General features: G+C 68.7%; 59 protein-coding genes, 1 tRNA gene, 2 pseudogenes and 1 CRISPR repeat array (1 of these 63 only partly in view). Of the genes and pseudogenes, 37 read left to right on the plus strand and 25 right to left on the minus strand.

Annotation, left to right across the window (positions count from 1 at the left end):
• Positions 1-159 precede the first annotated feature (159 nt).
• Complete coding sequence (locus AB0H37_RS38050; RefSeq protein WP_179835733.1) at positions 160-471, plus strand: HAMP domain-containing histidine kinase; 312 nt, start codon at positions 160-162, stop codon at positions 469-471.
• A gap of 189 nt (positions 472-660) precedes the next feature.
• Here the strand turns inward: AB0H37_RS38050 and AB0H37_RS38055 are convergent, their stop codons facing one another.
• On the minus strand, positions 661-918 hold the full coding sequence (locus AB0H37_RS38055) for a hypothetical protein (protein WP_141582627.1): 258 nt from the start codon (positions 916-918) through the stop codon (positions 661-663).
• Positions 915-1,214, minus strand: a complete 300-nt coding sequence (locus AB0H37_RS38060) for a DUF6247 family protein (RefSeq protein WP_179835734.1) — start codon at positions 1,212-1,214, stop codon at positions 915-917. The genes AB0H37_RS38055 and AB0H37_RS38060 overlap by 4 nt, the downstream gene beginning before the upstream one ends.
• A gap of 366 nt (positions 1,215-1,580) precedes the next feature.
• Between AB0H37_RS38060 and AB0H37_RS38065 the strand changes: the two genes are divergently transcribed.
• Entirely contained in the window at positions 1,581-2,117 is a 537-nt protein-coding gene (locus AB0H37_RS38065) for a dihydrofolate reductase family protein (RefSeq protein ID WP_360617474.1), read from the plus strand.
• 71 nt (positions 2,118-2,188) lie between these two features.
• On the opposite strand, the gene AB0H37_RS38070 is transcribed toward AB0H37_RS38065, so the two are convergent.
• Complete coding sequence (locus AB0H37_RS38070) at positions 2,189-3,310, minus strand: methyltransferase domain-containing protein (protein WP_360617475.1); 1,122 nt, start codon at positions 3,308-3,310, stop codon at positions 2,189-2,191.
• Positions 3,311-3,428: 118 nt separating this feature from the next.
• Here AB0H37_RS38070 and AB0H37_RS38075 point away from each other — a divergent pair, with 118 nt between their 5' ends.
• Positions 3,429-3,947, plus strand: a complete 519-nt coding sequence (locus AB0H37_RS38075; protein ID WP_179831326.1) for a hypothetical protein — start codon at positions 3,429-3,431, stop codon at positions 3,945-3,947.
• 627 nt (positions 3,948-4,574) lie between these two features.
• Positions 4,575-5,153 (plus strand): hypothetical protein, encoded by a 579-nt coding sequence (locus tag AB0H37_RS38080; protein WP_360617476.1) that lies wholly within the window; start codon positions 4,575-4,577, stop codon positions 5,151-5,153.
• A gap of 1,229 nt (positions 5,154-6,382) precedes the next feature.
• Here the strand turns inward: AB0H37_RS38080 and AB0H37_RS38085 are convergent.
• The 4 genes from AB0H37_RS38085 to AB0H37_RS38100 all read right to left on the minus strand — a co-directional run bounded on the left by AB0H37_RS38085 (position 6,383) and on the right by AB0H37_RS38100 (position 8,864).
• Entirely contained in the window at positions 6,383-6,634 is a 252-nt protein-coding gene (locus AB0H37_RS38085) for a hypothetical protein (RefSeq protein WP_360617478.1), read from the minus strand.
• A 192-nt stretch (positions 6,635-6,826) separates the two neighbouring features.
• Positions 6,827-7,393: a hypothetical protein gene (locus AB0H37_RS38090; protein WP_360617479.1), complete on the minus strand. Its 567-nt coding sequence runs from the start codon at positions 7,391-7,393 to the stop codon at positions 6,827-6,829.
• Complete coding sequence (locus AB0H37_RS38095; protein ID WP_360617480.1) at positions 7,383-7,718, minus strand: hypothetical protein; 336 nt, start codon at positions 7,716-7,718, stop codon at positions 7,383-7,385. Before AB0H37_RS38095 ends, AB0H37_RS38090 begins: the two co-directional genes overlap by 11 nt.
• Positions 7,719-7,829: 111 nt before the next feature.
• Positions 7,830-8,864: a pentapeptide repeat-containing protein gene (locus tag AB0H37_RS38100; protein WP_360617482.1), complete on the minus strand. Its 1,035-nt coding sequence runs from the start codon at positions 8,862-8,864 to the stop codon at positions 7,830-7,832.
• A gap of 2,219 nt (positions 8,865-11,083) precedes the next feature.
• On the opposite strand from AB0H37_RS38100, the gene AB0H37_RS38105 reads away from it, so the two are divergent.
• Positions 11,084-11,257, plus strand: a complete 174-nt coding sequence (locus AB0H37_RS38105; RefSeq protein WP_360617483.1) for a hypothetical protein — start codon at positions 11,084-11,086, stop codon at positions 11,255-11,257.
• Between the two features lie 159 nt (positions 11,258-11,416).
• On the opposite strand, the gene AB0H37_RS38110 is transcribed toward AB0H37_RS38105, so the two are convergent.
• The 3 genes from AB0H37_RS38110 to AB0H37_RS38120 form a co-directional block, all read right to left on the minus strand.
• A complete protein-coding gene (locus AB0H37_RS38110; RefSeq protein WP_360617484.1) occupies positions 11,417-11,557 on the minus strand; it encodes a hypothetical protein in 141 nt (46 codons plus the stop codon).
• Entirely contained in the window at positions 11,538-11,816 is a 279-nt protein-coding gene (locus tag AB0H37_RS38115) for a hypothetical protein (protein WP_360617486.1), read from the minus strand. The genes AB0H37_RS38110 and AB0H37_RS38115 overlap by 20 nt, the downstream gene beginning before the upstream one ends.
• 634 nt (positions 11,817-12,450) lie before the next feature.
• Complete coding sequence (locus tag AB0H37_RS38120; RefSeq protein WP_360617488.1) at positions 12,451-13,359, minus strand: hypothetical protein; 909 nt, start codon at positions 13,357-13,359, stop codon at positions 12,451-12,453.
• A 435-nt stretch (positions 13,360-13,794) separates the two neighbouring features.
• Here AB0H37_RS38120 and AB0H37_RS38125 point away from each other — a divergent pair, with 435 nt between their 5' ends.
• The 3 genes from AB0H37_RS38125 to AB0H37_RS38135 all read left to right on the plus strand — a co-directional run bounded on the left by AB0H37_RS38125 (position 13,795) and on the right by AB0H37_RS38135 (position 15,659).
• Entirely contained in the window at positions 13,795-14,508 is a 714-nt protein-coding gene (locus AB0H37_RS38125) for a helix-hairpin-helix domain-containing protein (protein ID WP_360617564.1), read from the plus strand.
• Positions 14,508-15,122 carry a hypothetical protein gene (locus AB0H37_RS38130; RefSeq protein WP_360617489.1) on the plus strand — a complete coding sequence of 205 codons (615 nt, stop codon included), beginning with the start codon at positions 14,508-14,510 and terminating at the stop codon, positions 15,120-15,122. The genes AB0H37_RS38125 and AB0H37_RS38130 overlap by 1 nt, the downstream gene beginning before the upstream one ends.
• A 222-nt stretch (positions 15,123-15,344) precedes the next feature.
• Positions 15,345-15,659 carry a recombinase family protein gene (locus AB0H37_RS38135; protein WP_360617491.1) on the plus strand — a complete coding sequence of 105 codons (315 nt, stop codon included), beginning with the start codon at positions 15,345-15,347 and terminating at the stop codon, positions 15,657-15,659.
• Here the strand turns inward: AB0H37_RS38135 and AB0H37_RS38140 are convergent.
• Together AB0H37_RS38140 and AB0H37_RS38145 are read right to left on the minus strand one after the other, a co-directional pair.
• Positions 15,620-16,414, minus strand: a complete 795-nt coding sequence (locus AB0H37_RS38140; RefSeq protein ID WP_360617492.1) for a DUF5677 domain-containing protein — start codon at positions 16,412-16,414, stop codon at positions 15,620-15,622. The two genes, AB0H37_RS38135 and AB0H37_RS38140, sit on opposite strands and share 40 nt — an antisense overlap.
• 370 nt (positions 16,415-16,784) lie before the next feature.
• Complete coding sequence (locus AB0H37_RS38145) at positions 16,785-18,182, minus strand: helix-turn-helix transcriptional regulator (protein ID WP_360617493.1); 1,398 nt, start codon at positions 18,180-18,182, stop codon at positions 16,785-16,787.
• A 134-nt stretch (positions 18,183-18,316) separates the two neighbouring features.
• Between AB0H37_RS38145 and AB0H37_RS38150 the strand changes: the two genes are divergently transcribed.
• A complete protein-coding gene (locus AB0H37_RS38150; protein ID WP_360617495.1) occupies positions 18,317-18,892 on the plus strand; it encodes a hypothetical protein in 576 nt (191 codons plus the stop codon).
• Between the two features lie 335 nt (positions 18,893-19,227).
• On the opposite strand, the gene AB0H37_RS38155 is transcribed toward AB0H37_RS38150, so the two are convergent.
• The 7 genes from AB0H37_RS38155 to fxlM all read right to left on the minus strand — a co-directional run bounded on the left by AB0H37_RS38155 (position 19,228) and on the right by fxlM (position 28,048).
• Positions 19,228-20,301, minus strand: coding sequence for a hypothetical protein (locus tag AB0H37_RS38155; protein WP_360617496.1), 1,074 nt, complete (start codon positions 20,299-20,301; stop codon positions 19,228-19,230).
• Between the two features lie 724 nt (positions 20,302-21,025).
• Entirely contained in the window at positions 21,026-21,328 is a 303-nt protein-coding gene (locus AB0H37_RS38160) for an NUDIX domain-containing protein (RefSeq protein WP_360617498.1), read from the minus strand.
• 327 nt (positions 21,329-21,655) lie between these two features.
• A complete protein-coding gene (locus AB0H37_RS38165) occupies positions 21,656-22,432 on the minus strand; it encodes a thiopeptide-type bacteriocin biosynthesis protein (RefSeq protein WP_360617499.1) in 777 nt (258 codons plus the stop codon).
• A gap of 14 nt (positions 22,433-22,446) precedes the next feature.
• On the minus strand, positions 22,447-23,523 hold the full coding sequence (locus AB0H37_RS38170; RefSeq protein ID WP_360617500.1) for a lanthionine synthetase C family protein: 1,077 nt from the start codon (positions 23,521-23,523) through the stop codon (positions 22,447-22,449).
• The gene (locus AB0H37_RS38175; RefSeq protein WP_360617501.1) at positions 23,520-26,486 is read right to left on the minus strand and encodes a lantibiotic dehydratase; all 2,967 of its coding nucleotides are present in this window, start codon (positions 26,484-26,486) and stop codon (positions 23,520-23,522) included. The genes AB0H37_RS38170 and AB0H37_RS38175 overlap by 4 nt, the downstream gene beginning before the upstream one ends.
• Positions 26,487-26,613: 127 nt before the next feature.
• Positions 26,614-26,766: an FxLD family lanthipeptide gene (locus AB0H37_RS38180; protein ID WP_360617503.1), complete on the minus strand. Its 153-nt coding sequence runs from the start codon at positions 26,764-26,766 to the stop codon at positions 26,614-26,616.
• A 16-nt stretch (positions 26,767-26,782) separates the two neighbouring features.
• Entirely contained in the window at positions 26,783-28,048 is a 1,266-nt protein-coding gene (gene fxlM / locus AB0H37_RS38185; protein ID WP_360617504.1) for a methyltransferase, FxLD system, read from the minus strand.
• 350 nt (positions 28,049-28,398) lie between these two features.
• Here fxlM and AB0H37_RS38190 point away from each other — a divergent pair.
• Together AB0H37_RS38190 and AB0H37_RS38195 are read left to right on the plus strand one after the other, a co-directional pair.
• A pseudogene (locus tag AB0H37_RS38190) lies at positions 28,399-28,605 on the plus strand (helix-turn-helix transcriptional regulator); the annotation flags it as partial.
• Positions 28,606-28,716: 111 nt separating this feature from the next.
• Entirely contained in the window at positions 28,717-29,757 is a 1,041-nt protein-coding gene (locus tag AB0H37_RS38195) for a hypothetical protein (RefSeq protein ID WP_360617566.1), read from the plus strand.
• A 56-nt stretch (positions 29,758-29,813) separates the two neighbouring features.
• On the opposite strand, the gene AB0H37_RS38200 is transcribed toward AB0H37_RS38195, so the two are convergent.
• The gene (locus AB0H37_RS38200; RefSeq protein WP_360617505.1) at positions 29,814-30,491 is read right to left on the minus strand and encodes an HAD hydrolase-like protein; all 678 of its coding nucleotides are present in this window, start codon (positions 30,489-30,491) and stop codon (positions 29,814-29,816) included.
• Positions 30,492-30,643: 152 nt separating this feature from the next.
• Here AB0H37_RS38200 and AB0H37_RS38205 point away from each other — a divergent pair, with 152 nt between their 5' ends.
• The 26 genes and pseudogenes from AB0H37_RS38205 to AB0H37_RS38330 form a co-directional block, all read left to right on the plus strand.
• Positions 30,644-31,840: a helix-turn-helix transcriptional regulator gene (locus AB0H37_RS38205; protein WP_360617506.1), complete on the plus strand. Its 1,197-nt coding sequence runs from the start codon at positions 30,644-30,646 to the stop codon at positions 31,838-31,840.
• A gap of 96 nt (positions 31,841-31,936) precedes the next feature.
• A complete protein-coding gene (locus tag AB0H37_RS38210) occupies positions 31,937-32,299 on the plus strand; it encodes a hypothetical protein (RefSeq protein WP_360617507.1) in 363 nt (120 codons plus the stop codon).
• A gap of 280 nt (positions 32,300-32,579) precedes the next feature.
• Positions 32,580-33,389 (plus strand): SAM-dependent methyltransferase, encoded by an 810-nt coding sequence (locus tag AB0H37_RS38215; RefSeq protein WP_360617508.1) that lies wholly within the window; start codon positions 32,580-32,582, stop codon positions 33,387-33,389.
• Positions 33,389-34,219: an SAM-dependent methyltransferase gene (locus AB0H37_RS38220; protein ID WP_360617509.1), complete on the plus strand. Its 831-nt coding sequence runs from the start codon at positions 33,389-33,391 to the stop codon at positions 34,217-34,219. Before AB0H37_RS38215 ends, AB0H37_RS38220 begins: the two co-directional genes overlap by 1 nt.
• Positions 34,207-35,019, plus strand: a complete 813-nt coding sequence (locus tag AB0H37_RS38225; RefSeq protein ID WP_360617511.1) for an SAM-dependent methyltransferase — start codon at positions 34,207-34,209, stop codon at positions 35,017-35,019. Before AB0H37_RS38220 ends, AB0H37_RS38225 begins: the two co-directional genes overlap by 13 nt.
• 5 nt (positions 35,020-35,024) lie before the next feature.
• The gene (locus AB0H37_RS38230; protein ID WP_360617512.1) at positions 35,025-35,903 is read left to right on the plus strand and encodes an SAM-dependent methyltransferase; all 879 of its coding nucleotides are present in this window, start codon (positions 35,025-35,027) and stop codon (positions 35,901-35,903) included.
• 289 nt (positions 35,904-36,192) lie between these two features.
• Entirely contained in the window at positions 36,193-37,626 is a 1,434-nt protein-coding gene (locus AB0H37_RS38235) for an ATP-binding protein (RefSeq protein ID WP_360617513.1), read from the plus strand.
• Between the two features lie 73 nt (positions 37,627-37,699).
• Positions 37,700-38,218, plus strand: coding sequence for a roadblock/LC7 domain-containing protein (locus AB0H37_RS38240; RefSeq protein WP_360617514.1), 519 nt, complete (start codon positions 37,700-37,702; stop codon positions 38,216-38,218).
• Positions 38,215-38,601: a DUF742 domain-containing protein gene (locus AB0H37_RS38245; protein WP_360617516.1), complete on the plus strand. Its 387-nt coding sequence runs from the start codon at positions 38,215-38,217 to the stop codon at positions 38,599-38,601. The genes AB0H37_RS38240 and AB0H37_RS38245 overlap by 4 nt, the downstream gene beginning before the upstream one ends.
• Before the next feature lie 29 nt (positions 38,602-38,630).
• Positions 38,631-39,248 (plus strand): ATP/GTP-binding protein, encoded by a 618-nt coding sequence (locus tag AB0H37_RS38250; RefSeq protein WP_360617517.1) that lies wholly within the window; start codon positions 38,631-38,633, stop codon positions 39,246-39,248.
• Between the two features lie 17 nt (positions 39,249-39,265).
• On the plus strand, positions 39,266-39,928 hold the full coding sequence (locus AB0H37_RS38255; protein ID WP_360617519.1) for a GAF domain-containing protein: 663 nt from the start codon (positions 39,266-39,268) through the stop codon (positions 39,926-39,928).
• A gap of 67 nt (positions 39,929-39,995) precedes the next feature.
• Entirely contained in the window at positions 39,996-41,225 is a 1,230-nt protein-coding gene (locus AB0H37_RS38260; protein ID WP_360617521.1) for an acyl-CoA dehydrogenase family protein, read from the plus strand.
• A 115-nt stretch (positions 41,226-41,340) separates the two neighbouring features.
• Entirely contained in the window at positions 41,341-41,562 is a 222-nt protein-coding gene (locus AB0H37_RS38265) for a DUF397 domain-containing protein (protein ID WP_360617522.1), read from the plus strand.
• Positions 41,563-42,161: 599 nt separating this feature from the next.
• Complete coding sequence (locus tag AB0H37_RS38270; protein WP_360617524.1) at positions 42,162-43,409, plus strand: hypothetical protein; 1,248 nt, start codon at positions 42,162-42,164, stop codon at positions 43,407-43,409.
• Between the two features lie 140 nt (positions 43,410-43,549).
• Entirely contained in the window at positions 43,550-43,777 is a 228-nt protein-coding gene (locus tag AB0H37_RS38275) for a hypothetical protein (protein ID WP_360617525.1), read from the plus strand.
• A 75-nt stretch (positions 43,778-43,852) separates the two neighbouring features.
• Positions 43,853-44,803: an endonuclease/exonuclease/phosphatase family protein gene (locus tag AB0H37_RS38280; protein WP_360617526.1), complete on the plus strand. Its 951-nt coding sequence runs from the start codon at positions 43,853-43,855 to the stop codon at positions 44,801-44,803.
• Positions 44,804-44,940: 137 nt separating this feature from the next.
• Positions 44,941-45,276: a helix-turn-helix domain-containing protein gene (locus AB0H37_RS38285; RefSeq protein ID WP_360617527.1), complete on the plus strand. Its 336-nt coding sequence runs from the start codon at positions 44,941-44,943 to the stop codon at positions 45,274-45,276.
• 17 nt (positions 45,277-45,293) lie between these two features.
• The gene (locus AB0H37_RS38290) at positions 45,294-46,301 is read left to right on the plus strand and encodes a hypothetical protein (RefSeq protein ID WP_360617529.1); all 1,008 of its coding nucleotides are present in this window, start codon (positions 45,294-45,296) and stop codon (positions 46,299-46,301) included.
• On the plus strand, positions 46,298-46,498 hold the full coding sequence (locus tag AB0H37_RS38295) for a hypothetical protein (RefSeq protein WP_360617531.1): 201 nt from the start codon (positions 46,298-46,300) through the stop codon (positions 46,496-46,498). Before AB0H37_RS38290 ends, AB0H37_RS38295 begins: the two co-directional genes overlap by 4 nt.
• Positions 46,495-47,034, plus strand: coding sequence for an HAD family hydrolase (locus AB0H37_RS38300; RefSeq protein ID WP_360617533.1), 540 nt, complete (start codon positions 46,495-46,497; stop codon positions 47,032-47,034). Before AB0H37_RS38295 ends, AB0H37_RS38300 begins: the two co-directional genes overlap by 4 nt.
• Positions 47,027-47,443, plus strand: coding sequence for a hypothetical protein (locus AB0H37_RS38305; protein WP_360617535.1), 417 nt, complete (start codon positions 47,027-47,029; stop codon positions 47,441-47,443). Before AB0H37_RS38300 ends, AB0H37_RS38305 begins: the two co-directional genes overlap by 8 nt.
• A 159-nt stretch (positions 47,444-47,602) precedes the next feature.
• A complete protein-coding gene (locus AB0H37_RS38310; protein ID WP_360617536.1) occupies positions 47,603-48,877 on the plus strand; it encodes a tetratricopeptide repeat protein in 1,275 nt (424 codons plus the stop codon).
• Positions 48,878-49,017: 140 nt separating this feature from the next.
• Positions 49,018-49,611 carry a hypothetical protein gene (locus tag AB0H37_RS38315; protein WP_360617537.1) on the plus strand — a complete coding sequence of 198 codons (594 nt, stop codon included), beginning with the start codon at positions 49,018-49,020 and terminating at the stop codon, positions 49,609-49,611.
• Complete coding sequence (locus AB0H37_RS38320; RefSeq protein WP_360617538.1) at positions 49,608-50,402, plus strand: hypothetical protein; 795 nt, start codon at positions 49,608-49,610, stop codon at positions 50,400-50,402. The genes AB0H37_RS38315 and AB0H37_RS38320 overlap by 4 nt, the downstream gene beginning before the upstream one ends.
• Before the next feature lie 126 nt (positions 50,403-50,528).
• Positions 50,529-51,329 carry an SAM-dependent methyltransferase gene (locus AB0H37_RS38325; protein ID WP_360617540.1) on the plus strand — a complete coding sequence of 267 codons (801 nt, stop codon included), beginning with the start codon at positions 50,529-50,531 and terminating at the stop codon, positions 51,327-51,329.
• A 95-nt stretch (positions 51,330-51,424) separates the two neighbouring features.
• Positions 51,425-51,571 (plus strand): annotated as a pseudogene (locus AB0H37_RS38330) (BldC family transcriptional regulator); the annotation flags it as partial.
• Between the two features lie 856 nt (positions 51,572-52,427).
• On the opposite strand, the gene AB0H37_RS38335 reads toward AB0H37_RS38330, so the two are convergent.
• The 5 genes from AB0H37_RS38335 to AB0H37_RS38355 all read right to left on the minus strand — a co-directional run.
• On the minus strand, positions 52,428-52,712 hold the full coding sequence (locus AB0H37_RS38335; RefSeq protein ID WP_360617541.1) for a hypothetical protein: 285 nt from the start codon (positions 52,710-52,712) through the stop codon (positions 52,428-52,430).
• Between the two features lie 5 nt (positions 52,713-52,717).
• Entirely contained in the window at positions 52,718-53,314 is a 597-nt protein-coding gene (locus AB0H37_RS38340) for a hypothetical protein (RefSeq protein ID WP_360617543.1), read from the minus strand.
• A gap of 78 nt (positions 53,315-53,392) precedes the next feature.
• The gene (locus AB0H37_RS38345; RefSeq protein WP_360617544.1) at positions 53,393-53,632 is read right to left on the minus strand and encodes a transposase family protein; all 240 of its coding nucleotides are present in this window, start codon (positions 53,630-53,632) and stop codon (positions 53,393-53,395) included.
• A 258-nt stretch (positions 53,633-53,890) separates the two neighbouring features.
• Positions 53,891-53,975 (minus strand) — tRNA-OTHER (locus AB0H37_RS38350).
• Positions 53,976-54,669: 694 nt separating this feature from the next.
• A CRISPR array of direct repeats spans positions 54,670-54,984; the repeat unit is 36 nt; unit sequence GTCGCAGCGCTCAACAAAACCGCATCGGATTGAAAC.
• Between the two features lie 111 nt (positions 54,985-55,095).
• On the minus strand, positions 55,096-55,605 hold the 3' portion of the coding sequence (locus AB0H37_RS38355; RefSeq protein WP_360617545.1) for an SAVED domain-containing protein. The gene runs 27 nt beyond the window's last position; the window shows 510 of its 537 coding nt (coding positions 28-537); its start codon lies beyond the right edge, outside the window; it ends in the stop codon at positions 55,096-55,098.

Raw genomic sequence — 55,605 nt, forward strand, 5'->3', positions numbered from 1 at the left:
CTGCTCGTCGCCCGCGGGCCGGTGGACGACGAGATCGCCGAGATCGCCGCCGCGGCCGCGCACGCCGCCGCCCTCGGCGGCGCCTTCACCCCCGGTGACTCCCCCAGCCCTCCATAAGGCAGCGGCGTACACCCGCCGCACCAGCGAAAGGACCCGCACATGCGCCAGGACATCGAGTTCACCTCAGCCAGGACGACCGAGGTATGCAAGAGCTTCGACGCCGACCGGCGCGCCCGGTTCCACGGCGAGGCGCCGGCCGAGAGGCAGCGCCGATTCGCCGTCCAGGCCTCGCACGAGATGCGCACACCGCTTGCCGCGCTACGACTGGAGTTGGAAGAAGCCCTGACCAACAGGGACGTCGCCGACCCTTTCGCGGCGTTGAAGGAAGCGTTGCAGAGCGTCGAGCGCTTGGAGAACACGGTCATCGCCCTGCTCTGGTCGCTCCAAAGAGACGCTTCGGAGCACCCTTAGGCTGCAGCGGCGGGCGAGGCCGCGGAGGCGACGGTGGCCTGCCGGGTGAGGGCGAGGTAGTCGAAGATCGGGCCCCAGTGACCGGGGTCGGTCGATGGCTACGCCCCCCTTGACCGACCCGTCCGCCGCTAGGTAAAGGTCTCGACGGGTCGGGGGAAGGAAGGTGGGGGAAGAACAGCGGCTACGCCGCTACCCCAACCAGAGGATGTCGAGGATGCGCAGCGTCTCTGTCTTCTCGTCCACCAGGAGCGTGAGCATGCCCTCGCCGCCGGCACCGAAGAAGGCGTGCCGGACCGCTGTCTGATCTGCCCGTTCCGGTACCGCGTCCCACGGAGCTTCGAGGAGTTGAAGGAGGCGTTCGAGGAGCGGCCCGTTGCGGACCTCCTCGGGGAGTCCGTTCAACTCGTACAGCGCACGGCCGTGGAAGCCGTCGAAGCGGTACGTCACACCTGGCCTTCCCAGCCCGGCGGGGTGTAGCGGACGAAGGTGTCTTCCCGGCCTTGCAGGGCGTCCTGCACAGCCTCTTCGTAGCCGGGACGGGCGTAGGCGATGGCTCGCAGGCGCCAGCGGCGCAGCAACGTCTGTACCTGCTTGAAGCGCGCCAGGTCGTGCGCGGCGTCGAGCGCCTCGTCATACTCGGCCCGGAACTTGTCGCGATGCGACGGCGGGAGCGCATCGAAGATCGCAGCCGGGTCCTCTCCGGGATCCCGCGATGCGGTCGGTTCCTCGGGCTGAGCGGTCATGATGCCAATCTACCCGTGTGCCGCACACGGGGACGGGACTCCCCGCAGGAGCACGAGCAAGATCCGGAGCAGGCACGGAGGATCTTGTGAGGTGGCGCGCTGTCGAGGAGTGTGCCCAGGTGGCAGGGCGCGTGGTCGTCGGAGAACCTCGGACTTCTGATCCGACGGTCGCGGGTTCGGGGCCGGCCCGGCCCGCCGCGGAATCTAAACACGTCGAAGCAACCCGCCTAAGCCATCTGTCCAATGTGCCGACCCGCCATTCCGGGGATCCTAAATGCGCTCACCGGTATGCCATTTTCCCGGACGGGTGATCGAGCACCTGTGCACACCCGTCCGCGGGCAGAACTGATCCTGAGGAGAGAACACATGCGCAAGGTCGTGCTCTACCATCTGATGTCCCTGGACGGCGTCGCCTACGAGGACGGCGACTGGCTCGCCGACGACGGCCCCCAGCTGGTCACCTACCTCGGCAGAGTCATCGAGTCCCAGGACGACGTGGTGATGGGCCGCCGCACCTATGACTACTGGGCCGGTTACTGGCCGAAGTCGGACTTCGAACCCTTCGCAGGTTTCATCAACGGCACCCGCAAGCACGTCGTCACGTCCACGGCGCTCACTCAGGAGTGGGCGAACAGCACTGCGGTCTACGCCTCGGCTACCGACCACGTGACGGCCCTGAAGCGCCAGCCCGGCCGCGACATCGGCATCCACGGAAGCATCTTTCTGGCGCGCACGCTGCTGCAGGCCGGGCTCATCGACGAGCTCCGGCTGGTCGTCGCACCCGCAGTGGTCGGCCACGGAAACCGAGTGTTCGAAGGCGAAACTCTCCAGCAATGGAGACTGCGCGACCTGGAACGAGGCACAAACGGGACCCTGTTCCTCGACTACAGCCGTACCGCCTGAGACCCGTTCCTCGGCCCGAACATACGGTCGGAAGGCTCACCTCCGCTCTGACTAACGCCCGCTCGTTGATTTCAACGGAGGTTTCCTTCGGTCCGGCTCGTACGTCTACGGGTTTTGGGGGGTGCTGACGGGTGTAGGGCGACGATGTAGGACTGGGCGCCGGAGACGCGGACACCTTGGACGTGGACCGGGGTGAGGCCGTGCCGGATGGCGTCGGTCAGGGTCTCGGTGGTGGGCAGAAGGAGCAGGGCCCTGCCGTCCGGGGCCAGGACGCGGCGAAGCTCTGTCCACCAGCGGAACGGAGAGTCGGCGAGCAGCCCGCGGGGGTGGACCTGGGCGCCCCAGGGCGGGTTGCACAGGACGCGGTCGACACTGGCGTCGGGGATGGGGAGACGGCCGGCGTCGCCACGGTCTACGCGGACGGGCACGGCGGCGGCGTTCGCCCGTGCCGTCGCGACGGCGTCGGGAGACAGGTCGAAGCCGTACAGGCGGGCGCCGGGACGGGCGAGCGCGGCCTCGATCAGCAGGGTTCCGGCGCCGCAGCACGGGTCAAGGACGGTGTGGTCCGGGCGGATTCCGGCCAGTACGGCCATGGCCGCGGCCAGCGGCGGGTGCAGGGTGCCCCGGATCGACCGTTGCTTGTAGGCGCGGCGGTGCAACGGCCGGTCGCCGACCCGCAACATGAGCGTGGCGTGCGCGCCGTCCAGGGTCAGCCGCCACCCCCAGTACCCCGGCGAAGGCGCGACGCCTGTGCGCCGCGAGTGGTAGGGGACGCCGAGCCGCTCGGCCAGAGCCGTGCCCACGACATCCTCGGCGTCGTACCGGGTGAAGGTGCGCCGCCCGAGGAAGGAGGCGGAGACTTCGATGCCCGGCATATCGGTCGCCCCCCGCGTCAGTGCGCGGCGCAGGCGCAGCAGCAGGTCGGTGTCGGCCAGGGCGGCGAGCCCGGTGAGGGCTGTCAGGTCCTGCTTCGTCGTACCGAAGTCGGGCCGTCGCGCGGCCTGCAGGAACAGGTCGTCGGCCGTGCGCAGCTCCGGGATCGGCTCCGGCCTCGACGAGCGGAGACGGAAGTGGACCTCGCGATGACCGAGGCGGGTGACGGAGCCGAGCCCCGACTCCAGAACCTCGGCGGCGACCTCGGGCTCCAGGCCGCGTATGCAGCGGGCGACCAGGCGGGTGCGCGAAATGCGCATAGTGATCGTTCTTCTCCCACGTCAGCACCCGGGACGGCGCTCCGCCGTCCCGCCTCGCCGGCAACGGGTGATCCGCGCTTCGCCGGCGGCGTGCTAACGCAGGTGGAAGAAGAACGTCATGGGCGACAGTGTAGGCCTCTCCCACGTCCGCCTGGAGGTCGAAGGCGTTCCGGAGCTCCTGGAGAAGGTCGGGGTGATCGGTACCGAAGGCGGCCGCCGCAGCCCAGAGGGCGTCGAGCGATGCCTGCAGCGGGTCTGCGTCGAGGGCTCCGAACAGTGCGGGTACGGCGGCGGCCTTCTCGGAGAAGTTGTGGATCTCCCCACCGGGAAGTGTGACCGTCGAGCTCGGCACCCGCTCGTCGACCCACAGTCTCGCCCAGACCCGTTCCATGTCATCGAAGGGCGGCGGCAGGCGCTGTCCCCGGTCCAGTGCGTCCAGGGTGGGGGCGGTCCAAACGATGCTCGCCAGACCGGTCACGGCGTAGGCCCGTCGCGCCACCCATTGGGCGATCTCGCGCTGGACCTCCTGGTCGGCCTCGGCTACCGCCTTGCTCACGTCGCGGTCGAGCTGGGCCATGGCCCGCGCGTTACCCGACACGCGCCGGAGCCGCTCGCCGGGCAGGCGTCCGCCCCATGATCGCCTCTCGTCACGCAGCCTGACACTGAACCGGCTGTCCGCGCTGCAGCTGGACGACGCGGACCCGCTCGCGCCGGTGACGCCCTACCTCGGTCGGCTCGTCCAGGGCCCGGCCGAGCCGCCGCCGCTGGACGACGTCCTGGCGGCGGTGCGGAGGCGGAGCCGAGACGTCGACCAGGTGCTGATGATCCTCTGCGGGAGCGCGCTCGCGCTGGGCCAGGACGCCGACGCCTACGAGCTGGCGACCGCACTCGTCAGCCGGTCACCGTTCCCGGGGCGGTGCCGGACGGCTGCCGACGGCGCTGTTCTTCGTGGCCGAGGCCGAGGTGTTCACCGGACAGCACCTGGACGCGCTCGCCACTGGCACCGAGGCCCTGGGCCTCGCACGCGACACTGGGCAGCGGCAGTGGGTCAGCCAGTTCGGCAGTATCCTCACCTACCTCGACGCGGCCAGAGGCGACGAAGCGGAGTGCCTCCGCAACGCGGAGGTGGGACTGGGGGCCGCCACCGCCGGAGGCCGGATCCCCCGGCGCGCCATGGGCGCACTGGTCGCTCGGGCTGCTGGACCTCGGCCTCGGGCGCGCCGAGGCGGCACTCGCCCGCTTCGAGCGCCTGACTCGCGAACCGATGCGCCATCACATCTGCGCCACCCGTTCCACCCCCGACCTGGTCGAATCGGCGGTACGGGCGGGATCGCCGGAACGCGCCGCCGAACCCCTGGCGCGTTTCGAGCGGTGGGCCGGGTCCGTCCGGCAGCCCTGGGCCGACGCGCTCGCGCTGCGCTGCCACAGGTTGCTGGCCGCGGACGACCAGGCCGAGGCCCACTACACCGCCGCCTTGCGACTGCACGACCAGGACGGCCGCGCGCTGGAGTACGCCAGGACCGCGGTGCTCTACGGTGAATGGCTGCGCAGGGCCCGGCGCAAGGCCGAGGCGCGCAGGTGGCTGCAGGACGCGCTGGAGGTCTTCGAACGGCTCGGCATGCGGCCGTGGTCCGAGCGCGCCCGCGGTGAGCTGACCGCGACCGGCGCGCCTGGCCGGGCCTCGAAGCCCGCGGGGGGCGCGGCGGCCGCCCTCGGGATACACGGTGGCGGTGACGGCCTTGCGGGTCTTGGCGACGTAGCGGACGGCTCGTTCGAGCATGATAACCGGCGCGTCGGCACCCAGCAGGACGTCCCGGCATGCGCCGATGACCGCCAAGCCTGAGCCGGTGAATGCCGTGCCGTACCAGCGGGCCTTCCCGGGAATCCAGGTGACCTGCTACCTGCACCCGGCCAGAAGCAGGGCGCGGGCCCCTGCACACCGGCCTGTCGGGCATGCCGCGAGGCAGATTCCGGCCCACCCCGGCTCGTGGTTCCTGAACGGTCATGCGGCGAGCACTCAGCCCGACTTCGACCGCGCAGAGTGACTGGTAGCACGGTCTTCTTGTGGCCTCGTTCGCGGTGGGAGAAGGGTGATCTCCCAAATTCCTCCCGCCGGGCCACCAGTGGCCGCCCCCGGAGTCCAAGAGGCCGCCCCGCGGGAGCGAGGTCGCGCCTGCCGACTCGAATCCCGTGACCTCTTCGGAGCTGCGACAACGCCAAAGAGGCCTGCTCTTCATCCGAGCAAGCCTCTGACCTGGCAAAACGTGGGCGATACTGGGTTCGAACCAGTGGCCTCTTCGGTGTGAACACGATCAATCAAGCCCAGGGGAAGCAGCCTCTTAACAAAGTCGCAGGTCAGGCAGCATCTTTCGCTTCACCACAGCGCACTTCAGGGAAGATCAAGTCCGTTGCGATCTCCCACAGTTAACGCCCCCGCTGCCACGACCGCACTAACCCACGGTAGCCGGAGGCGCCAGGCCTGTCCGGACTCTTTGAGAAGCCGCTCCGGTCTTGCCCATGAGCATTCACTCCCTAGCGCGTCCGAACTGGCCCCGCCAGCGCAGGGTGATGACCACCACCGTCACCGGCAATGCCCGGCCCAGCGGCCGCGGTGCGCCGACGCTCTTTCTCGGCCTCGTAGCTCCATTCACGGCAGCGTCGTGCTCGTGGCCATCATGCGGACTCATCCTCTAACGGGGCGGGGGGCTGGCGGTGGCGTTGACGTGAGCCTTCGGACGACGCAGGGCTGGCCCTTGGACCCAGGCACGTAAACGTAGAGCATGAACGGCTAACGGGCGGCAGCCAGGCGATCGAGGGTGCAAGTCGTCCGGGCGGGTGAGCAGAGCGCAGGCTCGGCAAATCTGGCGGGCGTCAGCGTCAGCGACCCACCAAGCTGCTGTCCGCGGACGCAAGCTGTAGTCCGGCGTCACGATCGAGCAGGCCCAGGCGTCGCTCAACATCCCACAGCAGAACGGGCAAGCAGATGCACCGAGCCAGGCTGGCGGCAAACCCCCACAGCAGTAGGGTCGGAACTGGGCCCTCGGACGCCCAGAATTGGCCTGCATGGATTTCTTAGTCGGCGGTCCAGGGGCCCTCGTCGTAGAAGTCGTCGGGGGGAGCGGAAAGCGTGATCAAGCCCCACGGTGTGCCGTTTTGGGTGAACTCCAGGCGGGGCGGGATGCCCGCCAGCCGCAGCTCGTCAGCGTTGCTGAGGGCCACTCCACAGACCCTGCACTGAAGGATCTCGGGTTCTACCCAGATGTCGATGATCTCTAGCGAATCAGGTTCATCGAAGCGCGCAGACTTCATCAGCTCCTGCTCCATGCGGAGTGGTCCACGGCACAACGCCCCCTCGTGGTTGCAGACCGGACAGTCCACCAACTCGCTCGAATGGTTGCCGCCAGAAGACTGGTAGACCCCCTGGCGGCGAGGGAGTACAGGAAGCTCTGCCGGGCTGCTGCCACGCTGGCCCGCTCAGACTCGGGAATCTGGTCCATTAGTGCACGTAGACGAGTCTTAGCCACGGTGATCTTCCGGTGGTATTCGTGCTCGATGTCTGTCCAGGACTGCTCCTTCAAACTTACGACCCAGTCGATGTGCTCGCCCCATCGTTCGCTCACGTCCAGAGCGTCGTAGACCTCGTCGCAGTAGCGCAGGCACCGTGGTGAGCAACTGGCGAGTCCGGGTCTCGTCGAAGGCACCGGCGTGCACGATACCGTTGCGGACCTGGAGGACCTGATCGAGGTCGGTCTGGGAGGTGCGGATGTCCACGAGCCTCCGCACACGGGTCACGGCTTCGTATGCCCCGATGGTCCTTACCGCACCGGTCAGAGGTGCCCTGCCGCCTTGTCCTGTGAGGTGCAGAAGGTGGTCGAAGTTGGTCGGCTTCGACTCGACCAGGTACGCCGGGTTCTTGCTGATCAGCAGTGCCTTGGAGAGATGCTCGATCAGAGTGCCCGCGTCCAGGAGGACCCCGAACTGGTCATCGCTGGTGGAGTCCCGGAGGGCGCGGTTGGCGAAGAACCGTGCACTGTCCAGAAGCCCTTCATAGGTGGGGACGCTCACTGGGATCTCACCGGTCATGAGGATCGAAGTCCGGCTCAACGAACTCGTTGAAGTCGACCTCAGTCTCAAGCCCAGCGGCGTCCAGTTCCTCGGCATTGACCAGGTCCAGCTCGCAGACGCCGCAGTAGAAGCTGTGAGCAGCCAGGAACCTGTGGCCTCCCAAGCTGGCGGCGGTGTAGCCGCCCATGCCGTCAGGTTCGACGTCTACGTCGACATCGACGTCCTCGACACCGATGTAGACGGCATCGTCGTGCCCGCACACGGGGCACTCGCCCTCGACCGTATCCCGTTCGCCGACCAGCGAAACACACCGAACCTGCGAAGTTTCCGGGCAGTTTCTCATCGATCCTGCCTCGCCAAGGCGGTTTGGTCGCTGCAGTCCTCACCCGTACCTAGCCGTTTTTCGAACTTGGACACAAACCAACCGGGCGAAGCAAAATCAACGAGTTCGATATCAAACTGGCTGCGCGGGTCTTTCCTCTGGTATGAGCTGGCCGCTAGAACCATCAATCCGCCAGCCTGACGGCAGGACATGCGACCACGACTGGTCCATCACGCGTGCCTGCGTCATTTCAAGATAGGATTCGTCATTGCGCTTTAGATCACTAAAGGAAACTAGGCCGCCAAATTCTGCCTCACGAAAGAAGGCTGTGCCCCTGAACTCTGCGAAGTCGAAGTAGGCAAGGTCACCGATCTTCGCCCCGCCAAAGTGGGCAGTGCCCCCGAATTTCGCTCCACCAAAAAATGCATCTCCGCTGAACTCAGCCCCCTTGAAGATGGCACCGCCAATGAACTTCGCCCCGCTAAACCAGGCGGTATGCAGTGTGCAGTCCGCCAGATTGAAGTCCATGAGGGTGGCACCGGTGAGGTCTAGGTCGATGTCGGCCCAACGGGCGGCTGCGGTCGACTGTAGGTGAATCCATAGGATTCGTTGGGCTATGTGGCGCACTTGGCGTTCTTCGCGCGGGTCGGGCCCGATAGCGGTGCCGGCGGGAAGCGCCGATCCGGTGCGGGCGGCTTGATAGCGGCGAGTCGCTTGGCGCCGTGCGTCAGCCGGGTCAAGTACGGCCAGTGGCAAGTAGGGCATGCGCAGGTACGCACAAATGATGTTCACGATCGTTTGTCTGTGCGTATAGTTATCGTTGGCGAGCCTTTCCAGCGTGTAAAGCGCAGTTAGACGGACTGGTGCCTTGTCGGAGCCGAGTTGCTCGGCGGCGGCGTTGTACAACTCGGTGATACGCAGCTCGGCGGCGTCATGCTCGGCGTTGCGGGCCAACCGTTCCTGATGGGCTTGCTGGATGATGTCCACGCGCTGGGCATAAACGTGTGCGGCTTCGGCTAGCCGTTGGCGCCGGTAGGCCGTCACAAGCGCGAATAAAGCGCCGACCCCAGCAACAGTGCCGAGCACAAGCTTGAGCACGTCCAACAGTTGGGCGAAGGGCAGGACATCGCCGTGCTGCAACCTCGGGAAACCCAACACCGCCAGCACGCTCGTCGTCAGTACGACCAGGCAGACGACTGCGGCTCCGCTTGCAACGGTCAGTGCCAGTCGGATCGGCCATAGGCCGGCCGCCTCTTCGCGCTCCCGCGCGAGACCGTCACCTACCCCTGGACGGTCGGGATCTCCTGCCGCGCCGCTCGGCGCTACCTCGCCCACATCACTCAGACGCGGCCGCGGGAGGTGGGGTTCACGAAGACGGTCGAGCGGCAGTGTCCGTATCCGATCTGTTACTCATCGCTTCCATACTCCTAGCAGCTGCAGCGTCGCCGGCAAAATGAGAGAAATTCGCAGGTTCAGTGAGACAACCATCCTGGCGGAGCAGGTTCAATGAGATGGCCGAACGCTAACACCCCCTAGCGGAGCAGGTTCAGTGAGACAGCGGGGGACTCCATGGCAGCTTGAATGAGAAACGAGCAGCTTCGCTGAGACGAGACAGCCACTTACCCGGCGAGCACCGAATGACACCCCGGCAGCTAACCAAACAGAATGCATAATCTGTTCTATTTGAGGCATAGAAACCCTTATGTGTTCAGGGGTCCGTTTACGAGCAGGTTGTCGGGCCGGATGCCGCCGTGGACCAGGGCGTCGCCGTCGGCGTGCGCAATCCACGCGGTCTCGGCCTTCGCCAGCTTGTCCAGATGCCGCTGTTCGCACGCCCCCCAGGTCGGGCGGCGGATCCAGGGACAGCAAACGCCAGCCGTGCAGCCAACCGCCCAGTGCCGTCGAAGACGACTCCAGGTCCGGCACGGTGTTCGGGATTCGGGTCAATGCGGTGATGGCCTCGACGACGCGGCCGACGTCGCCGGAGCCGGGCGACAGGTTGGGGTGGCGGCCGTTGACGTCGGAGAACGCCAGGACGACCCACCCGAATTGGTCATGGTCCACAGCAGCCGGGGCGCTGCCGGGCACCTTCATCGTGTGCCGCCGGGTCATGGGCCCGGCGGCGGGCTTGAGACCTGATGCGCATGGCCTCGGGCGGGGCGGTGTAGAGCACCGGTCCGCGCCGAACGAGGGGAATCGGCGGCCAGCACTCGGGGTCGTGCCGGACGTCTCAGCGGGCCCGTACGACCCGATGCGGTCCCTACCGTCCCCGTGGACCCGGAGCCGGGCCACGGTGGCCGCCAGGACGGCCCTAAAGGCCGTTGATCCGGCGTTCCCGGGCCACTGGCCGGCCGCGGATAGTGGCGGGCGGCGAGAAACTCCTCCATGGGTTGCGGGCCTGCCCGGTGATCGGGCCGGGCGCCCCTTCGCGGTACTCGTCGAGCTGCCGTTCCTCGATGGCGCGGCGCGACGGGTGCCGGCCTTTCGCGGCCGCGTGCCGCTTGCGGTCGGCGTGGTACCCGACCGCCTCGCTGAGCTCGTTACGGCACGAGGTTCCGGCGCGGGGCGGCACGGGCAGGGCACCTCGCGGGCCCGGACGTCGGGCAACTGCGCACCCGGCCGCCGCTCCGGGACGGACTTCTTTCGCTTTCCCACGCCTTGACCGCAGAGCAGCCAACCCCCGGCCGCGCGCCGTTCTGTCCTCGTCCATCGAGGCGACCGGCTCCACACCAACCTGCCCCCGAGGGGGTCAGCGACCACAAAGTCATCTGTGACGGCGACGAGCTGTCCGACCATCGGCCCGTCTGCGGCGCGTTCGTCTTCAGACAGTGACGGGCTGCTGGAATTGGTGGGGGTCGTTCTGGGTACGCCCCGGACGCAGGAGCGGCCGGACTCCGACCCGCCGTTGTATGACTGCGTCTTCCTTCACGAGTACAGGAGGAGGACAAGGCGTGCCCCGCCTTCTGACCGACCGACGGCGGCGTCTGTAGGACTACTTGCGTCCGCGCGTGTACGGATCCGGCGAGCAGGTCGTCGACATCGACACCGGGAAGATTTGCAGCGGCTGACCGGCCCTGCCCCGCCCGTCCCGCGTCAGCGCCGTCCCCGCGGCGAGCGCGGGACCTGCGGAATCGAGCTGTTCACGCACCGGTAGAGGTAAGGCCGAATCCGGCCCCGCACCCGTCGCGGTGACCCGTTCTGGCCGGAACTCCTTGCCTTGTACCCCCAGCGGGGCGGGTTTGTTCGGTGGCGTGCCTTAACGTGATCCGTGCGAGCGCTTCTCGTCTCCTCGGTCGGCTGCCAGCTGGGTTGGCCGGGGCGGGCCGCCGGTCGATCCTCTCCCCCGGGGAGCGGTATCCAGGCCCGGTTGTCAAAGGGAGGCCCCGGTGGCGGAAGAAGAGCCATTGGAGCAGCCCCGCAGCGACGGTGCGGAGCGCGAGCCCGTTCCGACGCCTCGGTGTCACTGCCGCATCAGGGTCTGCCTCACGGCGGCCCAGGTGCTGGTGGGGGTCGCCGGGGTCGCTTGTCAGGTCTACCTGGTCGTGCACGGCCTGGCCTGACAGAGACAAGAACGGGCCCCCTTGCGGGGGCCCGTCTCGCGGGGCGAGGGGTCCGGCTGGTGCTTCCGACGGCTCGGCCGGGCCCGCTTCGCGTCTGCAGGTACTCTGCGGCGCCCGGGGACGTGTGCCAGGGCCGCTGAATACTTGTATTGGTTGTACTCACGTTAAGGGATCGCCGTCAGTGGCGTCGACGCCCGTACCGGACTCCGGTGAGGCGGCGCGGTCGAGCGGTACGACGTTGGCCGCGGCCAGGACGAGCTGGGTGTAGGCGGCCAGGATGTCACCGCAGAGATCGTCCACACCGCGCAGAATCCCTCAGCTCGACGCCGAGCCGTACCTGTTCCGCATGGGTCAGGCCGCGCCCCACGTGCTCGGCGAACCAGACCGGGTCAAGATAGGCCACGCCGATGTAGGGGTCCGCCAGCTCCAGCAGCGCAGCGACCGGGTCATTGGCGAAGTTGTCCTCGACTAGTTGGGCGACCGCGTTGCGCGCGGCGAGAACGTCGAAACCCGAGGGCCCGTTGGCCGGGGTGAAAGTCGGTAGGGAGGGGCGGCGCACTGTGCGCGCCAGCCTGTCGATGTCGCGCTTCTTTATGGCGACGGTGGGGGTCGATTTCGAGGGGACAGTCCACCGCTACTCGCGGGGCTGGAGGGTCGGCCCCGTCTACGACGGGCCCGCCTAGGGTGCTCGAAGCGCTGCGCCGGCTGATGGAGCGGTGCGCGGTGTTCGTCCATACCGCTCGCGGCCCAGGTCCGGCGACCAGCGCCCCGGCGATGCCGACGTACCAGCTCGCTCGCTCTACCGGATCCTGACCCTCACCGCGTGTCAGCTACCCCCACACCAGCCCGCCGACGACTACCACGCCTGCGGCAACCGCCGCCGCCCATCACCTCTTCGTGTCCCGCACCGCCACAACACCGCATCCTGCCCTCCGCGACCGCGCCCAGCCCGGCGATCACCGGCTGCCGGCCAGGTCTAGGACCTCTGAGGCGCGCCGCCGCCCGGGCGGCGCTGAGTCGTCAGCGTCGGGCCAGCACCCAGCACATCGAGGGGACCGGGAAGGAGGGTTGCCCCGCCTCCTTCCCGGTCCCCTCGTCGGCCTGGCGGTGATCGCGGGCACGGGGGCGCCCCCGGCGCACGGCTCCAGGACGAAGGTGAGCACGTCGTCGCTGATCGCCTTGGGCCGGCGCGGCTACTGTTGCGGGAGGAAAGCGGGGTTGACGATCTCCAGAGACAGGCCATTGGCTCCGCGGTAGGCGGCGATCTGGTCGGGGACGCGTGCGATCAGGTGCATTCCGGCATTGGCAGCTCGATCCTCGGCCTGGGCGACATTCTGTGCGGCGGACACCAGGTAGTAGGGGGTGTACTTCTCGGAGCAGGGGTCCTCCCCCGGGAACTCGTGGGGCGCCTCGATCGCCAGGAACGGCTGGCCGTCCTGAGTGGTGGTTGAAGTAGAGGTATGCAGCCGCTCGGTGCCGTCAGCGAGCGCCCATCGAAGCTTGAAGGTCTGCGAGCCCGACCATGTCACCCCAAGCCCGTCGGTGAGTTGCTTCTGCACTCCATCCACATCACATGGGTACAGCGTCAGCGCTGCAGGAGGTGGTGCATCGTTGCTTAGGGAGCCGCTGGGCGTCTCCTCGTCCACCAGACGGACGAGGACGCCCCCCAATCCCTGCCAGAACCCGACGTGAGCACTTTCCGCTGTGGGGTTAAAGCCAGCCCGGCGTAGCAGCGCTCCGGCAATGGATATATCGCTGACTGAATAGGACAGAAACGGAGTTGCGCGACCGGAGTGGACAGCCCAGGGACCGATGCTCGGTTGAGCTTCTACCACCTCCGTCGATGGTTGATCGGCGCGCGTGGTGGAACTTTTTAGGGTGACCGTCTGAGCTTTATCGTCGGCGAGTCGAACTGAAACAGTCACCCTCTTCGAGGGCTGAAAATCCAGCCCGACCGCGCTCTGTAGTTGCCTGCGCACCGACTCGACGTCTGTGACGACGAAGCCCAATCCATCTGGCTGTCCGAACACCTGCGCGGGTGATGGGCAAGCGCTGGCGGAGACCGCAGTGACCGTCATCGCCGTAAAGGTGACAGCGGCCATGCCAGCCAGTCGAGCCGTGACGCCAGTAAGAGCCCGCAATATCGCTACCTCTTCAAGTTAGAATGCCAGTCCTTCGAGCTAAGAACTGGCTCTGCATCTTGGGCTGGGTGCTTATTCTTTCGACATTAGTTGATCCCGGAAGATTGACGCCATTCTAGGGAGGGGTGTGTCAGTGGAGGTGTCACTATGAATAGGAATCCAAAAGAACTTTCTCTGCCAGGCGGTTGCCTACCGTCAGCCTGTTTCCGATGTCGTCTGGCCGGGCTGGGCGAGCAGGAGGCTGCGGACGTCGTTGACGGGGGCACAGGACCGGGTGGTGGGCGGGTCGGGTGGCCTGGAGAGGCCGGCGCCGGGGTGCCCCCTACAGGATTCGTCAAGGGTTGCGCGGAGCGTTCAGTCGTCGAGTGAGGTCGTTGAGACAGCTGTTGGGATTCGCTGCGCGCGAAGGTCGCGCCGGTGTTCGTCGGCGGTGTGACGGTGGAGAACGTCACCCTGCACAACCCTCGGCTGATCCGCGAGCGCGATCTGCGGATCGGCGACACGGTGGCGGTCGTGCGGCGCGGCGATGTGATCCCGTTCGCGGGCCGCTCGCTGCCGGAGAGGCGCGACGGGAGCGAGGTCGAGATCATCCCGCCGGCGCACTGCCCGTCGTGCGGTTCCGAACTGGAGGTCCGCGGCACCGGCGAAGAGCGCTGGTGCGTGAACCTGCAGTGCCCGGCGCAGGCGACGCGCCGCCTCATGCACTGGGCCTCGCGCCAGGCGGCCGACATGGAGGGCGTCGGCGACGTCTGGATCGAGAAGCTCGCCGAGGACGGCGTGCTCAAACGCCGCAGCGACTTCTACGACCTCACGACCGAGCAGCTCCTCGGCTACGAGCGGATGGGCGAGGTCAGCGCCCAGAACATGGTCGACTCGATCGCCTCGTCCAAGGAGGTGGGCCTGCGGCGCGCGCTGATCGGGCTGGCGATCCCGATGGCGTCCGAGGGCACGGCCAAGCGCCTGTGCCTGGCCGGCTACCAGCGCATCGAGGACATCGCGGCGGCGACGGCCGATGACCTGGTGGCGATCCGCGACATCGGGCCGAAGGCCGCCGAGAGCATCGTGGCCTTCTTCGCCCGCACGGAGGTCCAGGAGGTCCGGCTGCGCTGATGTCGGCGAACAGCGACCTGCCGGACGGGTTCCTCCGCTCGTTCCCGTTTTGGCAGCTCGTCCATGAAAAGATGCGCCGCATGCCCCCCGAGAGGACCTCGCCGCTCCCCGCGTACGTTGTGGGAGAGGAGCGACTACGCGAAGTCCGCGAGCGTCTGACCCGCCAGGCCCGCCGGTGTGCCTTCGAAGAGTGCGTGGACCTGGGCGCGGACTGGGCCGAGCACGACTTCCCGAGCCCCCGGCCAGGCCTGCACGATCCCGGCTACCAGCAGCGGGACGCCCGCTATCGCACCGCCCGGGACCTGGTCTTCCAGCACGCCGAACCCCTGATCCTCGCCCACGACTGGGATCCGTGCCGCTACGACCATCCGGCGATGCGGCAGGAGACACGCTCGACCCTCCGAAAGGCCGCGACCGCAGCCGGCATGCCTGCGCAAACGTTCGGCGCGGTCGCGGCCTACCGGGCTTCACCGGCCGCCAAACCGGCTCCGCACCGTGACGTCGCCGAACAGGTTCAGCAGATGATCCAGGTACTGGACGGTCTGACCGCGGCCGAGCAACGCATTGTCTTGGACGAGGCCGCCCGGACTGTGCGCTGCGATCGCTTCGCCTGAGAGGCGAGCCTGTAGCACGCGGCGCCCGGAGCGGTGGCGCCTCAGCTCATCGGGTGCCGCAAGCGAAACGACTCCCCAGTAGCCGGGGCCGGGGTCGGGTTCGCAGGCCAGGTCGGTGGGTGCTGCCACCCGCCGCAGCCGTGGCGGCCTGGACCAGGCCCTTGCGATGGTGTGGCCGGGCGGCGTGTTCACCGTGACCAAGTTCGCCGGTTCGCCCGCACCGTGGCCGCGGCCAACCAGATCCTCACCGACCTGTCCGACCGGGTGGTGCTGTTCGGACTGGGCGGATCGGCCTACGACTGGAACGACCCGTTCGGCCGGCTGTTCCTGCAGACCCTGGTGATGGTCGCCGAGTTCGAGGCGAAGCTGAGTCACCTGCGCACCCGCGAGGGAATGGCAACACGCGAGGTCGGCGTGCGGCGCGACCCAATGCACGGCGGTGCGGTACACCGCCGCCCGCTCTGCGGTGGGGCGGGCGGCGGCCTCCGGCTCGGATGCTATGTAGTAGGCAGCAGGTCGGCCACCTTGATCCCGTAGTCGCGGGCGGCCTTGTCCACCCCCCGTCGGAACGGGTCGCCCTGCAGCTTGCCCGAGACGACCAGCCCAGCCTGCATCAGCAGGATCGGTAGGTGGAGGATCTCAGGGTCCCCACCTCCCAGGGGCTTGGGCTTCACTCGGATCGCAAAGGTGCCGTCCCCGCTGGCCTCGGTGTAAGCGTCGGCCGTGGAGGCCGTCGGATGGCTGTAGTTGCACATCAGCCGGTAGGCGGTGTACATGTCGGCGTGGCCGAAGCTGGCGGTCAGCTTGTTGAACTGCTCGAACTGGTTCCAGAGCCTGTAGAGGCGGCCCTCCACCGGATCGTCCTTCACACTCCTGAGCGCGCGGATGTCGATGTCGGGGACGGGCCCGACCTCGACGTCGTCTAGCAGCTCCCAGCTCTCCCCCAACTCCTCGATCATCAGGCGCCGCTTGTTCCACGTGTTGAAGCTGAGGACCTTCAAGCCATCGTCGCCAGCACGTGCCAGCCAGATCATCTTGTAGACGTGCTCGGCCATCGACCGGTACCCGGGGACGGTCTGGATCGTGCTGCCTCCCTCGACGAGCTTCACAAAATCGGCGGCCAAGGCGTTGACGTGCATCCACCACCCGGCCAAGACGCGTACCAGCGGGAGGTCCTCCTCCAACACGTCCAGCCCGCGCACCGTCAGGGCCTCGGCCTCGGCCATCAAGGTTTTCGCTATGGGCAGTGCCCGCCTACGTGTACCGGGGTTGTTCCCGAATGTGTAAGTCATCGGCGCAGAATAGAGCTGACCGCGCGAGCCCCGCATCCGACTTATGGCCCTCGATCCTGCTGGCCCCATCACCTCAGGTCAGCCGCTTGGCGACCGTCCGCTCCAGGCCCGGCAAGGGTGAATGCTTCGGCCGGCTTGCTAGGAGGTAGCGGAACTTCTCCGATCCCCCGCCTTGACCGCTACCGCGTAAGCGGGTGGCTGGCGATCAGGGCTGGGCCGTCCGGCGTGGGCGTCGGGCCGGTAGGCGAACGTGATGTGCGTAGTTCTGCGCACAGGCTATGACGGCGAGTTCCTGCTAGAGACGACTGCTGTGTCTTCCTCGTTCAGGTCCGGGACTCCGGTTCGTCGCTGCGGGTGCTCCCAACTGCGATCAGCGGCCGCGTGGGCGGCGATGGTGCGGCTGCGGCGAGGGAGGCTGCCATCGTTGGCGGGGGCGAGGGCGAAGACCACTTAGAGGGTCGGCCGTGGAGTCGCGGGCCGGGTTGGCGGCTCCGCCGGCTCGCTGCCGTGGCGGCCCGGTAGAGGCGGCCGGGTCCTGGTAGGAGAGGGCCGATTGTGCGGCCTCAGCCGCTTCTGCCGACAGGCCCCCCTCTGCCAGGAGTTCGGCCGCCCTGCGGAAGAGGGCGGCAGCCGGGCGGCCGGAGGCAGCGTAGCCGAGCTCGAGCATGAGCCGCCCGCGCAGTCGCGGCGAAAGATCAGCGCCATGGCTAACCAGCAGGGGGTTGAGCACTTGGCGGGCCCGGTCATGGTCATCGAGCTGCCGGTGAGCGCGGGCCAGCAACAGCTCGCGTTCGATGACCACCTGGACCGGACGTGTCCCCCACGGCAAAGCCTTGCTGGACAGGGCCCGAAGGGCCCTGGCCGCAGTCTCACGGTGCTGCGCGCCGAGGAGGAGGTCGGCGTAGGCGATGGCGGTCTGGCAGGGGTCAACGGCGCCGCTGCCGTGCTTGAGGACGATCGAGACGGCGTCGTCGGCGTGCCGGATCAGATAGCGGATCGGCCCCCAGATCCGCGCCGCCTCGGCCAGGTGCCAGTGCGCTTTGTAGTGCAGCGAGGGGTCTTCGGCTCCGGTGAAGCCGAGCCGGTCTCGAAGGGCGTTCGCCAGTCGCATGCCGACGGTCTCGTCGCCGACCTCGATGAGGACTGGTAGCAGGTCGGAGGCGATGACGACGCCGGCCCGGCCCCATCGCCCGCGCTGGTCGTTGAGTGTGGCGAGCGCTGTTCGGCCGACTCTGATGGCCTCGTGGCTGTTGCCGGCTCGGTAGTGGCAGCGCACTGCGGTGGCGATCAGGCCTGCCCAGGCCCTCTCCCCGGGGTGTGCCGATGCGGCCTTGGTCTCCAGTGTGGTGGCGGCGGTGGGTAGGTCACCGGTGGCCTCCCACGCCAAGGCCCATTCGGCGATGGCGTCGTTATAGAGCTCAGGGAGCCGTCGCAGGATCGGGTCGGCGATGAGGTGATCGAGTCGTAGGACGGCTTCGTGTGCCTGTCCTTGGAACAGGGCGTACCGGGCTGCCGCCAGATCGGTGTGAAGCGCATCGAGTTGATCCGGGGTGATGCCGTGTAGCAGGTACTCGGGTGAACTGTCGAGCTTGCGCGCCAGAATGCGGACCGTTCGCGGCGACGGAATCAGCCGCCCGGTCTCGATGCTGGAGATCTCGGCGGCCGTGAGTTCTTGCCCGGCGAGTTGCCGTTGTGTCATTCCCGCGGCTGTGCGCAGGGCCCGGATGCGTTGCCCGAGTGCTGAGCTGTCGTGCTGTTCGTCCGCCATAACCACCCCCGGTCCTACAATGGTATGGCGTGGTTGGTGATTCGAACCGCGTGTGCTGAGCAACTTTTGGCTCTCCTGGCGGGCGCGGTGGGGGAAGGCGCTCGTTGGCGGAGAGACGGACTGGGAGATGTGACGTGGCCATGGCGACCAGGCACAAGGTCGGGACGCCGTTCGTCGCTGGCCGGACGGCTTGGCCAGAAATTCCGATGCTGCAGGTCCGCGAGGCTGTGGCGGAGGTCCGGTTGTTCGTGGCGGGGCCGGCGGGCGACCTGGTGAACGCCGTCGACTCCGGCACATTGCGCGCCGGCTGGATCGGGAGCGAGGCGGGCGCGCTGCTGTGCGTGTCTCTGCTTGCCGACGACCGGGTCGTTCTCCCATGGATTTCGATGCCCTACCACGTGCGCAACGACGTCCATGATCAGTTGGGGCCTGTGGAAATCGGGAGCCCGAAGGCGAATTTCGCAGTGATGCTGCTGCTGGTCGACGCCGCTACTGGACTTGTCGCCGCGGTTGCCCGGCACATGTTGCCGCCCTCGGCCGCAGAGGCCGTCCGCGCCACACTGAGTCGGCAACTGGACAGCGGCACGCCAGCGGCCGGTGCCGCGGTGGCGATGCGGTCGCTTCGTAGCGAGTACGGCTCTGATGCGGGCGGCGTGGAAGCGATGCTGCGAGACCACCGTGCCGTGACGTGGGAGTCTCGCCCCGCGTAGCCCCTGTTGACCTGGATGCCGCGCGGGTGTCTGTAACTGGCAATAGACGCCCGCGTTCCGCTGCCGCGCGAACAAAGGGAACGACGGAGCGGCCTTATGCACCGGGTGGAGAACCCTATAAGCGCTCCCGCCACCGAGGCCGATCCGTCGCTCCCCGCGTGCCCCTGCCGACGGGTGACAAGTCCGCCGCAATTAAGAGAGGCTTACGCGCTTTCCAGTATAACGCGTGGGGAGGCGACGGGGTTACAGGAGGCCGGAACCGCAGGAGGCCGAGACCGCAGGGTATTGCCTTCACCCGAATAGGGTTTTCGTGGGGTCGCGCTGCGGGCGGGTTGCTAGAACGCGGCGATGATCTGGTCTGCCTCACGCACATGGGGTGCCGTATGGGCGTGGGCCCAGGCTCGGCGGATTTTGGTGAGTTGTTGGTGGAGGCGCGCGGATCTCAGGACGGGCAGATCGGGGGCGAGGGCGAGCACGGTTTGAGCGGCGTCTTCAGGGCGACGTTGGTGGATTTGTGCGAGTGCCAGGCGTGTGGTGATGAGTGCTTTGGTGCGGCGTTCGATGGGGTGACGGCGGCTGAGGGAGGCGGCGTAGTGGTTTTCGGCGCCTTTGTGGTCGCCGAGTTGGGTGAGGGTGAGTCCGATCTGGTGTTCATATGAGGGGCGCCGGTAGTCGCCGGTCCAGTCGGCCTCTGGGAGGGAGTCTGCGCGTTCGAGGTCGGTTTCGGCCGCGGCGAGCAGGCGGTGGGCGCCGGCTCGCTGGTATCCGGTGGCGGCCAGGGCCTCGGCCCGCATCCCGGTGATCCATGCCCGTTTGCGTAGGGGGCAGTGGCGGCGCAGGCCGTCGGCGGCGGCCTCGGCGAGCGCGTGGCCGTGGCTGTTGTGGCCGAGGTCGAGGGCTTGGACGGCCAGGGAGCGCAGCGCGGTGGAGCGCATGGTGGGGTCGTCGGCTTCTTGCGCGAGGCGGACGGCCTGCACGTACCAGGTCTGGGCCAGGCCGTGGCGCATGTCGTCGGCGGCCATCCAGCCGAGCAGGTAGGCCAGTTCGGCGGCGGCGGTGAACATGGCGGGGCGGTTGCGGCCGGTGGTGCCGCGCAGCAGCGGTGCTACGCAGTGGGTGAGGTAGGCGGCGGTGGCGGTGCGGGCGTGGCCGCCGCCGAATTGGTCGTCGAGGTCGGCGAACGTCTTGGTCGCGGTGTGGATGCGGTCGAGGTCGCCGGTTCCTCCCTGGCGTTGGGGGCCAGAGCGGGCCAGGGCGGTGCCGGGATCGAGGGTGGTGTCGCCTGCGGCGAGCTGGTGGGTGCGGGCGTGGTTCACCGGGTCGGTACTGGCGCGGTCGTCGAGCCGGGGAAGGGACGCCGCTGCAAGGGAGTACAGGCCGGACGTGAGCGCGGTTCGCCGATCGAGCATTTCATCCCTTTCTCAAGGCGGTTATCCAATAAACGGGATCTCCCTGCCACGGATCAGGTCGTCTTGGGCAGGCTGCGGCCAGCCCGGGTCCACTGCGGTCAGGTCGGGTCGGTCGAGGAGTCGGGAAATCGCTTCGAAAATGATCTCGACGGTGGCAGGTAATGGGATTCCGCCGCTGACCCGTTTGGGCAGGCTCGCAGCCGTGCACGACGTCGGGTGGTAGATTTCGCGGGCTACTCGGTTGATCGCTCTGGCGACGGCGTTGTAGGAGCGACCGGTGCCCTTCGAGGTGGGCTACCAGGTCCGGGTTGGCGATCGGATGGGTTCGGTGGCGAGGCACGACCGGCTCCCTGCTGCCTGAGTTTACAGTTGCCTGGGACTCCAGTTTCGGCGACCGGGAAACACCAGGCAATACGAGCAACAGCAGCAATAGCCGAGCCTCTGTTGTTACTGATGGTTTATGGCTTCTCTAGTCGGTATGTCGCCTGGGCTCCGTCGACGGTGGATGGGAAGGCCCAGTTGGGCGTGGCCGCCGGCCATGGTCACGCGGTTCCCCCTCACTGCGGTCAGGGCTGACGGAGCAGGCACGAAAACCGGTCGCCACGGATCTCCCCGTTGGATCCATGCACTTCAGGAATCAGTACTGAATCCCTGAGCGGCTCGGTGCCCCCTTCGACGATCCTGCGCGCGACGGCGGCGTTTGCGGGCACTGCCAGCGAGCCTCTCAGAATCCTTCTGTCGTCACCATCGGACCGCCGGTCAGGTAGTTCACCAGCGCCGTCCGGGTGGTCGAGACGAACTCCACCGGCACCGTGTCGACTGGATGCCAGGCCACCTGGGCGTGCTTGTTCGGTTCGGCGTTCACTGGGTCGCCGTCCCAGCGGTGGGCGACGAACACGACTGTGAGGAACCCGTTGGGCGCCTCCACTCCCCACCCGCCATGGATGATGCCCGCCACCTTCAGCCCGGAAGGATCGACGACCAGGCCGGTCTCCTCTTTCAACTCCCGGGCTGCGGTGGCGGTCACGGCTTCGGCCCTTGCCGGCCTTGCCGACGGGAAGGTCCCAAAGCCGGGGAGCGAACTTGGCGTAGGGGCCGCGTTGGAGCAGCAGCACCCGTCCGCGGGTCTGGTCGTGCACGATGACGGCGGCGACGAGCAGGGTGTGGGAGTCCAAGGCCAGGGCAGAACGGATTCGGTCACGAAGGCGATCCTTTCAAACCGGAGCGTGCCGGATCCGCTGCTCCAGCGCGCCGGCGCCCGGCACGCCACGACGCCGGTAGACCGCGAAAGTATGGACCGCTCGCGGGCAGTCACCGCACGCCGAGGTAGTTGGACAGGGCGCCGCCGTCTCGATCAGGTTGAAGCAAAGATCGCTTCCCTCGCGGCGCACGCGAGTGCGGCCTGTGAAGAGCCGGTGATACCGATCCGGTTCCAGTGGAAGATCACGTGGAGGGCGGTCACGGCGCGGACCCCTCGTGTGAGGCGGCCGCTTTCGCGTAGAGCCCTCAACTGTTCGCCTGCTTGTTCGAACGCAGTGAGCCAGGCTTCTCCGATGTCGTCCGGCCGGGCCGTGCCGAGCAGGAGCCGGTGCACGTCTTCTGTGAAGGCCGTCCAGGTTGCGGGGTCGGGCGGTTCACGGCGGAGAACGACGCGCTGTTCGGCGATTCGGGCCCACACGTCGCCTTGCTCTTCGAACTCCAGGCCGGCGGCGCGCATGAGTGCCGTGCACAGGACCAGTGATCGTTCTCTGCGGTCGGCGGCGGCGCCGTTGAGGTAGGTGAACAGGTGATGGCTGTCGGCGTGGAACAGTTCGTGTGCGGTGTCCATGCTGGCGTGGCCGCCGAAGGCGTGGACTTCGGGCTCGTAGATGTCGCCGGTCCAGGCGACGTCTTGGGTGAGTTGGGAGTGGAGGGCGCAGCGGTCGCGGTCGCTAGGCTCGGTGGGCAGGTAGCGGACGCGCCAGCGGCCTTTGCGGATGAAGAACCATGAGGTGATGAGGCCGTCGGCCTCGGCGGCGGGCAGGAGCGGGGCGAGGTGGGCGATGGCCCGCCGTTCGCGCGCTCGGGGGTCTCGGCCGGGGAAGTCGATGTTCACCTGCGCCCAAGGGGTCGCCGAGGAGGTCTCGTCCATGCTCTGGCCTTTCGTCAGCACAGCAGGAGGCAGGCGTCCCAGGAGGTGGCGCTCCCGGTGGCGGTCAGGCTTGCGCCAGCCGTTCCGTCAAGGAGGCCGGGCGGCTCGTCGTTCGCGGCGGGGGCTTTGTGGTGCAGGTGCAGCAGTTGCGGCACGGGGATGGGGGTGAGGGCGTCGGCGGCGATTCGGCGTCCCGCGGCCAGGAGGCCGCCGGTTCCGTGGCAGAGGCTGCGGCAGGTGAGGCGGGCCAACTGCGCAGGGTCGCTCGCGCATGCCGCGAACGCCGTCTCGGCCTTCTTCTGGCGGGCGGGGTCGCCGAGGGCGCGAGCGGCGAGTTGCTGGGCGCGGGCGATGCCCGGGGTCCCGTAGCACCAGGACGGCCGCCACGGTTCGGGCTGCCCTTCAACAATGTGGTGTAGCTCGTTCAGTGTGATGATCTGCGGCCACCATGCGTGACCATCGTCGGTCCGGCGCTCCCAGTGATCGAGCCACTGGCAGATGCGGGCGATCGCCGCCGGCTGCCCGTCGGTGCGGACGCCGTCGCCCATCGTCAGGGCCAGTAGGGCGAGGGGCCCGGAAATTCCGTGGGCCATTCCGTGGTTGCTGTGACCTCCGGCGGTGCCGGGCTGGTTCCAATGCGGGCTGGTCGGGCACCACCAGCCGGGGCGGTCGTCGAGGGGTTCGGTGAGCCGGACCAGGTAGGTCAGAACGTCGCGGAGCAGGTCGATGGCGCCGATGCGGCGCAGGGCGACGCCGAGGCCGGTCAGCCCGCGGATGAGATCGAACTCGGCGTAGGCCGGGCGTCGGCGTTGGTCGATCCGCCGGTGTGCGGCCTCCAGGTGTCGACGCGTCACGGTCGCGGTCCCTGCGGCGGTGACGGCCTTGGCGCGGTTGAGCCCTGGGTGGTCGGATGCGGCGAGGACGAACGCTAGGGCTGGAGCTCCGTAGTAGAGGCTGGCGCCGTTGGCGACGCTGACTCCTTCGGAGACTGCTGCTCGAAGGGCCGTGTGCGCGGCTTGGAAGTCGCCGGTCTCCAGGTGGAGCAGGGCGATGCCGGCGGATCCTTCGGCAAGGTTCTGCTCCCTGGTCATGGTGTCCTGCTCGAGGGGCTCTCGGCGGAGGCGGCTCGGTGTCGGCTTTTGCGGCATGAGCTGGTGCGGGCGTGGAGGCGAGTGTGGGCGATCGTGCGGGCCAGCCGTAGGCAGTGCCTTTCGGATGCGGTGCCGACACCGATCATGCGGGCGTGGTGCAGGTGCAGCAGGTCCGCCAGCACCTGATCGGCGTCCAACCCGTCCTGGTCGGCCAGGGCCCGGTACGTGGCCAGCGCTTCGACCAGGTCCCCCGCCCACGCTGGGGCGGCGCCCGAGGCGCTGTCCGAGTAGCGGACGGCGGCGTGGGCTCGGGCGCGGGCGAGCTGTGCGGGATCCAGTCGTGGTCCGCTGCGGTGCGGCACGTGGTCGACTAGCCACCGCAGGCCGTCGCCGCCGGTGAACCCGTCAGCGATGGCGACCATCCCGGCGGCTGCGGCGGCCTCCCGGTCGCCCGACAGGCGCGCAAGGACGGCGCGGGAGTCGGCGGCGAAGACCTCTTCGGCTGCGGTCAGGGTCGGGCCGGTTCCGTGGCGGGTCTCAGGCCGGTAGGTCGCCAGGGTGTAGTCGGCCACCAGTCCGTCGTCGTGCAGCTTTTCCGCCCACCCCGCGAGGTCGTGGGCGGTGTCGGCGAACTGGGCGGGATCGCGCAGCGGGATCCGTAGCCGCAGGTGGTGGTGGGGGTCGGGGTAGCGCAGGAACCACCAGCCCGAGGGGAGTTCGGGAAGGCGGGCGAGGATGTCGGTAAGGAGGTCCTGGGAGCGGCCGAACAGGCGGGCATCGATCCATCGCGACCGTCCGGGCCGGTGCTGCAGGAAGGCGGCGGGACGGGCAGGTCGGGCTGGGGCCTGCGGCTGTTGGGGTGTCGCGGTGAGGGTGAGCAGGACTTCGGCCGGTCTGCCCTCGATCCAGCCGGACGGCCCGTCGGCTTCGGTGAGCGCGGCGGCGCCGTACCGGTCGAGATGGCTGCGCAGCACCGCCAGGTGGGCGGGCTCGTTCAGATCCAGACGCAGCCGCACATCGTCGAACCCGCGATTCTGGCTGATCAGGACCTCTCGCGGCACCCGATGCTGTTCATGGTGTCGCTGCCAGGCGTCTCGCCACTGCGGCCACGACGCGGCGCGGCCGGGCAGCGTATCCGCGTGGATGGTCCAGCGGGCCGCGTGCAGGACGGCGCGGCCCCGCCGGACCCTGGGCAGGAACGGCAGCCCTGTGGCGTGGCCCCAATCGAACCGGGAACACGGGGCCGCCCACGCTGTCCAGATCTCGGTCAGGAACCGCACGAGCGGCTGCTGGGCGGTCGGCAGCAGCACGCAGTTGAGCAGCAGCGGCTCGACCGGCCGCCCGGTGGTGGCCGATACCAGCCAGAGCCGCTCGCCGTCGCCGGCCACCGCCAGGTCCGCGACTCTCCACTGAGGATCGGGGTGGAAGTCCCCGACCGGCAGCACGGGCAGCAGTTCGGGCGTGCGGGCCAGCGTGGCCAGGCGGGTCTGCAGCGGAGGCGCGGACAACTGCACGATGTCAGCGCCGGGTATCGCGGTCGGAAGGCCCGCATAGACGTCGCGGAAACGCTCCAGTTCGCCGGGGGTGAGCAGGTGTAGGAAACGTGCGGCCGCGACGCCGGCGTGGCGGGCGCCGCTGAAAACGGTCAACGTGAACGCGCCCCGGTCCAGGTCGCGTGGTGTCGGCGCGGAGAGGGCGAACCGCAGTTCGGTGTGCGGGATCGGTGGCCGGTCATCGTCGCCGCCCAACGCGGCGATCAGATCGTCGTCGAGCACGATGTCGGCGCAGCCGTCCAGGGCCGACCGCTGGGCGAGGTCGGCCAGTAACGCGTCGCGGGCGGTGAAGCCCGCCGGGTCATGGTGGGGGGAGCCCCGGTACCCGGCGGGGAATCCCAGGACGTTCACTACGTCGCGGACGGGCACGGCGGTGCCTGGGCCCCACCGTTCGATGAACGCGTGATGGTAGGCGGCCCAGCCGGGCAGGTGCGGCGCCACGGCGGTGAGTGCCCCGGCCGCGTCCTCGGCTGCGGCGACCACCGCGGGGGGCAGCGTCACCGAGCACCCGACCCGAAGGTCGACCGCGGCCTGCCCGCCGGGCGCGGGCAGGCCGATGCGCCGGTCCGGGTCGTCGTCCGGGTGATGATCGCAGGGGTGGTCCAGGCGGCAGGTCAGGTGGCGGGTAAGGTGCGTGGCTGGGTCGGTCACGGTCATCGGCGGCCGGATCGCCGACAGCAGCACTCCGGCATTCACCAGCGCGGCCAGTAGCCGCTCGGCTCGCTCGACGTCGCCCTCCTGTTCGACGCCCTCCTGCTCGGCCGTACGGCCAGAGAGGGCGTCGGCCACTTTGGCGGCCAGGTCCCCGAACGCGATCGCGGAGGCGGCCGTCTCGACCGCTACCCGCACCGGATCGGTCAGGGCGATCTCGACGTCCCAGATGCGGTCGTGCTCGGCGCGGGCGAACGGCAGCACCCACCGCCCGCCCCGGGCGTATCCGAGGGTGTTGGTCATCACCGACACCGTGCGCAGGACCGGTAGATCCCGTTCTGCCCGCGCGGCATGCTCGGCGATGACACGGTCGTCGGGGCGTGCCGCGGCACGGTGCCGCCCGCTCCAGTGGACCGCCGCCTGCGGGCCGAGTTCGACCGGTGCGACGCCGGCGAAACGGCCGAACGGTGTCGCGCGGGTCGTCCACCTCAGCAGATACCGGATCGTGGCCTCCACCAGGCGCCGCAACCGGCGCGCCTGGAACGGTTCTCCGTCCAGGGCGCGGGTGATCTGGGCGGCCAGGTCGGGGGCGGCGGGGGTGAGGGTGGCCGCGAACTCCGGCAGCGTCCACGCCTGCCGCAGCCACTGCAGCCACTCCCCCGGCCGATCGGCGGTCAGGTCGGGCCAGGCGGGCAGGACCAGGTCGTCGGGGTAGGCGGCGGCTCTGATCAACGCCGCACCCGCCGCCGCGTGGAACATGGGACGCTCACCGCCCAGACGGTTGGGAGAGAAAGGTTTAAAGAGGAAGAGGGGCCGCCGTGTCGCGGGGGGTGCCGGGCCCGGCCTGGTGCGCATGGGCCGGGCCCGGCAAGGGTGGGGCAGGGTGTTAGCGCACGCCGCCGATGTCGGCGCTGGTGGTGCAGGCGTTCGAGCCGGTGTTGCCCGAGCCGCAGTTGTCGTCGGTGCTGGTGGCGTGGCCGGTCGCGGTGTCCCCGGAGTCGACCAGGCGGACGTCCAGTTCGTAGTCGTCGGTGCTCATCAGGAGGGTTCCCTTCTCATCCAGAGCTGACGGTGGTGAAGGTGAGGACGATGCGGCTGTGCCGCTTGTCCAGGACGGTCCCGTCCGGCAGGTCGCCGGTGGGAGTGCGCGCGGGCAGGATCTGCAGGACCGGAGACGGACTGCCGGCGTCCAGCCACGCGCGCATGTGCTCGACCATTCGCCCGGCCGCCGCGGCGGCCTCGGGCCCGTGGGCGTATGCGCCGAGATCAAACAACCTGCCGGTCCAGCGGAGCGCCGACCGGTAGGAGAACGTGCCCTCATCGAGGGTGGCGGGGGCTCCGAACCGCCATGAGGGAGCGACGATGCCGGACTCGACGGCCGCCTCTTGGGCCGTCAGGATCACGAACTCGTCCGCTTCGCGGGTGAGGTGGGCGGCCAGCCACAGGTCCAGGTCGGCCAGCATGGTGCGGGGCGGCAGGCTCACCCCGGCCCAGGCTTCCTGGCGGGGCCGGGTGAGGATGTCGGCGACCGCGCCGGCCAGGACGTCGGGGGCGGTCTGGTGGCCTTCGTCGAGCCGCAGGTGGACACCGTCGGCGATGTCGACATAGCGCATCTGGTGGGCCCCGTCGCCCTGCATCGAGACGAACCCGCACTGGCGGTGGCTGTGGCTGACCAGCCGCTCTCCGCAGAGCCGCAGCGCCCACGATCGGGTCATCCCGAGCGTGCGGAGCGGGACAACGATCACGCCGTCCTCGGTGAGCTGCTCGCGCCAGGCGGGCGGGATGTCCCACGCCCCTACGGTGATGATGATCAGAGAGAAGCGGCGGCCCGGCTCGATCAGGTGCTCGGCGTCCGCGCACACGACGGTGACGTCGTGGTAGCCCGCCTTCTCTAGGCAGGAGCTGGCCCGGTCGGTCACCTGGGGGTCGATGTCGACGGTCGTGACCGACCCCGCCGGGCCGACGAGCTCAGCCAGCAGCGAGGCGTTGTAGCCGCCGCTGCCGATCTCCAGGACATCACGGCCCTCCAGGCCGCCGAGCGCGTCGGCCGCCTGACCGAGCATCTCGGCGATCAGGTACGGCGCCGACACCGAGCTGGTGGCCTCCGCGCCGCGCCGGTTGGTGACGACCGCGGTGTTCGCGTACGCCTCCTCCAGCGACACGCCCGGGGTGAACACCTCGCGGGGAACCGTCCGCATCGCCCGCTCCACCTCGGCGGGCATCTTCAGGCCCTTGGCCTCGTGGTCGGCGGCGATGGTGTCGACCAGGGCGTTGCGGAGTTCCTCGGCCCGGTCGGCGCGGCTCGCGGTGTCGACGCTCAACACGCGCCTCCTGCGGCGGATGAGAGCCGGCCAGCGAGCCGGTCATTGTGCGATGTCATCGCGGGAAAGCCTCCTAGAGATGTCTGATTCGTCGTATTCGGCCCGGCCGAGATGGGCTGAGCCGGACGGCCGGTTCAGTCTGATGGATCTGCGCGGTCGACGCCGGTGATGTCAACGACTCTCAGCGATTCGGGAGTTCACCGCCCACAAAAGCCCACCCGCCGCGCCGGAGTCAGGATTCTTGCATTTCGTGCAAACCGTTTGCATTTCATGCAAAGACGGTGGAGCTTCCTGGCGGCCTTTTGTTACGGTGGGAGGCTGGCACCCCGGCACGTGAGGGCGAAAGGGCCATGGGCACTCTTGCGGTATGGGACTCCCCCGCAGTGCGCGCCGCCGCCGCGCGCGGCGACGCCGGAGCCGTCATCCGCGCGGTCCGCACCGCCCGGAGATGGACGCTCGCGGATCTGGCCGCCAGGTGCTGCTACTCGCCCTCCCAGGTGTCCCGATACGAGCGAGGCTTATCGGAGTTAAGCCTGGACGCCCGCCGGCACTTCGCGGCAGCGCTCGGCGGGATTCCACCGCACTTCCTGGGACTAGGCTCGCCGGAACACGTTCCGGACCCCACGGGCGACCCGGTGACGGACCTGGCACACCTGGGGAGGATCGACGTGGACCGCAGAGGATTCATCACCTCCACCTTCTCCCTGCCCCTCGCCATCGCCCTCCCCGCCCACGCAGGCGCGACCCCACCAGCCCGCCGACCCATGGACGCCGGCCGTTCCGGCACCGTCGGCCACGCGGAGGTCACCACAGTCCGCGAGGTCATCAACGCGTTCACACGCGCCGACGAACGCCTCGGCGGCGGCTCAGGACGAACCGCCATCGCCGAATACCTGGCCACCGACGCCACCACCTACCTGCAGGCCCGGCCGGCGAGCTCCCGCATACGCGCGCAGATGTACGGGGCCGTCGCCGAAGTGGCCCGCCTGTGCGGATGGAAAGCACACGACCAAGGCCGCGACGGCCTCGCGCAGCGGTACTACCTGCACGCCTGGCAACTCGCCCGCGAGGCCGACCCCGCGCACGGCGCCTTCGTACTGCGGCTCATGGCACACCAGGCGGTCGACCTCGGCCACAGCCGCCACGCCGTCCACATCGCCGAATGTGCCCGAGCCGCAGCTCGCAGCCGAGCCGACACCGCCACTCTCGGACAACTGCACCTCGCCGAGGCCCGCGCCCACGCCGCCACCGGCAACGCCCGCGCCGCCCGCACAGCACTCAACAAAGCAGAACACTGCATCAACACCCACTCAAGCGGCGCAGAACGGCCCTGGTGGGCTTCGGCCATGGGCGCCCCACAACCCCTGCTGGCCACCCACACCGCCAAGGTCCTGGCCGACCTCGGCGACCCAAGCGCCCAACGACACCTCGCCGCCGCCGTCCGCCGATGGAGCCCCGACCTCTACCCCCGCGTCCGCGCCCTCAACCTGTGCGACCTCGGCAGCTACCACGCCAAACGAGGTGCGGTCGAACCCGCCTATGAGGCCTTGAAAGAGGCGCTCGAACTCCTCCACGGCATTACATCCGCGCGCGCTCGCACCGCCGTTATCCAGTTCCGCGCAATGCTGTCACCCCACCGCAATCGCGGCGGCGCAGCCGTTGCGCACACCGACGAGCTGGCCGCCCAATGGCTCAACGCTGCCCGCTGACATCCAGGGCGCGAGCTTCACGGAAGTTGGATAAGCTGACTACCTCTCTCGCGTCCTCACAGACCGTTACCGCGAACGAGCTTTACAAGCAGCTCGGTGTCACACAGGTCTGACAGGACCACCTCCGCACCGCAATCTCGCAACGCGGCCTCGTTGCTGCGCCCTGACGCCACTGCGATCACCCGTACGTCGTTCGCGTTGGCGCCCTTGACGTCGGCTGGTGTGTCGCCGACGAGAACGGCCTCTGAGGGCCGTACATCGGCGCGTTGGAGGGAGAGCCGGACGAGTTCGGCACGCATGTCGTTGTCCTCACCGTAAGCGCCAAGGTCCCACAGGATGTGTCGGTCGAGCCCGAAGACCTGGAGTTTGATCTCGGCGACTGGGCGGACATTGCCCGTCACCACGGTCTGCTGCACGCCATCCGCGTCGAGCGCGTCGAGGACAGCAGCCGCACCGGGTAGCGCGTGTCCCCGCTCGCGCAAATCGGCAGTCCGCTTCAGATGCTCTTCCGACAGGGCAGCAGCGAACCGGTCGAAGTCGCCGCGGTCCGTGGTCAGGCCATGGAGCTTGGCGGTCTCCCGGAAGATGACGGGCTCCGTAATGCCGTCGATCTTGGCTTGCTCGCGCATGGCCAATCCGGTTGTCCGCTGGAACGCTGCGGCCGACAACTCGCGCCCCACACCGCGTGTGTCGATCAATGTGTGATCGATGTCCCACAGGACCAGCCGCGCCATGGCGCCTCCTCAATCGCCCACCTGTCACTGGGCCATAGCGTGTCACGAAAACGTGTTCGGATCGCGTACGCGGTGGCGCACTCCGTCCTACGCTGACGGTACGAGACGCGAGCCGGGAAGGGGGCGGAACGGTGATTTCACCGAGGCTGCCCGTGGGACAGAAGGTCAGGTACTACCGGCGGAAGAACGGTAATCGGACACAGGCGGCCATCGCCGGTCTATGCGGTATCACCGAACGCTACCTTCAGCAGATCGAGGCCGGACAGAAGGTACCGTCTGCCGAAGTTCTCGCTCGCCTCGCTGCTGAGCTCGGAGTACCGATGGCCGCCCTACTCACCCAAGACCCTGTCGAGGAAGCGGCCGTCCCTGTCACTACGGCACCTGCAATCGCCCACGCTTTGATGGGCTACGGCCCTCCACGCAGCTCCGCCGCCATGAAGCCTGCGCAACTGCGGGAACAGGTGGAAGAGGCATGGAGGACGTGGCAGTCGTCGAAAGATCGCTTCACGGAAGCAGCCAGCGTCCTCCCCGGTCTGATCGGCGACGTGGAACATGCGGTACGCGTGCACCGCGGGGGGAGTGACGCCGGGGCACGGCGCGAAGTTTTGCGGGTGGCGTCAGATCTGTACGGCCTGTTGCGGTCGTACTGCCGCCGCGCTGGGCGCCTCGACCTCTCCCTCATGGTCGCCGACCGGGCCATCCGCGCTGCTGAAGACGCCGATGACCCCGTCCGGATCGCGGCGGCCCAGTGGAACCTTGGCCATGTGCTGCTCTCCCACAGTGAGCCTGAGGCAGTCGAGGAAGCCAAGGACGTCGCCCTGCACGCCGTCGATGAGCTGCGCAAGACCCCTGCGACGGCCGAGGCCAAGGCTGTCGAGGGCGCCCTCGAACTGGTCGCCGTTGTCTCCGACGCCCGTCGTCGGCGCTGGTGGGAGGCGCGTCAGCGGCTTGAGCAGCAGGCGGCTCCACTCGCCGGCAAGGTCGGCGAGGGAGGCAACGTTCAGTGGACCGTCTTCGGGCCCACAAACGTCCGCATGCACGCCATGAGCATCGAGATGCTGGCGGGTGAAGCATCCGAAGGGCTGCGCCTCGCCGACAAGATCGACCCAAGCCAACTGCCTAGCCGCGAGCGGCAGTTCACCTTCGGCCTGGAACTGGCCAGATGCCACGACCTGCGCAGGGAGGATGCGGCAGTCCTCGTACATCTGTTCGATCTGGAGGAGATCGCTCCTGAGGATCTAGCACGCAGCCCCCTAGCTCGCGACATGATTTTGGACCTCCAGAAACGAGTACGGCCGACCTTCCGCCGCCAAGTCGACGAACTCGCCGAACGGCTCCAACTCGTCTGACCCCGGGCTCGTAAGTTCACCCGAACTCTCAGTTCGGGTAGCACCGTCGGCCGAGCCCTACCTTCGCTGCACATCGCAACGAAGGACGGACGACAGATGACCAGCGATACGGCTGAGATGACGATCGCGGCTGGCATGTGGCTCGCCCCCGCCGGGGTCCGATGGGACGCCGTGAAAGTCGCTCGGCACCTGGCCGTGCGCGCGCTCGAGCTGATCGCGAAGCCAGGCGCCGTAGCCGTCGACCCGGCTCCGTCCGAGCCAGTGCTGTACTTCTTCGTACCGCCGGGCAGCGCCGCCACCTGGGACGTCCCAGAGACCACAGCCTTGGGGCACAGCGCTCACGTGGTGCTCCCGCCGGAGCACAAGGAAGCGCCCCCCGGCCCGTACTGGCTCATCGCTCAGCCGAACGGACTCACTCCGGTTGCCTTGCTTCGCCAGGCGCTGATGGCGGTCCGATGAATGCCACGAGCTCAACCTCCTCAGACCGGCGCAGGCCCTCGACCCACACCGAGCGCCGCGTTGGACCGACCCCACCGGGTCGCCTCGACCCCGGGGCGGTCACCCAGGGCGTGCACGCAGACCCCGGGACCCCCGTCTGCGTGCACGCCCTGCATGGAGGCGCCCCCACCGTCTCTCTGGCTCCCTCAGAGCAGAGCCTTTGCCTTTTCCGTGACGGTGGCCCGCCAGCGCCCGGGACATACAACGACGAAACCGCGCCGCATTCTAGGACCGAAATTTGATGGCCGACGAAACCTTCCTCCCTGATGCCGTTGATCTCGATCGGCCCGCGCCTGCGCGCGTGTATGTCCTGCTCCTGGGAGGCAGGACCGCGCTCGCTGCGGACCGGCCCGCTTATGCCCAGGTGATCGCGAAGGCGCCGGACGCGGGCGCGGTCGCCCAGGAGAACTACAAGTTCGCTGGGCGCGCCACCGCCCAAATGGTTCAGAAATTCGGGATCAGCCAGGTCATCAACATCGGGCCCGGCATTCAGGACCCTGACATCACACTGCCCAGCGTGGAGCAGTGCGTCCGGGCGGTCGCCCCCGACGCGGTGGTGGTCGCGTTCGACAACGACCACGTGGTCCTCACCCACGCGCGCACCCATTCTCAGAAGGTGCTGTTCGGTGACGTGACCGATCTGGACACGATCTTCGGCAACCCCACCCTTGGCGCGGTACTGGATCTGGCTGAGCCGGTGGTCGTGGTCTTGGCGGCAGTGCTGCATTTCGTGGACGACGCTGTCGCGGTGATGGCCGGGCTCGCGCGGCGGCTGGCGCCCGGCAGCGTGGTGGTGATGTCGCACGCGACCAGCACGGGCCCCGAATCCATGGATGTCGCCGGAGTCACCAAGGCCTACGACGACGCCACCAGCCGCATCCATTTCCGGAGCGAGGAGGAGATCCTCGGCCTGTGCGCGGGGTGGGAGATTCTCGGGCCGGGTCTGAAGGACGTGGCCGAGTGGGGCCTTCCCGAAGACGAGCACGGCCAGGTGGGCGAGTTCGTTCGGGTCGTCGGGATGGCCGCCCGCCTGCCGGGGCGGGAGCGGTGATGCAGCAGCGCACCGAGAACCCGGTGGCCATGTTGTCTGGCCCGACCGCGGCAGGAGCGTGGAGCCTTCTGACCGGCGGCCAGGATTGCGTCGCGCCTCACGCCGGCCGTGACCCCAGCCGTGAGGCGGCTGCTGCGGCCGTGGAGATCCTGCCCGGCCTGGGAGAGGCGGTCAGGGCCACCGAGAAGTTCGTGGCACGGGCCCTGCGGCGCGCCCTTGAGCAGGTCGGGGTGCGTCAGGTCGTTCACATCGGTCCGGGATTCCCTCCTCCCGGTGGGCGGCCCTGCACCCATCACCTCGTGCACGCGCACGCCCCCCAGGTCCGCGTCGTGTACGTCGACAGCGACCCGGCGGTGCTGGCTTGCCTGCGCGAGCGGTGCGGTCGCGACGCGGAGGCAGTGTCGGTCGTCGAAGCCGATCTGCGCCGGCCCGCGGAGCTGCTGGCCGCCAGTGGCGTGGACCTCGGGCAGCCCGTTGCGGTGGTGCTGGCGAACGTCCTGACCTTCCTACCCCTTGAGGCCGCAGTGCCAGTCATGCAGGACCTGATCGCGCCGCTGGCGCTCGGCAGTCACGTGATCGTCGCCGAACCCATGGCCGGGCTCCTCGACGAACCGGTCCAGGCGGCGTTGAACGCGATGGCGGCACGGGGTGCTCCCGCCGCGTACGCGCGTACACGGCCGCAGATGCTGGAGCTGCTGGCGGGGCTGGTTCTGCTGGAGCCCGGCGTCTACCCGGTGTCGTTCTGCCTCCAAGACCCGCTCGCGCCGGTTCCGATGGTCCCCGTGCTCGGCGGAGTCGGTTGGCGAGGATGGGACGGGTGGTCACCGTGACCGGCCGCAACGAGCGCCCCGCTAACCCGATTGACACGTCTGTGCCGCATTCGGCGAGGATCTGGAACTACTGGCTCGGTGGCAAGGACAACTACCCGTCGGACTGGGCTGCCGGCGAAGAGTACCTGCGCGTCTTTCCTCATATGGCTGTACTCGCTATGGAACAGCGAGGGTTTCATGGCCGTGCGACCCGGTTCCTAGCCGCTGAGCACGGCATTCACCAGTTCCTGGATGTCGGGACCGGGCTTCCGACCATGGACAACACCCACGAGGTCGCGCAGCGCGTCGCACCGGACGCCCGGATCGTCTACGTCGACAACGACCCCATGGTTTTGTCCCACGCCCGTGCACTACTCAATTCCACGCCGCAAGGCCGCACCGATTACATCGACGCCGACGTGCGCGACCCGGACGACATCGTCGAACACGCCAAACGGACCCTGGATTTCTCCCGGCCGGTCGCGGTGATGATGTTGGGCATCCTCGGCCATGTCACCGACTACGACCAAGCCCGCGACATCGTTTACCGGTTGGTCGCGCACCTTGTGCCCGGGTCCTATCTGGTGATCTGCGACGGCATCAGGGCGAGCGAGGCCCGCGCCGCGGCGCAGGCCGGCTACAACGACACCGGCGCCGCCCCCTACCGGCTCCGCGCCCCCGCCGAGATCGCCGCGTTCTTCCAGGGGCTGGAGATCCTCCCGCCAGGCGTGGTCGCGCCGAACCGGTGGCGGCCGGCGCATCCAGAGCTGATGTCCGCGCCCGAGGTCGAGGCGCGAGCCGCAGTGGGGAGGGTGAGGTGACTGATATGGATGCGCCTCTGGGCCAGGAAATCGGGCTCGACTGGAAGGCCGCCGAACACGATCTGCGGACCGAGCCCGCCCTCGCGCAGACACCGATACCGGCCCGGGTGTGGAATGTGTGGGCCGGCGGCAAGGACGGCTCCGCCGTCGACGAGGCGTTTGGTGCCTATGTGCGCGCACGGTGCCCGCGCATCGATCAGCTGGCGCAGGCCCGGCTGGACCTGCGGGCCCGGCTGGTGCGCACGCTCGTCGGCGACTACCAGATCGAGCAACTGCTGGTCGCCGGGCAGGTTGACCTCCCGCTGCGTGACGAGGTCCACGTCATCGCGCAGCAAGCCAACCCGCAGGCCCGGGTGGTCTACGCCGACCCAGACGACTTCGTCCTGACGTACGCGCGAGCGCTCTTCGCCCCTGGCCTGGAGGGGACGTGCGACTGCGTGCCGGCCGCGCTGAACGATCCCCGCGGGCTGCTGGCTTCCGCCGGACGGGACCTGGACCTGGACCGTCCCGTCGGGGTCTTGCTGCTCAACAGCTTGGGCGGCTACCCCGACGAGGTAGCCGCCCAGGTGGTGGGACATCTGCGGGAGTCGCTGGCTCCCGGCAGCATGATCGCGATCTGCGACCTCACCGACATCTCGGGGCACGGCCTCACCAGTTTGGACGCTCTGCGCGAGGGGTGGTTCCCCGGGCTGTTGGGCGTCCGTTCTCCCGGTGCGATCCAGGCCCTGCTCGGCGGTACTGAACTGGTCCGGCCAGGTGTGGTGCCGGCCCCGCTCTGGCGCCCAGACCCGTCCCTGCTGACGGCCTCACCGTTCATGGACTTGTGGTGCGGCGTCGGCCGGATCCGCGGTCCGCGACCACAGCGGAGGCCGCGATGCAGGTGACGCTGTTCAATAACAGGCCCTCCCGCCCGAGCAGACCGCTGCTGCGGCCCCTTGACCGGGTTCGCTTGGCTCGGGCGGCCGACAGCGTTCAGGTTCGTCGCCCGGCTGCGGCGCTCGGTACGACCCTCGGAGCAATGCGATGATGTTTCCCCGCTCCCCCCTGCTGGCACCGGCCACGTTCGAGCAGCCACCCATCCAGGCTCGTGAGCATGCGCGTGAGCTGGCCAGCCGTCTCACCTCTCGAGGGTTGCGCGCCTCGGGTGAACCACACCGGGGAGAGCCCACGGCGATGGCGGTCGCCGCGCGGCGCGTGGACGTCCACCCGTACGCGGGCCGGCTGGTGGTGCTGCTGCCCTCCCGTAGCCGGGGCGAGTTGCTCTGGCATTGGCCGCGGCCCTACTCCGGGCATGAGCATGTCGGAGCGTGCTGGTTTCAGCCGTTCAGCCCGGCGGCGGCCTACGACGACACCGCCGACCGGATCGCTGCGGTGATCGACGCGGACCTGCGCCGCCGGGCGGAGGACGGCGGCCTGGCGCAGGCGTTGACGCGACGGGACGAGGCGTGGCTGCGGGAGGTGCTCGGCAGTATCGGCCGACCGCTGCACAAGCTGGTGTACCAGCAGGTGGAAGTGCTCGATGGCCTGCAGAAGAAGGTCGAGGACCCGTCGCTGCTGCGCGGTCTGTTCGGGATCGATCACCTGGGGATGCGGACTCTTCGGGGTCTGGAGCGGATCGCTGTGCTCGCCGGGGTCAGGGCGCGGGCGTTGCCGGAGCCGCTGCTGTTGACGCGAGTGCTCCGGGAGGCGGGCTCGCAGGTCAAGGACTTCCCGCGAGTGCGGTTCCCGTCACTGGGGCCCGAGGTGGCGCTGTCGGGGGATGTCGCACCAGAGATTGGTCTGCTCCTGGCGGAGCTGATCGAGAACGCGACCCGGTTCTCTGCCCGCGACACCGATGCGCTGGTGACCGTAGCGTCGACCGAGAATCCGCTGTCAGCGGGGCTGAGGATCGAGATCGCTGACTGCGGGCAGCTTCCGATGCCGTCGGCTCAACTCGTGGCGCTGAACCGGTTGCTCGCCGAGCCGGACTCGGTCGACCTGCACGAGCAGATCGTCAAAGGCCCGATCGGGCTGCTGGTGGTGGCGATACTCGCCGAACGTCACGGTGTGCGAGTCGAGCTGCACCCGCGCCTCGGAGGTGGGACGCAGGCCGTGGTTGAACTGCCGGGAGCGCTGCTGCTGGAGCCGCGCCTGCCAGTACCTGCCGCCCCACTACCTGCGCTGGCGACCTCGGACGTTTCCGAACCTGTGGTCGAGTCGCTGAGGGGGCCGTGGCCCCCGCTCCCGGCGCTCCCAGAACTCGCTATGCCGGCCAAGCCCATCGAGCCGGTTGGAGCCGCTAGCACGTCGCCCCCCGCCGGTTCCGCCCCCGGAGCCGTAACCGTGCTCCCGAACACGGGGCCGTCGACGGAACCGGCGGCGGGCGGCCCACCGCCGCTCCCCCGGCGGCGCGGTGCACACCGAACAGCAGACCGACACAGGGCGGTCAGTGACCCGGACCTCGCCGTATCGCCCGGCAGCACACCCACCGGCCCAGACGTCGGGGCAGCGGCCGCCTTCGTGCAAGGCGTCCATGCCCCGATCGGGCACTGCGGCACCGACCACACCCGCGAGGAGTCGCCTCCAGACGGCGGTCCCGAACCACCGGCCGGTCCGTCTGCGAACTGACCGCTCCTGCCGATCGCCCCGGACGCGTCCCCGGCCGCGTCTGCCGCTCAGCCCAGAAAGAGACGAGACGACAATGCCTTCTCCCCTGCGCCCTATCACCTCGCCCGCGCCGCATGGCGGGACCGGTGAACTGGGGTGGCTGCTGGTCGCTTTTGTCGAGGAATTGCCCGGCGTCCACGCGGCGGTGCTGGGAACCCTCGACGGGCTGGCGCTGGCCTCCGCCGGCCTGACGCCGCCCCAGGACGATCAATTTGCCGCGGTCGCGACGAGCCAGCACTCCGCGGGCAAGGCCGGGGGGAACATCACCGACCCGGCCGGCGGCGACGTCCAGCTCGTGATCGTCCAGCTGGCGCACAAGACCCTGTTCGTTATGAACACCCAGCAGGGCGAGGGGCCCGACACCGCCGCCCAGCCGAGCCTGCTGACCGTGGTGGCCGCACGAGACGCCGACCCGCGCATGGTCGGCTCCGAGATGACCAAGCTGATCGCCAGTGTCGCCCCGCACCTGGGTGCCGCGACGCGCACGAGCCCGTCCGTCAACTCGTCCGGCAGCTTCCCCACCGGTGGCACCGACGCATGGGGCCGGCGATGAAGGGTGAACCACCCGGCCAGGCATGGATCACCCAGGAGCGTCCCGACGTGCTGCGGCCCTACATGGTCACCGGAAACCGCACCCACGCCCGCCACGGCATGGACAGAGACACCGTGCTGACCGCCACCCACCACCCCGTGCTCGCCGACACGCTTCAGCCGGAGGCCGTCCAAGCGCTGCAACTATGCCGCGAGCAGCAGCGCACACTCGCCGAAGTCGCGGCCACCATCAAACAACCCACCCTGATCGCCAAGATCATCGTGTCCGACCTGATCGACCACGGCGCGCTGGCCACCCAGTCCAACGCCGACTTCACCCACGCCCACCACCGCCAAGTGCTGGAAGACGTGCTCGCCGGCCTGCAAGCCCTGGACGCCTCGTGACAACGGCCACTACCCGCCCCGCACCGGACATGCCCGCGCTCTCATCCTTCAAGATCGTCATCGCCGGAGGTTTCGGGGCCGGGAAGACCACGCTGATCGGCTCGATCAGCGAAATCCCGCCTCTGACCACCGATGAACTCCTGACCGAGGCCGGAGAACCGATCGATTCCCTGGACGGCGTGCATGGCAAGTCGACCACCACGGTGTCGCTGGACTTCGGTCGCCGGACGCTCACCGGCCCGACACCTGTCGTGCTCTACCTGTTCGGCACGCCCGGGCAGCAGCGGTTCCAGTTCCTGTGGGACGGCCTGGCCCGCGGCGCGATCGGCGCGGTGGTGCTGGCCGACACCCGCCGCCTGGCCGACAGCTTCCCCAGCATCGACTACTTCGAGAAACGCGGCACGCCGTTCGTGGTGGCAGTGAACCAGTTCGACGGCGCCCGCCGCTACACCACCGGCCAAGTCCGCGACGCTCTGGAACTGCCTGCGCAGGTCCCCGTGGTGGCCTGCGACGCGCGCGAGTTCACCTTGACCCGCACCGTGCTGATCACCCTGGTCCAGCACGCCCTGACCATCCTCCGCACATCCCCGCCAGACCCTCTGCACCAGCCCGGACGACCGGTCGAAGGGCAGGCAGTCCACCCGTGACCCAAGAGAGCACCCCCGTGCAGGCGAACTACGACACCTACCTCCGATTGCACGCCCCCGACCGTGCCGTGCAGGACGCCGCGATCCGCCGGCGAACCGGACTGCTGACCGGCCTGGGCCTTGACAGCCTGGAGCAGGAAGAGGAATTCGACGCCTTCGCCACCGACGTGTCGCAGGGGTTCGCCGCCGCACTCGGCCGGGTCGCCCAGGGCTTGTATGCGATGGTCAACCTGATCGGCCAGGAGCAGGTGTTCGTCGGGCTGCACAACCCGCCCGGCAAACGCCCGGTGGGCCGGACCATGAGCCGCGACCACGGCTACTGCCCGGCCGTCATCGACCGGGGCCTGCCCCTGGTCCTGTCGGACGTGCTCGCCGCGCCCCGCTTCGCCAGCAACCACGTCGTCGACGCCATCGGCATCCGCACCTACGCCGGAACCCCGCTGATCCACCAGGACACTGGGATCGCGTTCGGCACCCTGTGCGTCATCGGCGATCACCAGCTGCCCGAAGAGACCGAAGACGCAGCCCTCGCCCTCATCAAGGCAGGCGGCGCCCGCCTGATGCAGCTCATCGAGCAGCGCACCACAGTCCCCGAATTGGGCCCTCCAGCCGACGACGCGACTTCAGCCACCGGTCCAACCGTGATGACCCAAATCCTGCCCTCGACGGACCGACCGTAGCCAGGCGATGACCTCCTGCCGGACCCCACCGTCCGGCACCGCCCCGCGAAACTGAAAGGGGATCTGCGTGTCCGAGATCGACGACCAGTGGGGCCTGGGCGACCAGGCCCGCGAGTTCGCGCTCGCCGAGATCAAGCCCCACCTCGACCGGCTGCAGGCCCACCCCGGCGAGGTGGAGGAGGAGATCGTCCGGAAGATGGCCCGGCTGGGCTGGATGACGGTGGCCATCCCCGCCGAATGCGGCGGAATGGGCCTCGGCCACGCTGCCAAGACGCTCCTGTTGGAGAGGATCTCCCAGGTCAGTCCCGCGATGGGCGCGGCGCTGCAGGCGTCCCAGCTCGGCGCGGCGACGTTCCTGCACTACGGCAGCGATGACCTGCTGCGGACCTGGATGCCGCAGGTCGCCGCAGGCGAGTGCCTGCCGACGATCGCGGTCACCGAGCACAAGTCCGGCGGGCACGTGCTGGGGATGCAGTCCACCGGCCGCCGCGACGGCGACCACTACATCATCGACGGCGGCAAGGCGTTCGTCGGCAACAGCCACATCGGCGATGTGCATTGCGTGGTGGTCCGCACCGGTCCCGACTCGGCCGGAAGCCGGAAACTGTCGGCGTTCCTGGTCGAAGCCGACAGGCCCGGCGTCCAACTCGCCCCTTACCAGACTGCGATCGGCCTGCACGGCTTTTCCTTCGGTGACGTGATCTTCGACGGAGTCCGGGTGCCGGCCGCGAACATGATCGGTCAGGAGGGCGACGGCAAGGACGTCGCCTACGCCGCGTCCATCCTGGCCGGCCGGCTGTGCCTGACGGGTGTCCTGCTCGGCGCCCAGCAGGCGATCTTCGACGACACCGTCACCTACGCCAAGGCGTGCTCCCGCTACGGCGCCCCGCTGGCCGACCTTCCCGTCATCGGGCAGCGGCTCGGGGCGATGAACGCCCGGCTGATGACCGCCCGCACCATCGCCTACACCGCCGCGGACCTGCTCGACCAGGGCAAGCCCTGCGACCAGCAGCTGATCCACGCCAAGTTCGAAGCCGTCACCACCACCCTGGGCTCGGCCGGCGACGCGATGGACACCCACGGCGCGGCTGGACTCCGAACCGACCGCCGCATCGGGCTGCTCACCCAGGACGCACGGTGTCTCGCCCCGCCCGCCGGCACCAACGACATCCAACGCCTGCGGCTGGGCGAGCACGCCGCCGGACTCGACCGCCCGCAGTACTCCCTGCAATTGGCGCACCGGACCGCGCTGCGGCCTCCGACCGACCCGGCCAACCGAAAAGAGCACGCCGCCTAATCTCGTTTGCAGACCAAAACGGCATTGAAATCTTCGGTGAGCGAAATGACTCCGCTCACCGAAGGCGGCTAAGACCGCCACTCACGAATCAAGAAGCAGAGAAAGGAAGGACCTGATGGAAACCCGACAGGGGCCGCACCCGGACTTCCCGGGCGCGCGGTGGAGAAAAAGCGGGCACTCGCAGGGCTCGCAGCACGAGAAAGAGTTCTGCGTCGAGGTTGCTGCGGTCGGTGAAGAAGGGTACGCGGTCCGCGATTCCAAGGACCCGCAGGGCGCAGTGCTTCGCTTCGACCCGAGGGCGCTGCGATCACTGCTGGACAGCGTCCGGTCGCTCTAGCCGTTCACGCTGAAGCTCGCACTATGCCTCCGCCCGCGGTGGCGTGCTTGTTGCCAGTTACGGCCTGGGCCGCTGCGCGGGCCAGGCCGTAACGGAACTCCCATGAACTCCACCGATACCTCACAGAACCCCGCCCGCCGTCCAGGAGCAGTCACCAGTGCATTTCGGTGAATCGGCCGACCGGACACAACTCGGCCGCTTGTATGACCCGGTCCCCGACCTGACGTGCCGGCACGGGAACCGATCGCGTCCGCGCATCGGCCTCGCCTCCCAGGTACGGGCCCGTGTGCTGGTGCCGATCGTGGCCGTGGCTCGCGCGGTGCTGCGGTTCCGCTGCCCGCTGAGTTGCTGGGTCCGGCGGCAGATTCGGGGGCGGCGGTGAGCGCGGCCGCGGGCGGCTCCTTGCGTCCGGTGTGCTGCGGGCCTGCTGGACGACCGCCGGTCGGCTTGGTCCGCCCGCACCCTCGAAGCCGAGGGGCTTGCTGTGTGGCACTCGGCAGCCTCTCGCGTCCTTCCGACCCGAGATGGGCGGGAAGGGCGCCCCCGAATCCGGCCTCGCTTGAAGCACGGAACCGATTCATCGACACGGAAGCCGAGAAGTGACCGACACCACCTCAGCCGCCGCACCAGTACAGACCTCCCCGGGGCAGCGAAGCTTCGCCGAGGCGATGCACGCGATGCACGCCAAGTACGTCGCCAAGAACGGTTACAAAGCAGGCAAGCACAAGGCCTGGCTCATCCCCGCCCTGCACCTGGCCGGCGGTGCCGTGCTGGGCGGCGCATGCCGAATGCTGCTGTCCCCGATGTGGGCCGCCGCGGTGACCGGCGCCCTGACCGCCCTGGTCGGCGCCTGGGCAGTCCTGGCCGTCTGCATGATCTTTCGCGTCGGCTTGCTGCGCGGTGTGGACTGGGCCACCGCCGACGACTACGAGCAGCAACTCATCGCCGGCCTGGACCCCGACGCACGCGCGGCCCTGACCCACGCCCAGCATCAGGTACTGCGGCGTTTCCCCGCCGCCGCCAGCGTCCACGTGTACCGCCCCGACCAGCTACCTGGCCACCGGTGCACCCTGGACACCGCCGGCTGCGACTGCGCGCGCTCGCGGTTCAACGCCGCGGTGCTGCCCAACCGGCGGCACCCGGTCATCGTGGTCGGCGACCGGCTCCTGGACCAGCCCGCCGCACTGGCCTACGTCCTGGCACACGAGACCAACCACGTCCGCCGCCCCTGGCTGCAGGTCTTCCTCCTGCTCCAACTGGTCAGCCTGGGCGGCTGGGCGGTTCTGGGGCTGATGCTGCCCTGGCCCACCCTGCTGACCGCCGCCCCAGCGCTCTGGGGCGCGACCCTGCTCCTGCGCTGGACCAACGAGTTCGCCGCCGACATCGCCGCCCGGACCACCGGCCCTGACGCCGCCCGGCAGTTCTGGACGATGCTACGGGCCGTCCGCCCTGCATCCACTGGCCTGTCCCGCCTCAGCACGGCAACGGTCGCGGTCCTGGCGCCCTCACATCCGCCTCGCCGCCCGCATCGCCCGCCGCGCTTAACCCCCGTCCCCGCCGAGGGCGGAGCATCAGCGGCCCCCGGCCACCCTCACAAGACCGCCCCCGTTCGCGGTGCGCGGCCGCGGCCTTCGCTGTCGACCGTGCACCGCGCAACCCCCACCGAAATCCACGCAGTCCCTTGGAACGGGAGCCATGCATGGCCAGACCTCAGGCAACGAGCGGGCGCGGCATCCGCGCCCGATGCCAGCAGATCATCACCGCCAGCCTCGATGATCGCTTTGAGGGGTATGAGGCCTTCGCTGCCATGCGAGCCCGGTCCGACCTTGCCCGCACCGGCCCCGTGATGGCCGAGGTGTTCGCCGAGTCCATCCACCGCGGGTGCCGCGCGCTGGACGCGGTCACCGGCGAAGGACTACCTGACGTGGGCCGGTTTGTGCCTGACGAACGCACGGGGGTCACGCGAGCCCGCCGGACAACGCCCGGAATGACCGAACAGAGCATGATCCAAGCCCGCCGCGACCACCGCGCCAACGCCCGGGCCGCCCGGGAACTGGTAGAAACCCTCGCCGCGCGCGGTCCAGAACAAGCCCGAGCCCACTTCCGGCAGACCGCCGCCGACAACGCCGCTGCCGGGATGCTGCTGATGATGCTGTGGGGCACCGCGATCACCGTGCAGCTCCAGGTGCGGGCGGCCCGGGGACGGCGCGGATGACCTTGCCCGACGCACGGTGGGTCACGCCCCGGCACGGCGAACCCCTCCACCCCTCTTCTGAAAAAGGGGCCAGCCATGTCTGACGAGTCCTTCACGATCCGCGTGGGCAGTTACAACCTGTTCGAAGGGGGCCTGGGCAGCCTGGACGACCCGGGCGGCCACCGGAACCAGGACGACCCCGACTTCTCCCGGCTGCGTGAGCAGGTCGCACTGCTGAAGCGGCTCGACCTGGATCTGCTGGGCCTGCAGGAAGCGACCTGGGGGCCGCACTCCCGCAGCCTGGCCGACTTCGTCGCCGACGAACTCGATATGCCCTGGCGGTTCGTGGGCCCCTCGAACTTCTACGGCTGCGACCTGGCGGCCTTCGTCAAAGTCAGCGACCACCTCGACTACGAAAACGTTACGCATCTGACCGGTCCGCCGTTCGTTCATGGCCTCACCAACGTCAAGCTCCGCATCGAGGGCTTTTCCGTCCCCGCGCATTTCCTGGTCGGCCACTCCGCCCCCAGCTCGCCGGGAACGCGCCTGCTCGAAGCCGAGATGGTCACCGTCCACAGCGGCCAGCCCGTGATCTACGTCGCCGATTTCAACGCCGCGGCCACCGATGACGACCCCGACACCACCGGACTCCCCCCGTACAAGACCAGCAAGAAGCTCATCAAGGCGCCAGCGCAGGAACTCGCCGCCGCCGGTTTCCACGACATCGGCCACCTATGCCGAGACCGCACCCCGACCGTGGGGCACCTGGAGGACAAACTCGCCTACCGCGCCGACCGAATCTGCGCCACCCTGCCCCCCGCCCTGATCACCGACTACGGCGTCGTGGATACCGGTGACCACCTGTCCGACCATCGGATCGTCTGGGCCGAACTCACCTTCGCCGCTGCGCCGCACCCCGGCCAGCTCGCGTCCACAACCCTCGCCCTGCCAGCGCCGAGGCAACCCGCCCAGCCCCTGACCCCGTCTGCGCGGTGTCGCCCGCGACCCAGACGGCCCCTCCTCCGGCCGGAAGGAAGGGCCCTGTGACCGGCGTCCAGCCCCGGTGCCCGCTGTGCGGATGCCGTGCCCCACACGCCGACGGGCGCGCTCTGCCCTATCCCCTCGTCCGGGCCGTGGCGTGGCTGCTTGATCATTACCGGGACGCGGACGTCGGGGTTCCAGCGATGGCCAACGCGGCACAGGTCGGCGCGCGCCACCTCTGGGCGCTGTGCGTAGCCCACCTTGGTCTCACACCGACCCAGCTGATCCGGAACGTCCGGCTTCACCAGGCCCGCACGGAGTTGCTGATCGCCCTGCCCGGTCAGGTGCGCGTCGCCGACATCGCCGCCCGGGTCGGCTACCCCGGCCGCAGCCGATTCACCGCGCACTACCGCGACCGGTACGGCGAACTCCCGTCCACCACCATGCGCCGCGCCCCCAGCACCAACCCGACCACCTCGGTCCTCTCCCTCAGCCAGTTCATTGCCGAGCCCGCACCCGCCCCGATGGGCGCGACGTGAAAGGACCAGCCCCCGCGATGCCGAACCTTCGGCTCAGTTACGTCAACGTCGAGCACGGCGGCAGGGACACCTCCCCCGGATTCTCGCCCTACAGCGGGGACGGGGCTGGCTACGACTTCGGGCGGGTCGTGGGGATGTTCCACGACGGGGACTGGCCCAACGTCCTGGTGCTCGGGGAGGGCGACCGCTACGAGCTCAACGGCATGGAGGGCGCGCTCGAGGCGGCGGCTGCGATGCGCGCGGCCGGCGGGCCCGCCTACCACCCGCACCCCTGCTCCCTCCCGCGCGAGGGCGGCATGTTCGCGCCCGTCATCTACACCACCGACGCCGTGCAGGTCCGCCGCTTCTACAACCACCGGCTGCCCGACTTCGCCTCCCGGAACCGCAACACGATGTTCTTCACGCTGCCCGGCAGCGACGCCCCCTTCCGCATCGTGGCCTGGCACGGCGACATCCACAGCGGCGACGGGCGCCTGGCCGACGCGCGCACGTTCGGCCGGTGGGCCGACCCGACAATCCCGACCGCGCTCATCGGCGACTTCAACCAGGTTCCCTCCGGACCGCACTTCGCGCCGAAAGACCTGAACACCCCTGGCGTTCACAACCCGCGCCAGCTCGCGTTCCGGATTCTGTGGCGGAGCGGGCGCGACTGGACCGGGCGCTACAAATACGACAGCCGCGCCATGGACTACCTGTGCGGGCACTGGAGCCGGATCCGCAAAAAGCGCGTGGGCGGGCTGGGGTTCCACCATGTCGCCGAGCTCGCCGGCGACTACACCCCGACCCAGGGCGCCAAACCCAACGGGCGACGGCCCCTCGTTTTCGACGCCTTCCTGTTCAACGAGTCGCTTGTCCCCTACTACGTGCCTGAAAGCTACAAGGTCCACACATTCCGCGACCCGACGGACCCCGACTCCGACCACCGGCGGGTGAGCGTCAGCATCGACATCCCCGGTGCTCCTATCCCGCCCGCTAGCCGCGCAATCGACAACGACAACGGAGCCGCAGGAACCGGGATCCCATGAATCAGCTGGTCCACGCTCTCCAACTCGGCCCGTTCCTCAACCCTGCCCTCGCCCACGCCCTGACTCACCACGCCCTGGACCACCACGCCCTGGACGTTCTGCGCCAGAGCGCGCTGACGTGCGTCGGGCTTATCCTGTCCGGGCTTCATGCCTGGCTGGCGGCGCCGCCTGCGACCGCTCGGCGGTGGCGCGGATGACGCTGCCTGACGACGCCTGGATCGCGCGCCGCTACGGCGGGGCGATCACCCACGTCGCCTTGGACTACGGCCTCACTCTGACCAGCTGCGGGGATCCTGTTGATCCGGTGCTGGGGATGCGGCCGGTCGCCGAGGCCGCGCGGGCTGCGGTGCGGGAGCTGCACGCGGCCGGTTTGGTCTTGGCGCTGGTGTCCAACACCGTCCCCGGCCAAGACCGGCGCCGGGCGCTGAAAGCGGCCGGGCTCGATGAGCTGTTTGCCGACCGCGTCTACCTCAGCCACGAGCTCGGCCTCGACAAGACTCACCCGGGCTTCTACCCCTACGTCCTGGACGAGCTCGATGTCGCTCCGAGCGCGCTGCTGGTGTGCGGCAACAACATCGACACCGACGTCCGCGCTCCTGCGCTACTGGGCATCCGCGCCGTCCTGCTTGGGCCGCTTGCGGCCCCTGCACACCTCCCTCCACGCGCCCGGTTGATCGCCCGGATCGGCGACCTGCCCCGCATCCTCACCGGAGAGCTGAGAGCGTATGCCTGAAAAACCCGTCCGCGCCGTCTCCGGCGCCGGGGCTGGTCAGACCAGTCTGAGCCTGGCTCTGGACTCCCTGGCAGACCTGGCAGACCTGGTAGGGCGCGGCAGCTACCCCGTCGCGGCAGCGCTGGCGGAGATCGCCAGGGCGCTGGAGCCGCTGACGTTCACGGCACATGTGTTCCACGGCTTCATCGCGGTCGCGGTCGCGCAGACAACGCAGGCCCGGGATAGGCAAGCGCGCACACTCGACCTGCCCGCATTGGACAGCGCACTTGCGCATCTCACGCACGGCGAGAAGGCGATGAGAACGGTCGGGCACCTACTGACGTCGGGACGCACCGAGCCGGACCGCGCGGCCGGAAAGCAGCTGATTAACCAGCGGCCGGAGCCGCCTCCCTGGTCATCCACCTTCTGACTCTCAGGGCAACGGCGGCGGTGCGGGCGTTCCCTACGGCCCACGGCGAATCAGCAGCCACTCGACTCTCAGCATTCGACCCGGCTCACTCGGCCCAGCTAGTGCCAAAGCCCTCCTTGATCAACCGTTGGCCCACCCACGACCTTGGAGAAAACGATCTTGAGTGATGTGATCCCACCCGCCTACGCGGCTCAGCCCGAGCACCTGCAGCACGCCTGTCGGGTTCTGGCGCTGCCGCGCGGCCCGTTTTTCAGCGCCGACGCGGCGGCGGCCGCGCTGCAGGCCGACCCACTGGCCACCGGCACCACCCTGGGTCAACTCCAGGCCGCAGGGGTCCTGGAACACGACCCCGGGACCGACCAGTGGCGGATGCCGAGTCGCGTGCTCGCCTACGCCCGCACCCTGCTCGACGAGATCCCGAAGGCCGAGCGCGTGGGCATCGTGGCCCGCACCGTCCGCCACTACCTGCTCTGGGCTGCAAACCTTGACCGGCTGATCACCCCAGACCGCCTCCGCTACGCCCCCGTTTTCACCTGGCTTCCCGAACATCCGCCGGCGGTCGACACCGCGGACCAGGCGGTTGAGCTTCTGCACACCTGGATGCCGACGCTGGTCGCCGCCCAAGCCCAGGCCGCCGAAACCGGCCTGCACCAGCTGGCCTGGCAGTTCCTCGATGCACTGTGGGGCTACCTGACCCGCCAGCACAACTACCGCGCCTGGCGGAAGGTCTGCAACGTGGGAGAGAACAGCGCCCACTACGTCAAAGACCCCGGCGCGCTGACCCTCTATCACGCCTTCGCCGGGCTGCTGGACCGGCACTGCGGCCACCCCAAGCGCGCCCTCGACCACCACGCACAGGCCGAACGCCGGGCCCTGGAAGCCGGCGACACCCTGACCCAAGCCGCCGCCGCCAAGGACCAAGGCGCGGCCCTGCTCCGCCTGAACCAGCCCCAGAAGGCACTGGAGGTCCTGCAGCACGGACTCGCCCTGCACCGGGTCGCAGCGGCGCCGCACTCGCGTGGCCGCGGTCTGCTGGAACGCCATCTCGGCATCGCGCTGGCCAAGCTGGGTCGGGACGACGAAGCCGAAGAACACCTTCAGGCCGCCGAACGGGTCTTCATCGAGTACGACGAGCCCTATCTGCGCGCCCACCTTTCCCTGGACCGTGCGCAGCTGGCGCTCGACGCCGAGGATCCCGCCGGAGTCCTGGAGCACCTCGCCCAGGCCAAGCAGCAGTTCTCCGGCTGGTCAGTCCCCGACAAGGCCCGTCTGCACTACCTGACCGCCGCCGCTCACACCCAAACCGGCGACCGCGGCGTCGCCGCCCGCACGCTCGACATCGCCATACCCCTGACCAAAGATCTGCCCCGCGGCCATCCCACAGCCCTGCTCATCCGGGGCCTGGCCGAGCCCTCGGCTGGAGCCACGGCGTGAGGCGGCGGAACCCGCACGGCCGGCGGCGGGAACGGGGGGTGACGGCTGCTACGGCGACGTTTTTGATGATCAAGAAAACCGTCCGAACGTCGATCCCTGGCGAGTCGGCGTCAGCGGTAGCGGGACCGACGGCGGAGAGGATGGGGGTGTTCGCGGCGGCGGCGGTCGTGTTCATCGCCCTGCATCCCTTCTGCGATCTGTGGCTGCAACGGCGCGACGACTCCATCGCCAAGGAGAAGCACGGACAGACGATCGTCGCGCGCGGCCCAGACACCAAAGCCCTGACGGTCAGCCAGCTCGGGCGCCGGGCCGCCGCCCGCCACGCCCTGACCTACACCGGCGCACAAGTAGCCGCCGCGGCGATCGTGCTGCGGTCGCTGGGCTACCGGATCCCGGTCACTGCGCTGCTGGCCGGCGCGGTGGTCAACGGCGGCACCCACGCAGTGATCGATCGCCGCAGATTCCTGGAAGAGCTGGCGGCCTGGACCGGGCACACCGACTTCCTCACCGAGGGCACCGTGCTCCGCAAGCTCGGCACAAAGCCCAGACCCGCCGCCTCCGGGCCTGGCACCGCTCTCTACGAACTCGACGCCGCCCTGCACCTCCTGATCGGCCTGATAGCGGCGGTCCTGACCTCCAGACTCGCGGTCCGCGAACCCGCCGGCGGTACCGCGCTGCGGCGCGGTCGCAGGCCATCGAACATCCTCCGGAATCGCAAAGGACACCAATCATGAGGCCTGATTCCTTCACCCTCCGCGTGGCCACCTACAACCTCAACGGCGCTGGACCCGACGGTGAGGACGACTCCAGGCTGACCCAGCAGATCTCCCTGCTCAAGACCCTCAAGGTCGACCTTCTCGGGCTGCAGGGGGCGACATGGGGCGAGCACCGGAAACAACGGGTGCAGGATGTCGCGCGGGAGCTCGGCATGACCAGCTGGAACATCGCCCCCTCGCCGTTCTACGGCCACAACATCGTCGTCCTCGTCCGCGAGAACGACCGTCTTTCGGTCACCAGGAAACGCTCCCTGTTCGGACCGCCTTGGGTGCACGCTCACGCCGACATTGAACTGGAAGTGCCCTGCCACCCGTCCCGCCTGCACTTCATGGTCGGACATGCACCCTCGGCCAGCCCGACCATGCGGCTCGCCGAGGCCGAGATGATGAACGCGTTCCGGCACCTCCCCGTCATCTACGCCGCGGCCTTCAGCGCGCCTGCGCTCGGCGACGACCCGGACACCACCGGCGTGGACGCCGCGACCGTCGCCCGCCACCTCGACTACCGCCCCGCCAAGGAACTCGACGCCGCCGGCCTGGTCGACATCGGCGCAGCCCACGATGACAGACCGACCGTGGGCCACCACGCACTGGACCCGCTGTCGTACCGGAGCGACCGGATCCACACCAATCTCCCACCCGGGTGGGTGACCCGATACGAGGTCGTCCAAGAAGCCCAACCCCTGTCCAACAACAGGCCCGTCTGCGCCGACATCACCATCGGAGGCCGGCCGCGAGTCTTCTCCTGACACCCGAGGCCCAAGGCCGGCCGGACGAGCCGAGCACGCGCGGCCGCCAAGAGGGCTGAAGGCGGGGACCTGCGGGATGTCCCGGGCCGCTGCTCCATCAACCCACTCACAGGAAGGCGTCACGCCTTGAGCGAAGGACCCGCCAGCAAGAAGATCGACGGGACAGTCCCGCACCTGGCCCGCGTATGGGACCACCTGCTCGGCGGTACAGGCCACCACCCAGTGGACCGCCAGGTGGGTGATGACCTCAAGAAGATCATGCCTGAGGTCGTAGACCTGGTGCGGGCGGCGCGGCATTTCACGGCACGCGCGGTGAGCTACCTGACCTACGACCTCCTCATGGACCGGTTCATCGACATCGGCGCCGGCGTGGCCACCGCCAACACCACCCACGAGATCGTCCATAGCTTCAACCCCACCGCCCGGGTCCTCTACCTCGACGACGACCCGCTGGTCTTGGCGCACACCCGTGCCCTGCTCGCCTCCACCACTTTGGGCTTGTGCCAGTCGCAGAAGGCCGACCCCCGCGACCCGGACCGGATCCTTCACCAGGCCCAGGGCTTCCTGGACTGGACTCGACCGATCGCCCTGATCCTGAGGACCCTGGACTTCATCCCCGAGCGGCAGGCGGTCAGCATCGTTGACCGCCTGATCGCGGAGCTCCCGCCCGGCTCCTGCCTGGCGTTGCACGGCACGACCAACCACGTCACCGGCACCCGCGTCGACGAGGCCGTCCGTCTATGGAATGAGAGCGGCACCGCGACCCCGATGACGCTCCGCACCCCCGCCCAGATCGCAGAGTTCCTCCGGAACACGATCTATGAGGCACCCGGAGTCGTGCCCATGCAGCTGTGGAGGCCCGAGCACCCAGGCGTTCCCGGTGAGCCGGTCGACGCCGACGCCGCCGTCGGCCACAAGCGCCGATGAGCCCGGCCGACAGCACTGGCGGCCAGCGCGCGTCCACCGGCAAGAGGCGCTCACAGAGAGCATCCGTCACCGGCCGTCACCCTGACGAGTTCTACACCGGCCAGCAGGTCGCCCGCCTGTTCAACGTCGACACCAAGACCGTCACCCGATGGGCGGAAAACGGGAGACTCAACTCCTCCCGCACCATCGGCGGCCACCGGCGGTACTTCAAAGCCGAGATCGACGAACTGCTACGCGCCCGCAGCCGCGCCTTCAAATGCCCGCCCACTCCTCTGCTGGGGGCCCCAGGGACCTTCCTGCACCCGCGCGTGGCGGTCGCGCATCTGGTTCAGGAGTTCTTCCGCGGCGACCCGGTCGCCGCGCTCCTGGAACTGGCAGGCATCTACAACCTCGCCGTGACCTACCTCGACCATGAATGGTTCGCCGCCCACCTGGGACGCGAACTGACCTACGACGAGCAGCGACACCTCGGCCGCCAGCTCAACGACTTCTGCGCGGTGATGGACGATCTGTGCATTGATGTCCTGAACGCCTACAGCCAGCTAGTGCTGGCCTCGGCCGGCCTCATACCCCGCAATCACCGTGCCGATCCACCCGAGACCGGCGACGACGAGGCAGATCCCGAACGTGGCCCTGCGCAGGGCGGGCATGCGCAGGAGCTCCCACCGGACTGAAATCGCCTCGATTGCCCCTGAGACACTCGCCCGGCCGGGCGCTTATGGGGGGCCGGGCCCACGGCCCTCGCCCGGTCACCCCGCCGTCCCGGCCGGGCGAGTCCCATCAGCCCACTGGTCGCTGACCGCTGGGGCCCAGAGGACACCAGAGCCCACTTGCCACCCGCCGTCATAGAGCGCGAACATCCAGTACACGCCGGACAGGAGGCGCCGAGCCCGTCCGTGCCTTCCGGCCCTGCGCGGACGCCGTCCGGACCCCACAGGACGTCAGTGACGACAACTGCGTCGTTCGCCATCCGCGCGGCCGCCTACAACCCGGCCGCGACGGCGAGGGGAACTCCAGGCCGACCTAGATCACCCTGCTGAAATCCGTGGACGTTGACCGGACGGTGCGCGCCCAGAGCGCGCAGCATCGTGCGCTGTATCAGCTCGCGCGGCGATGCCGGAGTTGCCACTCGAGGAGGCGCAGCATCGAATCGCCCGCGTCTGCATGCGCGTCCAGGAACGCGTCCAGCTCGGCTTGCCGGGTGGAGTCCTCCGGGCCGGGTTCCTCTTGGGCCCCTTCGGGGACGGCCAGCCTTCTCAGCTGTTCGTAGGCTGGATGGTCAGGGCCAACGTGGCGGGTAGTGTGCGCGATTCCGCCGGCTTCCGGGTCGACAACGGCGTCGGGCACACGCAACGAGCCGTCAGCAAGCAACGTCACCCTCATACCTGTCACCGCCTCAACTCTGGAAACTGCTGGCGGAAGTAGGCCACCAACAGGAGCAGGAGCTCGCGCTCGCCGCCCAACCAACCGAGCAACTCCACAGTAGCCCCGGCTCCCAGCGCAGCGAAAGCATCGGCGAAGAACTCGCGCCGCCCCAACTCGTCGGGCAACAGGTGGACCGGCAAGGTCAGAGCGGGTACGCAGGTCTGGTAGACCGCTGCGAACAAAGCTCCGTCAGAGAGCATCTGCCCGCCGCCGCGCACATGGTCGAAGGCGTGTCCGAGCTCGTGAAGCACGACATCAGGTGTCGGGGTAGGTCGATCGCCTATCAGGACAAACCTGGCGATATATGCTCCGGCGGATTCATTCCAGCGACCGCGTCCGCTCGGCAGGACCCGATCCCGCAGGTGCTCCATCGAATCCAGATCCGGCACCCCGCCCGGGCCCACGAAGATCCCATGCAGTTCGCGGCCGAGTTCGACTTTCAGGGACTCCGGGAGAGCCGCCAACCTGCGGATGGCCGTTACCAGGACCGGGCTCGGCGCGGCCGTGCCATCCGGCCACTGCCGCCACATCACCTTCTCCAGCGGCGCTCCGAGATACACCCGGCCATCGCCGCGGTCCGGCTCCCCGGGAGCGTGAGGCAGGCAGCGAGGCAATCGGGTCGGGGGCACCGGCCAACCCTACTGTGAGGCTGCCGTGAGCCAAGGGCTCTGACGCCGCGTGGTCACGACTGGCCGCGTCGCCGGGAGCCCCAGGTCGGCGAGTACGCGTGCATCCAGTTCCGCGGCGATCCTGCCGATCTTGGCCACGGTCGTGGCGCCGCTGAGCACGGCGACCAGGCACAACGCCAGCATGGGGCCGAGCCGGTACCGGCGGCCGCGGCGACGCCGCGGATCGGGAATGCGCTCCAGCACCTGCACCTGCACCAGTGCCGGCAGGCCGGGCAGGTCGGTGGCGGGACATGGAAGGACGACGCCCTCGCAGTGGCGAACCAGAGCGTCGATCGGGGAGGATCACACGCGAACGCCGTCCCTGTCTTGATCGACTGGCTTAGACACCCAAGATCATCGGGGACGCGTTCGTCGTTCCCAACCCCGGATGCCGTTGGCCTGCCGATCCACCGGCTCATCTCAGCACCTGAGAACGCATCAGCCCCGCTCGACGGAGGCGCTAGGAAGTGGCGGAGGATCGGGGATTCGAACCCCGGATGGGCTTGCACCCAAACCGCACTAGCAGTCCCCTGGTTCGGGTGATCCGAGATCCAATTCCATGATCCAGAGTCCGGTACATCCAGATAGGAGTGCGTATGGATGCCCGGGGGTCCGGCCCAGTCCCGCGCCGCTCCGGCCCCCCATCGGCCCCCACACGGGTTGCTGATCAAGGGCTTCTTCGCCGTCGGCGCAGGTCCCTTCCAGGCCCTCGATTGGGCCCTCCGTAGCAACGGCCCCGGTTCGGGGCTGCACACGGCTATGAGAGTTGGGGACGACGTGGGAAACTGGGAGGGTGCGTGGGCAGCTGCCGGGAAGCCAAGGCATCGGAAGGAACCATGGGCGATGTGATCGACATGGTAGGCGAGTTGCGTGTCCCACACCCGTGACTGCGTCTGACCGGCGTCGGCTGCGAGGTCGTCTGCGCCACCACGGCCGTTCCGGGCCCGGATTGGCATGGCAGGCCTCCGACGCCAGCCAGCCACTCCCGACTGGTTGTGCCGTAGTGCCCGGCTCAGCCGTCAAGACGCCGACACCCCCTCTTGTTCCACTCCCGCACGTGGCCAGCGCACCGTCATTCGACCATTCTGTAAATTGCGAGGAGGTTGGCGCACACCCCCAGAAGCTGGTCCCACCTGCGCAAACTTCACCTCGAAGATCATTTCTAGCGCCTTTCCAAGATCGCTTCCAAGGAGGTTGGCGCATGATCTTGCAAACCCGCAGGTCAGGCCCCCATAATCTGAGGTACTGTCGCAGCGCTCAACAAAACCGCATCGGATTGAAACCACGCGCCTCCTTCGATTGGAACTTCTACTGTCGCAGCACTCAACAAAACCGCATCGGATTGAAACTCGAAGGGCACTCCTGCCGTCCATGCGTAGCCAAGTCGCAGCGCTCAACAAAACCGCATCGGATTGAAACGCGACTGTCCACATACCACTACTAATGGTCATGTCGTCGCAGCGCTCAACAAAACCGCATCGGATTGAAACCTGATAAGGCACCGGAACACCGAGTCCGGGAAGTCCGTCGCAGCGCTCAACAAAACTGCCGGTTCATTTTCTCGATGAAATGTGGCGAATTATGCAAAAGACTCGGCGACCCTTTGATGGGCTGCCGAGTCTTCTCGGGATTTTAATTGGAGTAGATATGTTGCGGCCTGCGTTTTGTCGGGATCAGGTGGAGGGTGAGGGCGGGAAGCGTTCGTAGGTGTTGTTGGCGGCGTCGTAGGTGTAGGCGGTCCAGCGGCCGTGGTCGGCGGAGGCCAGGCGTGCGCCGAGGGCGACGGCGATGGCTACCGGGCCGCTGAGGAAGATGGCGTGCTGGCCGGTGCGGGCGCCGTCCGGTAGATGCGTTTCGAACCAGGTACGGCAGATCTGTTCGATGGCCGCGGTGAAGGTTTCGGTGTTCTCGGGCAGTCGGCTTACCCGGCTGCTCAGGCGGAGCAGGTTGCCGATGCCGTCCTCCTGGCAGGTTTTCCGGACGGGGGCGAAGAATGCTTCTCCGCGTGCTTGCAGGTCCAGTGCGAGCGCGGTGGCGGTGGGGTCGCCGCCGTCGGTTTTCTCCATGCCGTCGATGTTGAGCGGCCCGCCTGCCGAGTCGGTGGCTTTGAGCAGGGCGGCGGGGAAATGGGACGGGACGCCGTCGTCATGGTGCGGTTCGTACACCATGACGCCTCGGGCGTG

It is taken from the genome of Actinomadura sp. NPDC023710 (assembly GCF_040639875.1).
Taxonomy (GTDB): Bacteria; Actinomycetota; Actinomycetes; order Streptosporangiales; family Streptosporangiaceae; genus Spirillospora; species Spirillospora citrea.

Excerpts from the sequence above, each read along its gene's own strand:
- AB0H37_RS38300 (WP_360617533.1), top strand. The coding sequence starts at position 46,495 with ATGACGCTGCCTGACGACGCCTGGATCGCGCGCCGCTACGGCGGGGCG.
- AB0H37_RS38200 (WP_360617505.1), bottom strand. The coding sequence starts at position 30,491 with ATGGCGCGGCTGGTCCTGTGGGACATCGATCACACATTGATCGACACA.
- AB0H37_RS38295 (WP_360617531.1), top strand. The coding sequence starts at position 46,298 with ATGAATCAGCTGGTCCACGCTCTCCAACTCGGCCCGTTCCTCAACCCT.
- AB0H37_RS38240 (WP_360617514.1), top strand. The coding sequence starts at position 37,700 with ATGCCTTCTCCCCTGCGCCCTATCACCTCGCCCGCGCCGCATGGCGGG.
- AB0H37_RS38050 (WP_179835733.1), top strand. The coding sequence starts at position 160 with ATGCGCCAGGACATCGAGTTCACCTCAGCCAGGACGACCGAGGTATGC.
- AB0H37_RS38335 (WP_360617541.1), bottom strand. The coding sequence starts at position 52,712 with ATGAGGGTGACGTTGCTTGCTGACGGCTCGTTGCGTGTGCCCGACGCC.
- AB0H37_RS38140 (WP_360617492.1), bottom strand. The coding sequence starts at position 16,414 with ATGACTTACACATTCGGGAACAACCCCGGTACACGTAGGCGGGCACTG.
- AB0H37_RS38130 (WP_360617489.1), top strand. The coding sequence starts at position 14,508 with ATGTCGGCGAACAGCGACCTGCCGGACGGGTTCCTCCGCTCGTTCCCG.
- AB0H37_RS38120 (WP_360617488.1), bottom strand. The coding sequence starts at position 13,359 with ATGGCCGCTGTCACCTTTACGGCGATGACGGTCACTGCGGTCTCCGCC.
- AB0H37_RS38170 (WP_360617500.1), bottom strand. The coding sequence starts at position 23,523 with ATGACCAGGGAGCAGAACCTTGCCGAAGGATCCGCCGGCATCGCCCTG.
- AB0H37_RS38265 (WP_360617522.1), top strand. The coding sequence starts at position 41,341 with ATGGAAACCCGACAGGGGCCGCACCCGGACTTCCCGGGCGCGCGGTGG.
- AB0H37_RS38080 (WP_360617476.1), top strand. The coding sequence starts at position 4,575 with ATGCGCCATCACATCTGCGCCACCCGTTCCACCCCCGACCTGGTCGAA.
- AB0H37_RS38235 (WP_360617513.1), top strand. The coding sequence starts at position 36,193 with ATGGCGGTCGCCGCGCGGCGCGTGGACGTCCACCCGTACGCGGGCCGG.
- AB0H37_RS38075 (WP_179831326.1), top strand. The coding sequence starts at position 3,429 with ATGGGCGACAGTGTAGGCCTCTCCCACGTCCGCCTGGAGGTCGAAGGC.
- AB0H37_RS38085 (WP_360617478.1), bottom strand. The coding sequence starts at position 6,634 with ATGGAGCAGGAGCTGATGAAGTCTGCGCGCTTCGATGAACCTGATTCG.
- AB0H37_RS38275 (WP_360617525.1), top strand. The coding sequence starts at position 43,550 with ATGACCGAACAGAGCATGATCCAAGCCCGCCGCGACCACCGCGCCAAC.
- AB0H37_RS38065 (WP_360617474.1), top strand. The coding sequence starts at position 1,581 with ATGCGCAAGGTCGTGCTCTACCATCTGATGTCCCTGGACGGCGTCGCC.
- AB0H37_RS38155 (WP_360617496.1), bottom strand. The coding sequence starts at position 20,301 with ATGCTCGATCGGCGAACCGCGCTCACGTCCGGCCTGTACTCCCTTGCA.
- AB0H37_RS38095 (WP_360617480.1), bottom strand. The coding sequence starts at position 7,718 with ATGAGAAACTGCCCGGAAACTTCGCAGGTTCGGTGTGTTTCGCTGGTC.
- AB0H37_RS38245 (WP_360617516.1), top strand. The coding sequence starts at position 38,215 with ATGAAGGGTGAACCACCCGGCCAGGCATGGATCACCCAGGAGCGTCCC.
- AB0H37_RS38215 (WP_360617508.1), top strand. The coding sequence starts at position 32,580 with ATGGCCGACGAAACCTTCCTCCCTGATGCCGTTGATCTCGATCGGCCC.
- AB0H37_RS38320 (WP_360617538.1), top strand. The coding sequence starts at position 49,608 with ATGAGGCCTGATTCCTTCACCCTCCGCGTGGCCACCTACAACCTCAAC.
- AB0H37_RS38070 (WP_360617475.1), bottom strand. The coding sequence starts at position 3,310 with ATGCGCATTTCGCGCACCCGCCTGGTCGCCCGCTGCATACGCGGCCTG.
- AB0H37_RS38060 (WP_179835734.1), bottom strand. The coding sequence starts at position 1,214 with ATGACCGCTCAGCCCGAGGAACCGACCGCATCGCGGGATCCCGGAGAG.
- AB0H37_RS38175 (WP_360617501.1), bottom strand. The coding sequence starts at position 26,486 with ATGTTCCACGCGGCGGCGGGTGCGGCGTTGATCAGAGCCGCCGCCTAC.
- AB0H37_RS38220 (WP_360617509.1), top strand. The coding sequence starts at position 33,389 with ATGCAGCAGCGCACCGAGAACCCGGTGGCCATGTTGTCTGGCCCGACC.
- AB0H37_RS38180 (WP_360617503.1), bottom strand. The coding sequence starts at position 26,766 with ATGAGCACCGACGACTACGAACTGGACGTCCGCCTGGTCGACTCCGGG.
- AB0H37_RS38165 (WP_360617499.1), bottom strand. The coding sequence starts at position 22,432 with ATGGACGAGACCTCCTCGGCGACCCCTTGGGCGCAGGTGAACATCGAC.
- AB0H37_RS38210 (WP_360617507.1), top strand. The coding sequence starts at position 31,937 with ATGACCAGCGATACGGCTGAGATGACGATCGCGGCTGGCATGTGGCTC.
- AB0H37_RS38090 (WP_360617479.1), bottom strand. The coding sequence starts at position 7,393 with ATGACCGGTGAGATCCCAGTGAGCGTCCCCACCTATGAAGGGCTTCTG.
- AB0H37_RS38250 (WP_360617517.1), top strand. The coding sequence starts at position 38,631 with ATGCCCGCGCTCTCATCCTTCAAGATCGTCATCGCCGGAGGTTTCGGG.
- AB0H37_RS38145 (WP_360617493.1), bottom strand. The coding sequence starts at position 18,182 with ATGGCGGACGAACAGCACGACAGCTCAGCACTCGGGCAACGCATCCGG.
- AB0H37_RS38280 (WP_360617526.1), top strand. The coding sequence starts at position 43,853 with ATGTCTGACGAGTCCTTCACGATCCGCGTGGGCAGTTACAACCTGTTC.
- AB0H37_RS38315 (WP_360617537.1), top strand. The coding sequence starts at position 49,018 with ATGGGGGTGTTCGCGGCGGCGGCGGTCGTGTTCATCGCCCTGCATCCC.
- AB0H37_RS38285 (WP_360617527.1), top strand. The coding sequence starts at position 44,941 with ATGGCCAACGCGGCACAGGTCGGCGCGCGCCACCTCTGGGCGCTGTGC.
- AB0H37_RS38305 (WP_360617535.1), top strand. The coding sequence starts at position 47,027 with ATGCCTGAAAAACCCGTCCGCGCCGTCTCCGGCGCCGGGGCTGGTCAG.
- AB0H37_RS38290 (WP_360617529.1), top strand. The coding sequence starts at position 45,294 with ATGCCGAACCTTCGGCTCAGTTACGTCAACGTCGAGCACGGCGGCAGG.
- AB0H37_RS38230 (WP_360617512.1), top strand. The coding sequence starts at position 35,025 with ATGGATGCGCCTCTGGGCCAGGAAATCGGGCTCGACTGGAAGGCCGCC.